Raw genomic sequence first — 56,511 nt, 5'->3', positions numbered from 1 at the left:
ATATGAGCGTGGCTATCTTGGTTATGGTCCAGTTGAATGGCACCATGGGTTTTGGTGGTGGCCCGAGCCACTTCTGCCACGCGGAACTCAAACCCATTCGGCAGGTCGATCCGGGCGCGATGTTCCGCTCCGGTTACTGGATTGACCAACGGTTCAGCCTTGGTTTCAAACACGTCTGGCACATGGATGTGCCCTTTGCGGGCGTCCAGGTCGATGGCGATGTCAATGGGTTTAAACAGCGTCTCCAGCTTGTTCGGAGACATTGCGGAAAAGACCCACCACATGGTCGCCATGTCTTCGGTATCTTCACCGGTGAAAATACGTTGCAGGGCCTCGCGCTGGGCGGTGCTCGCGCTTTGGTCAATCACGATCTGCATGGTGCCGTTGCCTTGATGGATCGCGCCGGGCCATTTCAGAACCATCGCCGCGCGGGTTCCAGCCAGATCGGTGTCGCCATGATGGCCGCTGTCGAATTTGAAACTTGCCGTCGCTTCGCAGGTGCCATGGGTCGGCAGTGCCATGAACTGACAGGGACACCCTGTGTCACAGTTGCAATTTGCCAGTTCGTATCCGTGAAGTTCCCAATGTGTCATGACGAAGTCCCCCCTCACGTCTGTTCCTCAGTTTGAATGACACACAAAGTAGAACGGCGACCCGCTTCGGCAAATGAGTGGCGCGGCACAAGTGCAAAAGACCCGCGCTGAGGCGCGGGTCTCGGTTTTTAAATCTCGCTTGCGATTAGGCGAGGCTTGGCAGCCACAGCACGATACCCGGGAAGGCAACCAATGCGGCGATGGTCAAAGCATCGGCGACAAAGAATGGCGTGACCCCTTTGAACACGTCCTGCACGCTCAGATCATCGCGCACACCCGCCACCACAAAGCAGTTGAGGCCGATGGGCGGTGTGATCAGGCAGAACTCGGCCATTTTCACAACCAGGATCCCGAACCAGATCGCGCACATTGGGCCAGACATGCCAAAGGTGCTGTCCGCTGCAGAGACAAACTCCCCACCGTTAAGAGCCATCACCGCCGGGTAGACCACGGGCAGGGTCAACAGCAGCATGCCAATGGCGTCCATGAACATCCCCAGAACCGCATAGGCCAGCAGGATACAGATCAGGATCAGCATGGGAGACATGGTTAGCGATGTAATCCAATCGGAGAACGCTCCGGGCAGGTCCGCAAACCCCAAGAACCGCACATAGATCAGAACACCCCAGATGATGGTGAAGATCATGACTGACAGTTTTGCCGTCTCTAACAATGCGTCCTTCAGCTGTGACCAGCGCATACCGCGATAAAGCGCCATCAGAAAGACGACAAAGGCCCCGATTGCGCCACCTTCAGTTGGCGTGCCCCAAGCGTCGCCGCCAAAGGGGTTATAGACAAACAGGACAATTGTCGCGACCACGAACAGGATTGGCAGGGCCGGGGGTAGGGCAGTGAACCGCTCCTTCCACGTGAAGCCAGACACCGCGGGACCAAACCCTTTGATCGTCAGCGCCATGCCAATGATCAGGCCACCGTAGATCAGCGCCGAAAACGCGCCAGGGACAAAGCCCGCCAAGAGCAGCTTGCCCACGTCTTGTTCCACGATAATCGCATAGATCACCAGGATCGCCGACGGCGGGATCAGCGAAGCCAATGTGCCACCTGCAGCCACGACACCCGCGGCAAAGCGTTTGTCATAGCCGATTTTCAACATCTCGGGGATGGCGATCCGGGCAAAGACAGCCGAGGTTGCAACTGATGCCCCTGACACTGCCGCAAAGCCTGCGGTGGCAAAAACGGTTGATACGGCCAGACCGCCGGGCACCCAGGCAAACCAGCGTTTTGCGGCCTCAAACAGCGCCTTGGTCAGGCCCGCGTAATAGGCCAGATAACCAATCAGGATAAAGGTCGGGATCAATGACAAAGCCTGGCTTGAGACTTTGGAATGGGGGACCTGGCCAGCGGTTTTGACGGCAACGGTCAGCGCCTTGCCAAAGCGGTCGGGGTCATATCCAAACTTGGCCCAGAAGATCCAGATCAGGCCAATCATACCGGCCAGACCGGCCGCAAATGCCACGCGCATGCCCAAGACCACAAGGACCAGCAAACCGCCCGAGACAACGAGCCCAATTTCAATAGGTTCCATCAGCGTTGTCCTTACTCTTCTTGGCTCGAGACATGCTCGGCTTCCATCGCAGCCTGAGTGGCTGCATCGGCAATCATCGGAATGGCCACCGGTGTCGAGGATGGGGTGAAAAACGCCCGCGCATAGCCCCAAAGCTGCAGAACAAGTCGCAGGCACAACACGGAAAATGCCACGGGTGCCAAAAGCTTCGCAGGCCAGATCGGCAGGGCAATGTCCATCGAGCTGTCACGGCTCCACATCGGAGCGGCAAAATCAAAGCTGCGTTGGAAATGCGCCCAGGTGCCCCACACCAGCAGCACCATCAGCAACAGGATGGCGAGGGTTGTGATGAATTCGACCAGATACAGCGCACGGCCGCGCAGGGCGCCAACCAGCATATCCATTCGGATATGGCCCCCGTCACGCTGGGCAAAAGACGCGCCCATAAAGGCGATCAGCGGCATTGCCTGTTCAATCCAGTCCACATAGCCGGGCAAAGGGGCGTTGAACCCGTTGCGCCCCGTGACAGATACCACCGCCAGCATCATCAACGAAAACACCGCCAGACCGCTGAGCAGTGCAAGGATTTTTTCAACACCATAAAGCCGTTCGTCCAAACGGCTAAGGATACTGTCATCCGACAGCACCAGAGAGGATCCGGCCATAGCGGGTCGCTCCTTACTTTTTTGGATACAAAAAGACCCCCAACAGACCGGTCAGGTGCTGTCGGGGGCAAAGGTGCAATTATCAGCTGCCAGAGGCGATCATGCCAGTGACCATGTCATAGAGCTCTTGGGCGGGCAGTCCGCGCGCAGTGTTCTCTTCGATCCAGGCCTGAGCGGCAGGGGCTGCAGCAGCGTCTTTGAACGCGGTGATCTCGTCTTCGCTGAACGTCACCTGGGTGATGCCGCGTTCGTCCAGTGCGGGGCCCCAAGCATCCATTGTTTTGTTGTTATAGTTATAGATGTAGTAATCCAGCGCCTCAGGCACGGACTCCAGCAGCACCGCGCGGTGCTCATCAGACAGATCGTTCAGCGCGTCAGTGTTGACGACAACCGGGCAGTTCAGCGTGCCGGGGTTCAGGTTCGCGGTCCACCAGGTGCCGTTTTCGATTGTGCCAAAAGACATATGCGCATGCGGGGCAAAGCTTGCCGCTTTGATCACGCCGCTGTCCATCGCTTGACGCACTTCAGTTGCCGACATCGAGGTCGGAACCGCACCAATGGTCTCCATCGCGGCACCGATACCACCGGTTGCGCGCACGGTCAGACCTTGGAAGTCATCCAAAGTGGCAGGGACGTCGCCCACACCCACAATGTTGTATTGCGGCAGCGGCGACGGCATCAGCAACGTTGCATTCCAGCGGCCCAGATCGGCGACAACCGCTGGGTGCTGATAAACTGCCATGGACAGGGCAACTTCTTGCTCCAGCGAGGTCACGCCCAGGAACGGCAGCTCCAGCACGGTGATCGACGGGTTCTTGTCGCGGTGATAGCCCGCGCAGAACTGCGCCATTTCAAAAGCACCGATTTCGATGCCATCCAGGTTTTCGCGGTTTTTGGACAGGCCGCCATAGCTGATGTTCAGTGTGAACTCACCGTTGGTCTTTTGGTCGACCAGCTCAGCCAGTTTTTCAACATGTTCGGTAAAGGCGCGACGTTTGCCCCACAGGGACACGTTCCATTCGGCGGCCATAGCTTCACCAGCAAAGGCAACAGTCAGCGCAACAACGGCGGTTTGAGACAGAAATTTTTGCATTGGTTCTCCTCCCAGATGCAGTTTGGGTTCTCGAGCGACAGTTTCAAAAAACCAAATGGGTTTGGCTATGAAGGAAATCGCGCGTCATACAGAAGAACCCCTGCGGCTTTCCGCAGGGCGCAAAATCGTCAAAAACTGTCTACAAAAGCGCATCCTTGTCGAGGGCGAGTTTGACGATTTTTTCATTCAAGGTCCGTCGCCCGATGCCTAGGGCCGCGGCGGTTTCATCCATGCGGCCCGCGTGGTCACGGATGGCTTTGGCGATCAATTCGCGTTCAAATGTCGCGACCGCTTCGCGCAGGGTCACGGGCACATTTTCCAACGACAGATCCGCGCGGATAGCTTCGGTCATGGTGCCGTTGCCGCGCCGCGCGGCCAGACAGCGGCGTTCGCAGACATGGCGTAGCTCCCGCACATTGCCGGGCCAGTCATGGGCCAAAAGTGCGGCCAGATCTAGTTGGCTGAGGTCCGGGGCGGAGATATCATAAACACGGGCCGCTTGGTCCAGGAAATGTCGGGCCAGCAGGGCCAGATCGTCCTGACGCTGGCGCAAAGGAGGCAGGTTCAGCACCACCGTGTTCAGGCGATAAAACAAGTCGGACCGCAGACGCCCGTCCCGTACCGCTTGATCGGCGTCCTCATTGGTAGAGGAGAGGATGCGGAACGTCACACCAATTGGGGCAGGTGCGCCGATAGGTAGGATCTCTTTGTTTTCGATCACCCGCAAAAGCTTTGCTTGCACGGGCAGGGGGCAGGCGCAGATCTCATCCAGGAACAACGTTCCACCTGCGGCGGCCAGCAAGCGCCCGTCGCGCGCACCCCAGGTGCCAAACATATCGGTTTCAAACGTCTCTGCGGACAAGCCCGCGCAGTTCAGCGCCAGAAACGGCGCATCGGGTGCCGGGCCCAGATCATGCAGCGCGCGGGCCGCTAGATCCTTGCCGGTACCGGTTTCACCGTTCAACAGAACAGCGGCGTCAATATCGGCGAACGCCAGAATATCCTGACGCAGCGCCTGAACCTCGGCTGATTGCCCCAGCACAATGCGGTCCAGCCCCGACAGTTGATACAGCCGTTCGGTCAGGCGGGCATTGCTTTGGCGCATCCGGGCCCGTTCGGCGGCGTTTTGCAGGACGGTCAGCAGTCGCCGCGGCTCATAGGGTTTTTCCAAAAAGCTATAGGCACCATCCTGCACCGCTTGGACGGCCATCGGAATATCGCCATGGGCCGAAATCAGAACCAGCGGCGGCGCGCTGTCCATGCCCACCAGCTGCGCCAGCAGGTCAAGGCCGGACATCCCCGGCATCCGCACATCCGACAGGATCACGTCGGGTGTGGTATCCGACAGGTAATCCTGAACAAAAGCGGCGCGCCCCAGCGTATCCACCCGCCAGCCTGCGGCCTCAAGCAGGGTCACCAAGGACTGGCGCATCAGCTTGTCGTCATCCACCACCAGAACGTGGAAGGGGGTCTGTTCGCTCATGTAACCTCGCTTTGGTCCGGAGTGGGAAAGCTGAGACAGAACACTGCGCCGCGTCGGCGTTCTCCGTTGCGTGCCTCAAGCGTGCCCCCATGTTCTTTGACAATTTGCGCTGAAATCGCAAGACCCAACCCCATGCCACGCCCGCTCTCGCGGGTGGTCACAAAGGGTTCCTGCAGATCCGCCAAGGTCGCAGCGCCCAGACCATGCCCGTTGTCGCGGATTTCCAAGGCAATGGTTTCCGCTGTTCGGGTCAGCGTCAGTTCGACCTTGGGTGCGTCTTCTCCTTCGACGGCGTCCAGCGCGTTGCGCAAGAGGTTGGTCAGCACTTGCTCCACCCGCAACCGGCTGCCACGGATCATGGCGGGGTCTGGCGGAACATTTGCCACGATCTCGGCTGCGATCTCTGCGCGATTGGGCTCCACCAGGTCAAGGACCGCGTTCAAGGCGGCTCCAAGGTCAACGGGTTCGAACTCTGCTTCGCCGGAGCGGGCAAAGAATTTGAGTTGCCGGGTAATGCCTTCCATCCGGGCCACAAGCGAAGAGATATTGCCTACCAGCGGTTCAGAGTTTGTGTTCAGCATTTGAGCGGCGGCCAGGTGGTTGCGCATAGCGGCAATGGGTTGGCCCAATTCATGGGTGACAGAGGCCGCAACCTGTCCCAGTGCTGCCAGGCGACTGGTGCGCTCCAGCTCGCTTTGCGTGCGGCGCAGCTGTTGTTCCGCCTCGCGGCGCACGGTGATCTCTTGGGCCAGGCGGGCGTTAGCGGTGCGCAGCTTGTTCTCTTCACTTTCTGATCGAAACAGCGCCGCCCGGATCCGCCGGTTGCGCCGCAACAACAAAACGCCAACGCCCGCACCCAGAAAAACCAAAGCAACCGAGGTCACCAGACCTGCACGTGCAAGCGCCCGATCATCGGTTGCAAAATAATGGAGCTGCCAGCCATGAACGTTCGTTTCGCCAGTCAAGTGCAAGTACTTTGCGCCTGCAATAGTAACACGTTGTGTCTGACCCGGCTGCCAGTCCAGTGGCGTTAGCGGTTGACCGGGGAACTGGCGCACAGCCTCAATCTGGCGACGTATGTCTGCGGGCAGGGGGGACAACGTCTGATATTGCCAGGCCGGGTTGGAGGCCAGCAAAACGACGCCTGCCTGGTCGGCCAACAGAACGTTCTCACCCGAGGCCCGCCAGTTCTGCGCCAGGGTGCTCAGGTCAATTTTGATCGCAATCACCCCTTGGACGGACCCGTCCTCGCGCCGTACTGGATCGGCGATAAAATACCCAGGTGCGCCGGTCGTAGCCCCGATCGCATAAAACCGTCCTTGCTGCCCGTTTAAGGCATCTTGGAAATAGGGGCGAAACCCATAGTTCTGCTCTACAAAACTGTGCGCCGTGGCATAGTTTGAGGCGGCGATGGTGCGCCCATCGGGTTGCATCAGATAGATCGCATCCAATCCGGCGCGCCGGGCAAAATCCGCCAAACGAATGTTCAGCGTCGCTGTGGCGGATTGAGACAAGGCGGCGGTCACAAAACTGTCCTGTGCCAGAACATGTGTCAGATGCGAAAACCGTTCCAGCTCGGCCTCAACCGTTGAGCGATACAGCGACAGGCGCCCTTCGGCGCGGGCCAGCTCTTCGGTCCGGAAATACTCATGCGCAAGCCGAAACAGCGCCAGCGCAAAGACAAGCGCATAGCCCAGATAAACCAGAAGGCGCAGACGTTTGTAGAGGGTTGAGCGGGGCAAGACGGCAGAATATCCGTGCAGTTCGTTGTGTTGGGTTCAGATCAAGGTGACGCATATCCCCCGAGAGAGGCAACCAAAAACCAAAATAAAACCCCGCAGCCGGTGTCGGCAACGGGGTGTCAATCTTTACAAAGGGTCCGGCTTACCGTTTCCGGTCGCGGCGCGTGCTCATCGGCTGGAACGCAACGCCGACATGAGCCTCGCAATAGGGTTTGCCCTGCTGGACCGGCAGACCGCAGAACCAGAAATCATCGGTCGCAGGATCGCCAACCGGCCATTTGCAGGTGCGTTCGGTCAGTTCCATCAGCGTCAGCTTCTTGGCCTTCTTCTCGATCTCATTGACCTTGGCCAGCGCTTCGGGGCTGATCTCATTTGCAGAAGGCTGCGGCGGCAAAGGCTGGCCTGCCGGAATGATCTGCTTGCGCGCAGGCACCGGCGGTTTGGCTTCTGCGGTGGTGGCAGGTTCCGGTGTCACGGGGCGGGCTGGTTCGGTCTTTGGCTGCGGCTTGGGCTTGGGCGCGGCCTTGGCTGCTGGTTTTTCCTTGGCCTCGCCACCGCTCTTGGCGCCAGTGGTGCGGTTGGACAGTCCCAGACGGTGGACCTTGCCAATCACAGCATTGCGGGTCACGCCCCCCAGTTCTTTGGCGATCTGGCTGGCCGACTGACCCTCGCCCCACATTTTTTTGAGCAGTTCGACGCGCTCGTCTGTCCAGGACATATTTTGCCTTTCAAAGCTAATAGCGGCCCCAGAAAGCTGTGGCCGCCATCGAATTCCTTATCAGTGGTCTATTCTAATCACTGTCGTCAGAGTTACAAGCTGTCTTGCACTGGCACGCACATCAGCTATGCAACGGGAACACAGCTTCTTTTAGGGGATATAAAGTGGCACAATCAGAATACACCGTCGGATTGGGAGAGCGCCGTTTCGGCCGCGTGAACTGGCTGGGTCTGCAGACGCTGGCCATGCGAGAAATCAAGCGGTTCTTGGTGGTCTGGACCCAGACCCTGATGGCCCCTTTGGTGACGGCAGGCCTGTTTCTGATGATTTTCAACCTCGCCATCGGACCCAACCGGGGTGACGTTATGGGGGTTCCGTTTCTGCAGTTTCTGGCCCCCGGCATTCTGACCATGACTGTGATTCAAAACGCTTTTGCCAATACGTCTTCGTCCATTGTGATCTCAAAAGTGCAGGGCAATATCGTTGACACGTTGATGCCGCCCTTGTCGGGATTTGAGGTGCTGGTCGGCTATCTTTCGGGGGCTGTTGCCCGTGGGCTGTTTGTTGCGCTTGGCATTTCGCTGGGGCTGTTTCTAGTTCTGGGCGTGGTGCCCGCCCATCCGTTGGTCGCTTTGGTCTTTGTCATCCTTGGCGCGCTTTTCCTGGGCGGGCTTGGCATCGTGGCGGGCGTCTTTGCCGAAAAGTTCGACCAGATGGCAGCGATCACCAATTTCATTGTGACACCGCTCGCCTTTTTATCCGGCACATTTTACTCAGTCGACGCACTGCCGCCGGTCCTGCGCGCGCTCAGCCACATCAACCCCGTGTTCTATCTCATTGACGGGGTGCGATTCGGTGTGATCGGCGCCTCTGACAGCGCGCCGCTCTTGGGGTTTGTGGTCTGCAGCCTGTCTGCCCTTGGTGTCTGTATGCTCGGATGGGTGATGCTGCGGTCCGGCTATCGGTTGAAACCCTGATCAGGCGGTTTTAACCTTGGCCTTGGCCCGGTTGCGTTGCACTGCTTCGCGCCAGGCCAAGACCGCCGCGCCGCTCAGGATCACACAGGCACCGATCACGCTGATCCAATCCGGGATCTGACCATAAAAGAGAAAGTCATAAAGCGTGGCAAACACCAGCGTCGCATAGGCAAAGGGCGCTACAAATGACGCATCCGCCCGCGCCATCCCATTGATAAAGAAGCTTTGCGCACAGGCCATCATGGTGCCAAGCGCGATCAAAGCCCCCCATTGGGCCAGTGTCGGCATCTGCCATACCGGGATCACCGCCAGTGAGGCAATGACCAATCCCAGCGCGTTATTGATCCACAAGATCTGCAGCGGCCCTTCGCGTTTGGAGAGCTTCTTCATAAAAATCAGCTCCATTCCCATCACTGTCGCTGCGCCAACGGCCAGCAATGCAGCGGGTTGAAAGCTCGCGGGCGTCGGGCGCAACAGGATCATTGCCCCAACCAGAGCGATTCCCGCCGCAGCCCACCGCCACGGCCCCACACTTTCCCGCAACAATGGAATGGCCAGCAACATGGCAAATACCGGGTTCAGGAATGTGATGGCGGTGGCATCCGACAGCGGAATAAAGGCGACGGATGCAAACATCAGCGTCACGCCGCCCCACCCAAACAGGGTCCGCCCAATGTGCAGGGGCATATGCGGCTTCACAAACCGGGGGCGCAGTACGCCGATTGCACTTGTGATCACCACAAAGGCAAAGACAAAGCGCCCGTGGCTAATCTGAAAAGCATGCAAGGGCGGGCCCAGAGTCTCGGTGCCCAGCAGTTTGGCCATCAATGTGGTGCCTGCAATAAACACAGTTGCAGACAGGATGCAGACCGCGGCCAAAGGTGGGTTCTGATTTGGGACATGTGACATGACAGTGCGATGCGCTCTTTGACAGGGTTTGGCAAGGCAATGCTGTGTGCCGTCACAATTTCAGTCGCGTCACGCCATAGACCCAGACAAGGGCCATGCCAGCGCCGCTGACCAGATAGGGCAGGCGCAAGGCCATCTCACGCCCGAGATGCGGCTCGACCCAGGATGCCAAGGCGCCGGCCAGAACCGCGCCAACGGGCAGCATGCCCCAGCCGAAAAAGCGATAGAGCGCATTCACCCGTCCCAGCAGGTGATCGGGAATGTGACGCTGGCGATAGGGGACTGTGACCACATTCCACAACAGCCCAGCAAACAGTCCGATAAACAGCGCCGGTGCCACCACCCAGATCACAGGCAACAGACCGATCAAGGCAAATCCAAAAGCCATCAGCGGCAAGGCCAGCAACAAGGCCCGCCGCCCACCGACCTTGGCGACAATCCAAGGGCAGACCAGCCCACCGACCACACCGCCTGCGGCCTCAAACGCCACCAACAGTCCGTATTGCACCGCATTCAGCCCCAACAGCTCTTGTCCCAACAATGGCAGCATCGTCAGCGCCATGATGCTCATGGCATTCATCACCCCGAGCATGATGGCCAGCTGCAGGATCTCCCGGTGTGCCATCATCCAGCGGATCCCAGCGCGGGCCTCAGTGAGCCAGGGCGCGCGGGCCGGGGCTTCGCGCGCGGGCAACCGTACGCAAAATATCAGCGCCGCTGCCAAACCAAATGTCACCGCATCCAGCGCAAACGGGGCAGGCACCGCCAGTGCGATCAACACACCAGCCAAGGGCGGGCCGACAAAGCTGCCCATGACCTGCTCAATGCTCCACATCTGCCCATTGGCCTGTTCCAGCCGGTCCTGGGGCACAATCGACGGCAATACGGTCTGGGCTGCGTTATCCCGCAAAACTTCGGCACTGCCCAGGACAAAGGCAAAGCCTGCAAGCCCCAGAATAAACGGCAGCGGATTGGCCAGCGGAAAAGCCGGCGCGGCGGCGATCATCGCGATCACCCCCAGGGTCAACAGCAGCCGCAGCAGATCTGCCCGCACCATCAATTGGCGCCGGTCCACCCGATCGGTCCAGACGCCGGCGGGAATGGAGAACAACAACCACGGCAGCCGGGTCGCCGCCGCAACCAGAGAGATCAGCAACGGGTCGCGCGTCACCAAGGTCGCAAGCCAGGGAAAGGCCAGTGCCGAAACCCCGTCGCCCAGGTTGGAAATCGCTGAGGCTGAAAACAAAAACCGAAAATTCACAAGTCGCCAAAGATCTGTCATGCTCGCATGACACGGCCAGATGACGCAGAATGTCAACTCTGGCGGGCAGAGATCGGCAAGATGAGCGCCCTGTGAGACTGCACATTTCGACGGTGCATGCCGACTATAGGGGTTCACAAACCAAGTTTCGTCCGTTATGGACCCATCTCATGATCAAACCTGCACATAACGCGTCTCTCCGACGCCGACGCTAAGTCGCTGTAACTGGGCCTATGCCCCGTTTGATCCCTTGTGCCCAATTCCTCCTAATATTTGTGCACATCCCGCTTTCAAACCAATTGACCCAATGGCCCAGCTGTTGCACAGATTTGGCCTCTTCTTTCTGACAAAGGATGATCCGATGATCCCGTCCGTTCTGCCGACCTATTCCCGCGCTCCCTTGAACTTCGTCAAAGGCGAAGGCTCCTGGCTGGTGGAAGCAGATGGTCGACGTTTTCTGGATCTGGGTGCGGGCATTGCGGTCAATGCGCTGGGCCATGCCCATCCCAAACTGGTGGACGCCATCACCACCCAGGCGCAGAACCTTTGGCATGTCTCCAACCTTTATGAGATCCCACAGCAACAGGCGCTGGCGGATATTCTGGTGGACAATACATTTGCGGATACCGTGTTCTTCACCAATTCCGGCACGGAATCCTGCGAGCTGGCCGTGAAAATGGCGCGCAAATACTTCTTTGATCAGGGAGAGCCCGAACGGGTGGAGATCATCACGTTTGATGGGTCTTTCCATGGCCGCTCCTCTGCCGGGATCGCAGCCGCCGGATCCGAAAAAATGACCAAGGGCTTCGGCCCTCTGTTGCCGGGATTTGTACATCTCACCTTCGGAGATCTGGATGGTGTCACCAATGCGATCACCGACAAAACCGCTGCCATTCTGATCGAACCGGTCCAGGGCGAAGGGGGGATCCGCGTGGTCCCGGATGCCGACCTGAAAGCGCTGCGCGACATCTGTGACAGCGCAGGCATCCTTTTGATCCTGGACGAGGTGCAATGCGGTGTGGGGCGGACCGGTAAGCTGTTTGCCCATGAATGGGCCGGGATCACACCGGATATTATGATGGTCGCCAAGGGCATCGGGGGCGGCTTTCCCCTTGGCGCTGTTTTGGCCACGGAACGCGCGGCCTCTGGCATGACGGCGGGCACCCATGGCTCCACCTATGGCGGCAACCCGCTGGGCTGCGCGGTGGGCTGCGCGGTTCTGAACGAGGTGGCCCAGCCCAGGTTTCTGGCGGAGGTCAGCCGCAAATCAAGCCTCATGCGGCAAAAGCTCGAAGGTCTTGTGGCCGCGCATCCCGACGTCTTTGAAGAGGTACGCGGCGCGGGCCTGATGCTGGGCCTGAAATGTGTGGCCCCTAATGTCGACGTGGTGAACGCAGGCTATGCGGCTCAGGTCATCACAGTGCCCGCCGCCGACAATGTGATCCGTCTGTTGCCCGCGTTGAACCTCACCGATGACGACATCAACGAGGCCTTCACCCGCTTGGATACGGCAGCAACCCAGGTCGAGACCGCCTGATTTCATCTTTTCCCAAATACTTCGGGGGTGTGGGGGCTGGCCCCCACATCTGCCCATCCCAGAAAACGAGACCGATATGAACCATTTCCTTGATATCCATAAAACCGAGGCCGACGCATTGCGGGGCATCATCGATCAGGCCAGTGCCATGAAACAGGCACGTCTCGGTCGCCCCAAGGGCATGCCGGATGATGAACAACCTCTGGCTGGCCATATGGTTGCGCTGATCTTTGAAAAACCTTCTACCCGGACCCGCGTGTCCTTTGACGTGGGCGTGCGTCAGATGGGTGGGCAGACGATGGTGCTGTCTGGCAATGACATGCAGCTGGGCCACGGCGAAACCATCGCCGACACAGCCCGTGTGCTCAGCCGTTATGTGGATCTGATCATGATCCGAACCTTTGATGAAAGCGTGCTGCTGGAAATGGCGGATTATGCGGATGTGCCGGTCATCAACGGTCTGACCGATCGCACCCACCCCTGTCAGATCATGGCCGATATTCTTACCTACGAGGAGCACAGGGGCCCGATCAAAGGCAAAAAGGTCGTCTGGACCGGTGACGGCAACAATGTTTGCGCCTCCTTCCTGCATGCGGCCGGTCAGTTCGGATTTGATGTGACCTTCACCGGCCCCGAACAGCTTGATCCCGAGGATGAGTTTGTGGGCCTTGCGCGCAAAGCGGGCGCAACTGTCACCATCGAACGGGATCCGGTCAAAGCGGTTGCGGGCGCGGATCTTGTTGTTGCGGACACTTGGGTGTCGATGCATGACAGCCAGTCGTCAAAAGAACGTCGCCACAATATGCTGCGTCCCTATCAGGTCAATGACGCGCTGATGGCGCATGCAAAACCGGACGCTTTGTTCATGCATTGCCTGCCTGCACACCGCGAGGAAGAGGTAACCTCTGCCGTGATGGATGGGCCGCAATCAGTGATCTTTGATGAGGCGGAAAACCGTCTGCACGCGCAAAAAGCGGTTATGCGGTATTGTCTGGGTGTGTGATCCCAACCGATCTGAACGAGGGCCGCTCTGACAGGAGCGGTCTTTTTTGTGATTTCAGACAAACAGTAGTTGCATCAGGCCAAAAACCAAAGCTGAAACCAGCGCCGCTGCGGGCAGGGTAAAGACCCAGGCCGCAACAATGGTCATAAAATGACTGCGCCGCACCAGCTTACGTCTGCGGCCTTCTTCGATAGCCAGGGACTTGGACACCGCTCCGCTCTGTTTCATCCGCCTGCGGGCCATGTACCACTCGCGAAAGAAACCCACGCCAAAGACACCGCCCACCGCCACATGGGTGGAGGACACTGGCAGGCCAAAGCTTGAAGCCAGGATCACGGTTATGGCAGCCGAAAGCGACACCGCAAAGGCGCGCATCGGGTTCAGTTTGGTGATCTGATCGCCAACCATCAGGATCAATTTGGGCCCAAAGAAAAACAGACCAAAGGAAATCCCAAGCGCACCGATCACCATGACCCAGCGTGGCACCTCCACGGCGGCCTCTGCGCTGCCGGTTTGGGTGGCCTGAACAATCGCAGCCAAGGGGCCGACTGCATTGGCCACGTCATTGGCCCCGTGGGCAAAGGACAGCAGCGTTGCCGAGACAATCAATGGCAGGGAAAACAGCGCCTTCAGATCCCGGTTTCTGTTCTCCATCTTGCGCGCTTGGCGGCGGATCAGCGGGGCGACAACCACATAAGTCAACGCACCGATACAGAGCCCAGCCAAAGCAGCGTTCACATCTGTGGATGTAAACAGCCGGTCCACCCCTTTGATATTCAGGTAGCTGGTAAAGCTACCAGCCATAACAGCCACCAATACCGGAACCCAGCGGCGGGCGGCTTTGATCTTATCCTTACGGTAGGTGATCTGGGTTTTGATAAACGCCAGGATCAGCGCAGCCGTTACAGCCCCCATCAACGGAGAGATCACCCAGTTGGCGACAATGATTGCAACCAGCGGCCAGTTTACTGCGCCAAAGCCAACTGCGGCCACCCCAGCGCCCAGAACACCGCCGACAACGGAATGGGTGGTGGACACCGGAGCGCCAATCCAAGTGGCAAAGTTCACCCAGATCGCCGCAGCCATCAGCGCAGCCAGCATCGCCTGGATCAAACTGGTCACATCCGTGATCGCACCGACGTCCAGAATCTCAAACGAGATGGTATGGACGACTTCGCGCCCCGCCAGCAAAGCACCGCTGCTTTCGGCGATGGCCGCAATCAGGATCGCAGCGCCCATCGGCAAAGCGCGCGCGCCAACAGCAGGGCCCATATTGTTGGACACATCATTGGCCCCGATATTTAGCGCCATATAGGCGCCCAAGACCGTTGCCACAATCACAAGGGTCAGATTGTCAAAGGCTCCGATTGCACCCGCTGCAATAAGCCCTGCAATCACCAGAAAGCCACCGGCTGCGACCTTGGCCAAAAGTCCCCGCGCCAAAAAACCGGTCGCAAGTTCAACTTGCGAGATCCGGCTCAGATCTTTGTCGAGGGTGCTCCACCCTTTGGCGCGGCGTGAGTCTGGCATAACGCCCTTTTGTAATGAGGGCTTAAAGGCTGCGCAATAACGCTTGCAGCTCAGGTTCTTGCACAAGCTCGGCTGCGGCCTTGGGGGACATCCACTGACGCGTTCGTTGGTGCGCTTCGGGGTAGGCTTTCGCAAGCTTGTCCACAGTTGCGGCATAAATCAATGTGGTCACGGGTTCTTCGGTCCCGTTATCGCGCCGTTTTGAATAGCTGTAGCTGCCAATCGGTGTGTCTTTGATCCGTGCTTCCTGGACACCGGCCTCTTCCCAGGCCTCTTGCAACGCGGCCTCTGCGCAGGTCTTTCCGTTCATCGGCCACCCTTTGGGAATGATCCAACGTCCCGTGTCCCGGCTGGTGATCATCAGGACCTCGCGTGCCGTATCTGCACCGCGTAAACACAGTGCAGCGACCTGCAGCCGCGACGGCCGCCGGAACAGCGGTTGGATGTACTCTTCCCAAATCTTGGAGAGCCGTGCGTTCGTTACGGGGCGCGGGGGCATAAGTAAACGTATTGTTAGCGTCCTTGCGAAATTTGCGAGAACATAACGATTGTTCGACGAGTTTCAAGATGTGCTATTGTGAATCATTCGCACCTCAAGTCCAAGAGCCTGCTTTTTGCGCGGAATGTTGACTTTGGGATACGTCTTTTGCGGTCAGTGTTGTAATGTGCGCATCTTTGTTTTCTGAAGGTATCAAGTCATTTTCGCCGGTTTGCACGCAGGGTTGGATCCGCTTGGGTTGGGTCTTCGGGCCAGGGGTGTTTGGGGTATTGGGCCCGCATGTCCTTGCGGACATCCTCATAAGACCCGGCCCAGAACCCTGGTAAATCTCGGGTGATCTGAATGGGGCGCTGTGCGGGCGACAGCAACGTGACCTTCAACGGCTCTCCAGCAACTGTTGGGTGGCGGGTCACACCAAACATCTCTTGCAGGCGCACATTGATGGCCGGGATGTCGCCGCTGTAGTCAATCGGGATCCTGCGTCCCAGCGGGGTGTGAAAACTGCCCGGTGCCTCACGGTCCAGCACCTGTGTCTGCTCCCAGCTGAGCGCGGCCTGAAGAGCGGGTAGAAGGTCGAACCGTTTCCAGTCTTCGCTGCTGCGCTCATTCCCCAGCATTGGCAACAGCCAGTCGTCCAAATGCGCCATCAGGCCGGAGGTAGAGAAATCTGGCAGATCATGCCCTTCTGACCGTACCAGTTCCACGCGGGCCACAAGCCGGGCCGCAGCAGATGAGAATTTCAGGCCCAGATCTCGAACCCCATCCAACATGGCCCGCGCAATTGCGTCCTGAGGGGCGTTCTTCCAGATCTGATCCTCCAACACGATGGCGCCAAATCGTTCCTGTTTTCGGGCCACAACCCGCCGATCCCGTTTTGACCATTCGCATGAGTCGACCCAAGCGATCTGTTCCTTGAACAATGCGCGGATCTCACTGGCGGTGATCTGTGCAGCCATACGAATGCGGGCCTCGCGTGGGTTGCCGTCGGTATCAATGGCCACAACAAAGGGCGCATTGGCCAGACCATCAGACGCGTCCAAAACCGCGCCCTTGCCGCCGGACAGGACAAAGCGTGGGATATCCCCTTTGCGCCGTTGTCCAACTCGGTCGGGATAGGCCAAGGCAGCCATGGCGGCAGGTGACAGATCCGCCGACACATTAGATGCCTGTTTGCGCAGCCGCTTGGCTTCGGCAATGATACGATCCACGGCCTGACGGTTGATCTGATAGGGGCGTTTGGCGGCAAAGCCTTTGGGATCTTTCAGCAGCTGCAGGCGCAAGGAGAGATCCGGAGGCGCGCCGCGCAACGGGTCCGTTTCGGCGCAAAGCGCACATAACGGCGCGGCGGCAGACCCTGCGTTTAGGAGCAGATGTCCAAGACGGGGGTGCAGCGGGAGTTTCGCCAAAGCCTTGCCATGATCCGTGATCCGCCCGTTGCCATCCAGCGCGCCCAGCATGTGCAGCAGGGACTGTGCTTCGGCCAGGGTGCCGGAAGGGGGGGCGGTCAGAAAAGCCAGATCTGAGGGCTGCGCCCCCCACAGGGCCAGCTCCAATGCCAAAGGTGCAAGATCAGCCGCTTCAATCTCGGCCGGGGGAAACCCCATCAGCGCGCCTTCTTCGCCCTTGGTCCACAGGCGATAGCACAGACCTTCGGCAACACGCCCGGCGCGGCCTTGGCGCTGGGTGGCTTCGGCGCGGGTCACCCGTTCGGTCACAAGCCGCGACATGCCAGAGCCCGGATCAAACCGGGCCCGCCGCGCCTGGCCCATATCCACCACAACCCGAACGTCCTGAATGGTAAGCGAGGTTTCAGCAATCGCGGTTGCCAAAACCACTTTGCGCCCTTGCGAGGCGGGTTGGATCGCCGCCTGCTGCTCGGCAAAGGGGAGCGCGCCAAAGAGCGGGCGGATCACGCAGGTCTGAGGCAGACGTTCTGACAGCGCCCGCGCCGCGCGGCGGATTTCGCCTTCGCCGGGAAGAAAGGCCAGAATCGCGCCACCGGTGGAACGGGTTTCTTTTTCGGCCCGCACCAGTAAATCGACCAATGCATCCACCCGGCGCGCCTTGGCGGGCAGCGGCTTGTCGAGCCAGCGCGTTTCAACCGCAAAACTGCGCCCTTCGGATGTAACCATCGGCGCGTCCATCAGCTGGGCCACAGGCTCCGCATCAAGGGTCGCCGACATTGCCAGTAGGATCAGATCCTCCCGCAGGGCGCCGGCCACCTCAAGACAAAGCGCCAAGCCAAAATCCGTATTGAGGGAGCGTTCATGGAATTCGTCAAAAATTACCGCACCAATGCCGGGCAGATCAGGATCTGTTTGCAGCATTCGGGTCAGAATACCCTCGGTCACCACTTCGATCCGGGTAGATTTTGAGGTTTTGGCTGCCCCTCGCATCCGATAGCCAACGGTTTCGCCCACAGGCTCCCCCAAAGTGTCCGCCATCCGTTCCGCCGCAGCCCTGGCCGCCAGCCGCCGCGGTTCCAACATCAAAATGCGCCCATCACACAGGCCCGCATCCAACATGGCCAAGGGCACACGCGTGGTTTTACCGGCACCCGGCGGCGCTTGCAGGACAGCGCGTCCTTTGGATTTCAATGCCGCGATCAATTCGGGCAGGGCGTCTTCGATGGGGAGGCGGTGAAATGCTGTCATTTTGCCTTATTGCCACAGACGGTCAAAAGGTCCAGTGACATCCCACGCCGTTGCGTGGAAACCAAGCGACCAAATGTCCGGCCTGCGCCTTTTGACCAAGCGAGGCTGGACATTGGGCCTCGGCTCCGGTTGAACTCAGCCGGGCAAGCAGGGTGGAGAGTGGAAAACATGGCTGAGGATATCGCGACGCTGGGTGACGGGATCTTAAACGGGGAACGGCGCGCCTTGGCACGTGCAATAACCCTCGTTGAAAGCGGACGCTCAGACCACCGCGCGGCTGCGGAAAAATTGTTGCAACATGTGCAGCCCGCCAAACGTCAGGCTTTGCGAATTGGTCTGTCGGGCACGCCGGGTGTTGGCAAGTCCACATTTATCGAGACCTTTGGCATGATGCTGATTGCGAAGGGGCTGCGGGTGGCCGTTTTGGCCGTGGACCCAAGCTCGACCCGATCGGGTGGCTCGATCCTGGGGGACAAGACCCGCATGGAACGGCTCAGCCGCGAACGCGCGGCCTTTATCCGCCCATCCCCCAGCCAGAACCATTTGGGCGGCGTGGCGCGCCGGACCCGCGAAGCCGTGTCTTTATGTGAGGCGGCCGGGTTCGACGTCGTCCTGATTGAAACCGTTGGGGTCGGACAGTCGGAAACGGTTGTGTCTGAACTCTGTGATCTCTTTTTACTGCTACTGGCTCCGGCGGGCGGCGATGAATTGCAGGGGGTCAAACGCGGCATCATGGAGATGGCGGATATGATCCTGGTCAACAAGGCCGACGGCGACCTGAAATCCGCAGCCACCCGCACCTGCGCAGACTATGCAGGCGCGCTCCGGCTTCTGCGTAAACGTCCGCAAGACCCCGAGGGCTACCCCTGTGCTCGGACCGTTTCCGCGCTGGAATGCGAAGGACTCCAAGCCGCCTGGGAAGACATGCAACAACTCATCAGCTGGCGTAAGGACAATGGACATTGGGATGAACGCCGCGCGCGCCAAGCGGCATATTGGTTTGACCAAGAAGTCCGAAACGCGCTTCTGGCGCGTCTTGCGGCCCCACAAGCGCGGGCGCGCATGGCTCAGATCGCGGAAACCGTGGCACAAGGGCAAAGCTCGCCGACAGCGGCTGCGCGCGCCTTCCTGGCTGAACTGCCAGGTTGACGGGCGCTCTGGGGTGCAGAGGTGGCGGGTTTCATCTTTTCCCAAATACTCCCGCCGGAGGCAGCCCCCGTCCGGGGGCTTTTCCTCTCAAAACCCCTCATCGACCGACCAAAATGCGGTTTCCAAAGCTGTGACAGGACGCATCCAAACCGTTTCCAAGCCTTGGTCTTAGAATTCTGATAATCTCTGGCATAAAACCGTGCCTAATGGCTTGACGCTGTCAGCGATTCCCCCTAAACGCATCCAACCAGTTTTCGGGCGCAGCCAATGGCCGCGCCCCTTGTGATTTGGCACTTGATTCGATGCAATGGCGATTTGGCCCGCTTCGGTTTTTGTGCCCCAGAAACGAAGGATGAACCCATGTCGCGCCGTTGCGAACTGACCGGAAAAGGCCCGATGACTGGCAACAATGTCAGCCACGCCAACAACAAAACCAAACGTCGTTTTCTGCCCAACTTGAACGACGTGACTCTGCAGTCCGAAGTTCTGGGCCGCGGCGTCAAACTGCGTATCTCTGCAGCTGCTCTGCGCTCTGTTGACCACCGTGGTGGTCTGGACGCGTTCCTGGCAAAAGCCAAAGACGACGAGCTGTCTGACAACGCACTGAAAGTTAAAAAAGAAATTGCAAAAGCACAGGCTGCCCAAGCCTAAGCCGCTTTTGCGACTTCAAACAGTTTTAGACGCCGCGCAGAGCAAATCTGTCGCGGCGTTTTTCATGTCTTGCGGCTTGTGCCGCGCCTATTGAAGCGGCATAGAAGGTCCATGCGGCGTCTGTTTCATATTGGTTCGACCTTCATTCTGGTCTGTGCGCTCCTGTGCCAAGGGCAAAGCGCTGCTGCCCGCGTTACAATGACGGATGCGGCCGGGCAGATTGTGATCTGCACCGGCGTTGGTCCAATGACCATCTACATCGATGCAAATGGCAACCAAACCGAGGGGCCGGAAACCTGTCCCGATTGCCTCGGGTTTTCCTTTGCTGCCCTGCCAGAGCGGGCGTTTGAGACACCAGCGCCCCACCGATTTCGTGAATACACCACGGTTTTGCACAAAGCCCTGGTCCCAGATGTCCTAGCTGACACGCCGCGCGCCCGCGCGCCTCCGGTCTAAAACCTCGTTTCCCTTGAAAAAGAACTAGACCTAAAGAATTGAGGACTAAGATGTCTGTAAAATCACTTGCCTTGACCGCCGGGCTATTGGCGGCACTGATCACACCGGCCTGGGCTGAAACCACAAAATCCATTACGATCGAAGATGCCTATGCGCGTGTCTCATCTCCAAACGCAAAAGTGGGGGCCATTTTCTTTGAAATCGAAAATACCCGCGATGTGGCAGACCGATTGATCGATGCAAAGTCAGAGGTGGCCGCACGCGTTGAGCTGCACACCCACAAAGAGGCCGAGGGCGGGGTCATGCAGATGCTGCATGTTCCCGAAGGTTTTGTCATTCCTGCCGAGGGCCATCACCACCTCAAGCGCGGCGGCGACCATGTGATGTTGATGGGGCTTCACCAGGGGCTAAAGGACGGTGATCTTGTTCCGTTGACGCTTGTTTTTGAGAACGCAGGCGAAATCACATTGGATGTCGCCGTGGACCTGAACCGAGCTCCGGAAGCCGGGGCGCATGGAAGCCATAGCCACAGCGCGGATGACCACAAAGGCCACAAACACGATTAACGCCTTTGGCGTGGTGGGGGCGCGCGGCATCAGGCGCAACGCGCCCTCTTTCGCGCCCGGCCACCCCATAGGGTGGCCCCGCATACTGCGCTGTGACCTTGTGAGGCATTGGCATTTTGCGAAATGCACTTGCGGATTTCATCTTTTCAAAAATACTTTGGGGGTGAATTCCCCCAAAGGGGGAAGAGGGGGCAAAGCCCCCTTTTTTACGTCGAAGCCAACACATGAGTTTCCAGTCAAGGAGAGGGCGGTGCCGTGATAGCAAACAGGATTTTATTCGTCTGCTTGGGAAACATCTGTCGCTCCCCGGCGGCAGAAGCTGTGCTGCGGAAGCAAAACCCGCATCTTGAGATCGACAGTGCCGGGACGTCACGCTGGCATACGGGTGAGCCACCCTATGCCCCCATGCAGACAGCCGCGCGCCAACGTGGGGTTGATCTTTCTTCCTTACGGGCTCGGCAGTTTGGAGTGAATGACTTCACGGCCTTCGACCTGATCCTTGTGATGGATGCGCAAAATCGCAAGGATGTTGAAGCGCTGCGTCCTGCGGGCAACACCACTCCTGTGCGCCTCTTTACAGAATTCGCAACAGCATCGCCGCATGACCATGTTCCGGACCCCTATTACACCCGCGATTTTGACGGCTGTTTGGACTTGATCGAAGATGCTGCGGCAGACTTGTCGGCCGCTGTCGCAGAGATTTAATCGTTGATCACCCGAAACTCACCTGTCAGCCAGGGCAACCGGTTGAGCGCGGGGTCAATCATCTGGCTTTGGACCAAGCGCCTGACGGTGGTGGCGACATCCCGGGGAACCTGATCTGCCCAATCCGAAGCGGCAAACAAAGAGATTTGACGCGCGGCCTCACCAAAGGGCAACGGAAACGCCTCCAGTTGGTCATGAAACCGCACCGCGCGCATAAAGCCAAGCGGTGTGGTCACCGCCCAACCGATGCGTCGCGCCACCATCGCCATCAAAGCAAGATGTGACCCAATTTCGAAACGTTCTTCGAAATCCAGTTTATGAGATTGCATGTGGGCTTCAATCTGCTGCGAGATCAATTGCTCCCGCGCGTAACGCAGAAAAGGCAGTTTTCCCAGTCGATCCAGATCTGTCTCAGTGGACTCCAGGAACCCTCGCGGCGCAACCAGAATAAAAGGGTCATGCACCAGCGGGTACTCCTCGATACCAGACTGAGCTTCTCCCGTTGAAGCGCCAATTGCGATGTGAAGCTGACGCGTTTCCATTGCCTTGCTGATCTCAAGACTTGAGGCCGTCACCATTTTGAACCGGCACTTCGTCATACTGTCGGCCAGAATTGTGGCCAGTCGTGGTGTCAGATCATTGTCAAAATCATCGATAAGACCGATGGACAAGGTTTGAAGATGGGTGAGATCCATCACCGACATCTCACTCTGTGCCAGTCGCAGTTCAGCCAAAACCAATTCGGTGCGGCTCAGGAAATTTCGCCCCGATGCGGTCAGAACCATTGGGCGTCGACCGTGATCCACCAGATCTCCACCCAGTGCTTTTTCAAGGTTACGGAGCTGCTGGCTGACGGCTGGTTGGCTCAGCCCTGTGAGCTCAGCAGTCTGTGCCACTGATCCGGTTTTGGCAAGCGCCTCAAAGACCTCCAGCCCGCGTAACGTAACGCCTTTTAACAACATACCTGTGCTCCAAATCAAATTGGTGACGTATTAATCTGTAACTAACCTAAAGAAAAAGGTGCGGGTTTCCTGTCTTTTCCCCATAAAAACTGATGAGAAAGCGTAAAACTACTTGGGGTTAGGGTAAATCCACATGATCATTGGACAATGGGACCTCTCCGACTAGCTTTCAAAAAAACAAAAGCTGATCGTGCAGAATAGTTTATGCTGCAACTGCACAATGAACCTGTTTTTGTAAAACGTAAACCTAAAGGTCATCGGAGGAGAAAGTAGGAGGGTAACTTCGTTCCCAAAATGCAACTGTAGCAGCGCGGCAATTTGATTTTTGCCGTCGTGTGCCGCTTTTTTAGGTAAAGAAAGAACCGTGACGGATTAGCTGCATACCTGCGCAGCGGTTTCACCAAAGGCTTTGTAACGTTTCCACAAACGGTTGTCAGAGACCCGGTCGGATTGGCGGGTTTCCTGGGCCTGGTCAGGGTCACTGAACCATTTGGCAACGGTGCGTTGCTCGGTGCGGCTCAGCTTGGCGTCCGCGACGCGGCCAATGCAGTTACACAAGGATCGGCTGGCCACCCGGTCTGATTGTCGGCAGGCGCGTTCGATATCTGCACTTGCCGGGCTTAATGGGGTAAAAAATGCCGCTCCAATCGCCATCGCGCCAACAATCAGCAAGATACGTGTCATGTGTCCAACCTTTTCTTCGCACTTTTTGCACCGTTTCATTTGCAGAAATTTTCAGCAAATCAGGTGATGCCGTGCGTTTTGTCCCATCGTTTCCAGCCACTATGTTTGTGGCGCAGGATAGGTACAATAAAAGGATGACAAATTGCGCCCGTGCGCAGGTTTTTGCCGATGTGGTTCACACGCGCAGCCCATGGTTGCCAAGTACGGTCCGCGGACGGCGCGTGATGTCTCCGTCAGGCTGCGATTTTTGCGTTGTTCCAGACTTGGGTGAACCCCTCGTAGCGCTCGACCAAGGCTTCATCCGGCCCTGCAAGGATCAGGAGGCCACCAACGAGATTGCCCAACACATCGGCTTTGGCCAAAAACGGCGCCACAACAGCGCGGTCCTGTGGGGTGCATGTTTTGGCGCTGACTTTGCTGACGGTACTTTCAAGAACGTCGAAAGCGATGTTGAATTTGGCGACCTCGGATTTCAGCGTGTTCTTTTCGCCATCCTGTACCGACGCGGCTGGTAACGCGCGCAATTGACCTGCGATCTGTGTCAGGCTTTGGGGCAGGTCCCGCATTGCAACCTGAATGCCGACGTGGCCGTTTGGCGCGGCTCCACCCGCGGACCCCAGTGCCGCGGCGGCCCCTTCCAGAACAGCCGTTGCCAAAACGCGATTGTTTAACAGGTGGTCGACAGACTTGGGCATCGCGGCCTGCATTTTGGCTGCAGCCTCGGCGCGGGCTTTGGCTGCGGCGGCCTCAGCTTCGGCCTTGGCTGCGTTGGCTTCTGCTTCAGCTGCGGCGCGGGCAGCTTGGGCAGCTGCAATTTCTGCACGCAGACGCTCAATTTCAACTGCAACGGCCTGCGCCCCTTGGCGCCAGATCGAATCATCAATCAATGCAACCGCGTTTTGGAATTCCCAATCCACAGGCCGACCCGCCATGAAGCCCTGATACCACTCCACCCAATACGCCCAAATGGCGTCATTGCGGGCGGCTTTGACAAAGCCTTCCCAGAATTCAAGCATGGGCAGGGGGGCTTTGCCGGTTGACCACAGCCGCGCGGACAACAAATCATCCTCCAGCGCGATTTCCGCATCTTTGAGCATAGTGGCCTCAGAGTTGAACGGGTTCAGGCCGGCCGACAATGTGGATGAACGCGCGGTGTCTGATGCCAATTGCAGAGCTTGTGATGCCGCATCGGCAACAGAGGCGCGTGATTTGCTAAGTACTGTTTCGGCTGCAGACATGCCCGCAAGGGTCGCAGTGCGGTCTGTCACAGAAGGGTACATGCGGGGCGCAGAGCGGATCGCGGCATTTGCCGCCTCTTTTAGAACGTCATCCGGCGTGTCCCCGGACCGCGCAGCAACGCAAGTCATCAATGTGGCACGCAGACAGGCCACCAGCGAGGCGCCTGCGTTGACATTGCCTGCTGTGCGCTCCACCTGGTTCATAACGGCAGGCAGGCTGCGCAGGGCTGCGCGCGCGGCAATCGCGCGGCTCAACCCAGCTGGCTGTGATGCAAGCCAGGCATAAAGCTCCCGCTCGTTGGTAACATCGTCCATCGTGACCTGCGTCGCCGCCTCTACCGCCATTGTTCCCGCTACTCCTGCGTCTTCCGATTCAAAATTCCTGTCACATGTTCACACACGCGCTTGACCAAATCGTAAATCCAAACCATATCCCCAAGCCATGACAGAGCTCTCGAAAATCCGAAACTTCTCCATCGTCGCCCATATTGACCATGGCAAATCCACCCTCGCCGACCGCCTCATCCAAGAGACGGGCACGGTGGAGGACCGCGATATGAAGGACCAACTGCTCGACAGTATGGACATCGAACGTGAACGCGGGATTACCATCAAAGCAAATACAGTTCGAATTGAGTATAAAGCGGATGATGGTGAGGTTTACGTCCTGAACCTGATCGACACCCCCGGCCACGTCGACTTTGCCTATGAGGTCTCCCGCTCCATGCGTGCGGTCGAAGGCTCGCTTTTGGTGGTTGACAGCACCCAAGGGGTCGAGGCGCAGACGCTGGCCAATGTCTATCAGGCGATCGAGGCGGATCATGAGATCGTGCCGGTACTGAACAAGATCGACCTGCCCGCGTCAGACTGTGACCGCGTGGCGGAACAGATCGAAGATGTGATCGGCATTGACGCGACCGAGGCCATTCAGGTCTCGGCCAAAACCGGGCAGGGGATCCGCGACACGCTCGAGAGTATCGTGCAGAAACTGCCCGCGCCCGAGGGCAATCTGGACGCGCCGCTGAAAGCCATGCTGGTCGACAGCTGGTATGATGCATACCTTGGCGTCATCGTTCTGGTCCGCATCATGGATGGCACGTTGAAAAAAGGCATGCGCGTGAAGTTCATGTCCAACAACACCCTGCACCATGTGGACCGCGTGGGCGTGTTCCGCCCGGAAATGCAGATGGTGGACAGCCTTGGCCCCGGCGAAATCGGCTTCCTCACCGCCTCGATCAAACAGGTGCGCGACACCCGCGTTGGCGACACCATCACCAATGACCGCCACGGCACCGAAGTGGCGCTGGACGGCTTTAAACCCGCGCAGCCCGTGGTCTTCTGTGGCCTCTTCCCGGTGGATTCGGCCGAATTTGAAGACCTGCGCGACGCCATTGACAAGCTGGCCCTGAACGACGCCTCTTTCTCGTTCGAGATGGAGACTTCTGCCGCGCTGGGCTTTGGTTTCCGCTGTGGTTTCCTCGGCCTCTTGCACCTCGAGGTGATCCGCGACCGGATCGAACGTGAATATAATATCGAACTGATCACCACCGCGCCCAGCGTGATCTATCACGTCTATATGAAGGGCAAGGACGGCGAGCCCGGCGAGATGATCGAGCTGCACAATCCCGCCGATATGCCCGACATGTCCAAGGTCGACCATATGGAAGAGCCGCGGATCAAGGCGACCATCATGGTGCCGGACGAATATCTGGGCGACGTGCTGAAGCTCTGCCAGGACCGCCGCGGCATTCAGGAAGATCTGACCTATGCGGGCACCCGCGCCATGGCCGTCTATGACTTGCCCCTGAACGAAGTGGTGTTTGACTTCTATGATCGTCTGAAATCGGTGACCAAGGGCTATGCCTCCTTTGACTACCAGATGACCGGCTATCGTGAGGATAACCTGGTGAAAATGTCAGTGCTGGTGAACGACGAGCCGGTGGATGCGCTGTCAACCATGGTCCACCGCGACCGGGCCGAGATGCGCGGCCGCGCCATGTGTGAAAAGCTCAAGGATCTGATCCCGCGCCACATGTTCAAAATCCCGATCCAGGCGGCCATCGGCGGCAAGGTCATCGCCCGCGAAACCCTGAGCGCCCTGCGCAAAGACGTGACCGCCAAATGCTACGGCGGCGACGCCACCCGGAAACGGAAGCTTCTGGACAAGCAGAAAGCGGGTAAGAAGAAGATGCGCCAGTTCGGCAAGGTGGATATTCCGCAGGAGGCGTTTATCAGCGCTTTGAAAATGGATGATTAAAAAAACCGCCTTCGGGCGGCTTTTTTTATGATTGTTCTGATTTTGGGGCTTATTGTTTGATGGACTGCTCTAGCGCTTCTAAAAGTTTTTCTGCGGCGATAATCCCATTTTTTGCTGTTAGAAGCGTTTCATTCCGGGGTTCTCCATGCGCTAGGTCGTGGCGACATTTCAGAAGATTGTAATAAAATGTTTCGTGCTGAGCATCGATAGTGTTGTTGAATTGAGCTTTGCACTGATCACCGAACTGTTTTGCCAGATTGGCGATATCTGACTTGGAGATTCGACCTTGTTTCTTGCCCCAAGTTTCGGCAATGAAGTTGGATACCTTTTCATCGTTTATTTCTTGGAACCGATTGGTCAGAATGGTTTCAACGGTTCTTTCGACCTCGGCATAAGCAACGGCAGCAAGATAACCGCTAACAACTGCTTCCAACAATGCCCGGTCTCCAGGGGCCTGAGAGGCCGATCTGTCGATCAGTTCTTCAACAAGTGCTGCGGTACTACGTGTTTTTGTGAGCATCTTTCTGGCCTAAAATCTCAATCGCTTTCTCAATTCTGCTACGAACAACCAAGCGGTCGCTAGTGTTGGCGCTCGTCGCAGCAATGAAATCCGCATTGGCAAAAAGTCCCTGAAGGTTTTCTGCTGTCGGCGTCGCAGGCGTTGAGATCAAAGCCGTGAGAACAGAATCCAGTGCTCCGTAGTTTAGTTTTCCTCTTAGGTGAAATGGTCTTTCCCCTAAGGTTTCAACGATTCTGTCGCACGCACGTTTGAATTCAAAAATGGTGTTTTCTAAGTTATGGGCAGACCTATTCTCTGCTACGAAATCATTTAGAAAACCTTTCATAGGTTTTTCATAAGAATTCCATTTTATAGAGAATGCAAGAACTCGTAAAAGAAGCTCAACATCACGAAACCGTTTGTCAGGGTCGGGTTTACCTAGGCAAGCCCGCCAGCTTGGGTGCGTATTAATTTCATCAAGTACTTCGATCAGGTCTCCATGATGAACACAGCGCCGAACTTCCATAGGATTCAAATTCATACCGCCTGTGTTTAGGCGTTCAAAAATCATATAAATACTTCGATCATCTTGCGGGTCCAACTGTTGAATGATTGTCGCCCGCATAACCGATTGTTGCAGCTTAAACTGTTCGTCCTCTGTCAACTCGTCGAAAGCTTTGTTGTTCCATTTAGGTGATACGCCCTTCAAGCGAAATTTCTTATCTCCGATTAGACCGTTCAAGAAGGCAACTACGGATGTTATTCTCTGGTGCCCATCGATGACTTGGTATGTGGCACCCGACCTCGGCTTAAAGAGAAATACACCTGGAACAGGTAAGCCGATCAAAAAGGACTCTATGAGCTTCGAAGCCTTGACTTGATCCCAGACGAACTTTCTTTGAAAGGAAGGTACTAGCAATAGGCCATCTTTGTGCTGCTGGGCGTATCCCTGAAGTGTGGTGTCTGCAGGGTAGTTAAGAATCTCGAATTCCAGAGCTGGGCTCTCTTCGCTGTCGTAGGGTTCTTCCGTGGCCTCTACGTCCCATTCTGTCGATAAATCTTGTGACAATGCGTCCTCCAATTTACATCCCTTTTAACTTGTTTGCTTGTTGCATCGCTAGCTAAATGGTTGCGGAGGGTGGGCTTTTGTCAATTTCGTGCTGAAAGTTACGTTTCTAGAACTTGATCAGCCTACTGCCCCGCACTCTCTTCTTTCTTCTTCTTGTCCTGATCATAGTGCCACTTGATGGCGAAATACATGCCGACGCCCAGCACAATCAGCTTGAACGGCAGGAAGACGATCGGGAAGAAATTCACCCAGTTTATGTCCATCTTCTCTCTCCTTGATGCGGTCAACAGCGTATGGTCCGCGCGGAGGGGTACGCCAAGGGCGGGGTAGGCTGTAGCCGCCAGATTGACGCAGGGCAGATGTGCCTTTTGCTGGGCGAGAGACAGGAACCAGGATCAGAGCGCCTGCTGCACGTCCGTGGCCGCTTTGCCGATGGCCTGGCCGGCCTTCTCGATATCGCGGCCGGCGCCTTTGGCGGTCTCGCAGGCGGCCAGGGCAAAAAGGGCAAGGATCAAAAGCGTGGCGCGGGTCATCTGGGTCTCCATCTCGCGGCGCGCCTTTTGAAAAGGCGGCGCAGGTCGTTTTCTGTCGGGCCGACATTCCCTGAAACCGCCCCCCTTGGCAAGGTCGCTTGACCCGCTGGGGCGGCACACCGAACCGTGATCCAGATCAAGGCCACGCGGCGCAGGATTTGGCAGGATGGCGGAAACCTTGGTGTTATGGCTTCAAAAGGGGGCGACATGTTACGGCTGGCTCTGATCCTTCACGTGTTTATTGGTGCAACGCTTTGCGGGGTAGGGGTGATAGCGGCCCTTGTGATGGGCTATACCTCTGCTGCGGCCATTTTGGTGGGCGCGGGCCTGGGCTTTGTCGCCGCGCTGCCGGTCAGCTGGGCGGTGGCCAAAAGCCTTTATAACTGAACGGTTTGCTGGGGGACGTTCTGCGCAGGTTTTGCTGAAATCCTGCGCATTCGCTGCGGTAAATCCTTTTGCCGGGTTTTCACGGGAACAGCGCTGATCTACACGGGCTGCAGGATTGACTTCATCGGAGCCCGTTTCAATTGTGACTTGCCAACTTTGTTCTGCGGATGCGCCGCTTGCTGCTTTTGATGTGACGGGTGGACCGGCTGAGGCCAGTATTCAGATTTGTGCCACCTGCCGCGATCAGATCGCAGGCGAGCTGGATCCGAACCACTGGCGCTGTTTGGCCACGGCCATGTGGAGTGAGACACCGGCCGTTCAGGTGCAGTCGGCGCGCCTGTTGAAACGGCTGGAAGGGGAGGACTGGGCCCGCGATCTGGCAGAACAGCTGTGGCTGGACGAAGAAACGCAGGCCTGGGTCGATGCCGCACCTGCCGCATCGGCGCATAAGGACAGCAATGGCGCGCCTTTGGCGGCGGGGGATACGGTTGTTCTGATCAAGGATCTGCCGGTCAAAGGGGCCGGTTTTACAGCCAAACGCGGCACGGCTGTGCGCAATATCTCTCTGGTTGCGGACAATCCCGAACACATCGAAGGTCGGGTCGAAGGGCAGCGTATTGTTATCTTAACCAAATTTGTAAAACGAAAATGAGTTGCTGCGGCCACAGATGCCCGGCAAATAGATGCTGACTTGTTGCCCAACCGAGTCTGCTGTGGCACAAGTGAGGAAACGCTAAGGATAAACGAGCTGTTCTCATGACCGATTTCGCTGAACGCCGTCGCATGATGGTTGATACTCAGGTTCGCCCGTCGGATGTCACCAAATATCCGATCATCGAGGCGATGCTGGCGGTCCCGCGTGAGGCGTTTGTGCCGGATGCGCAGGCCGAAGGGGCCTATGCGGATCAGAACGTGCCGTTGGGCAATGGTCGTGTTTTGGTCGAGGCGCGCACTCTGGGCAAAACGCTGGATGCGCTGGATATCAGCAATGATGAGCTGGTGCTCGATCTGGGTTGTGGGCTTGGTTATTCCACCGCGGTGATTGCGCGTATGGCGCAAATGGTCATTGGTGTTGAAGAAGATGAAACCATGGGCAGCGAAGCTGCATCGCTGTTGTCAGATGTTGGGGCGGATAATGCCATCGTACACCAGGGCCCCTTGGCCCAGGGTGCGGCAGAGCATGGCCCCTATGACGTGATCATGGTGCAAGAAGCAGTGGAAACATTGCCAGAAGAAATTATGTCACAGTTAAAAGAGGGTGGGCGCATTGCTGCACTCATGATGACTGGGGCCTTGGGGGAAGTGAAAATCGGCTACAAAGCAAATGGCGCAATTTCCTGGCGCTTTGCTTTTAATGCCACCGCGCCGGTTCTGCCCGGTTTCGAAGCTGCCAAAGAATTCGCGCTCTAAAACGAATGTGTTTGTGAGGGCGGTCGTTTCGGGCTTTTGTGGCTCTGGACGATTATTGTGATTGATGGATCGGTCTGGCCAGAAGGTGAGGCCGAAAGGTCATGTTGGAATTCACGTCAAATCCCTGAAAAAAGGGACAGGGCGGCAGATAGGTGACAGAGAAATGCTGACGACCATTTTTGCAAAACGAACCCGAACAAGCGGCTCTAAACGGTCCGTGCGCGCTTTGGCCTTGGCTGGCAGTATGTTGGCTGTGCTTGTCGCACCGAATGATTTGCGGGCAGATAACTTGTCTGACGCTCTGATCGGGGCCTACAAGACCAGTGGTCTGCTGGAACAGAACCGTGCATTGCTGCGTGTGGCGGATGAGGACGTGGCGTCAGCTGTTGCGTCCATGCGCCCGATCGTCAACTGGGCCCTGACCGCGTCCCATCGGTATACACGTTCGCCTACCGCACTTGGTGGGTTGCAGGATGGTGACAATAACACATTCGCGGCGACCATTAACTTGTCCTGGGTTCTTTGGGACGGCGGCCAGCGCGCGTTCACCAAACGCGCCGCACAAGAAGCCGTTTTGGCCACGCGTCAAAGCCTTCTGGACGTGGAACAGCAGGTGTTGTTCAGCGCGGTAACCGCGTACGTCAGCGTCTTGTTCCAAGAGGAAAACGTGCGTCTGCGCAGCAACAACTTGCGTTTGCTGCGCGAAGAACTGCGCGCTGCGCAGGATCGATTTGAAGTGGGAGAGGTGACCCGGACGGATGTGGCGCTTGCGGAAAGCCGTGTTGCCGGTGCGCAAGCAGAACTGACCCAGGCACGCGGTGATCTGGCGTCTGCACAGGCTGTTTATAAACAAGTGGTTGGCCGTGAGCCGGGCGCCACCCAAGGCCAACCGCCCTTGCCAAGCGCAACCCGCTCGGAAGCCGATGCGCAAAATCTGGCCCGCCGCAACCACCCCTCGTTGTTGTCACAACAGCATGCGGTGAAATCCGCAGAGCTTCGGGTGGAAAGCACGCGCTCCGCGCTTGGCCCGTCGATCACCTTGCGCGGCGACTTGGGCCACACGCAGACCTTTAACCAACGCACCGATACAGACACCCGCGGGGTGTCTCTGGAACTAGGCCAGACAATTTACGCAGGCGGCGGTCGTCAATCGGCGCTGCGGGCGGACCGTGCGCGTCTGGATGCAGAAAAAGGTGTTCTGATCACGGTTCAACGCCAAATCGAACAGGGCGTGTCCTCTGCCTTTGCAAGCCTGAATGCCACCCGCGCCAGCTTGACGTCCTCTGAGCAGCAGGTGCGTTCTGCGCGCGTCGCCTTTGATGGGGTCCGCGAAGAAGCCACGCTGGGTGCGCGTACCACATTGGATGTTCTGGAAGCGGAGCAAGAACTGTTGGATGCACAGGTTGACCGAGTGCAGGCACGCGCGAACCTGTCCCTGGCTGCTTATGATTTGCTGCAAACCCAAGGCCTGTTGACGGCCGAGCATCTGGGCCTTGCGGTCGAGATCTATGACCCCACGCTCTATTACAATCTGGTCAAAGGCGCGCCAATCCCAGCCACCAAACGGGGCAAGGATCTGGACCGTGTTCTGAAGGCACTGGGCAAGCAATAAATTCCGATCAAATGTCGGGGCATTCCAGAGTTGTCGGATGCCCCGACGCAGGCTACAGTCTCGAAAAGAGGCCAGAGTAGTGTAGTAAGGAAAACATGTCAGGTCCCCTAGAGCACGCAGGCGTCGAAGACGTACTTTCTTCTATTCGTCGCTTAGTTAGCGAAGAAAACAGATCCGCGCGCCCGGACAGACCCACGCGACCTGAAACGTCGCGTCCACGGCTGGTGCTGACGCCGGCTCTGCGTGTTCCCGCATCCCCTAATGCCAATGCTCCGAAAGCTGATGACGGGCATTTTCCGAACGATGATTTGGTCAAGGCTCCAGATATCGGCGGGGTGGCTGAAGCAGGGCAAATTGGTGATCCTGCGGGGCAAGACAAAGCTGTGGCCTTTCTTGATCATGAGCACACAGTTGCGCGTGCCGCAACCTCGGATGTGTTCCATATGCGTCATCCCAATGGTGTCAAGGACCCTGAGGTAAAGGAGACTGAGGTCGATAGTGCCCAAGCTGAGAATGCTGCGGGACAGGAGGCTGAGGCTTCTGAAACCGCGCAAGACGTGGACCCTGTGGCTGCGGACGACCCGGCGTGGAAAAATCCCGATGGGACTTTGTTTCGCGCGGCAGAGGATCATGACGCAGCTGCTGGTGCAGGCGAAGACCAGGTGGATGCGGCAGACGCACAGCCTGTGTCATCAGCAGATGTGACGCAACTCCACAACGCATCTGCACGCCACCGGGCCGCTGCGGTTGTACGTAAGATTGCCGAGATGGAAGCCGCAACTGGCCAAGATCCCGCGCAGACCCTCTGGGAACCGGATGCCAGCCAAGCCGGTCCTTTTGGCGCCAGCTCACAGTCGAAAGAGCAAAAGGCCTGGGCAGAGGGGCAACCAGTCTCTGGAGCCAAAGATCAGAGCGAAGGCAGCGCGCATTCGGCGATTGAACGCTCTGAGGGAGCTGCATCGACAGAGGATTTGGCGGAGCCCTTGACCGAAACAGTGGTCGAAACGGTTGCGCAGGACATTGAAGACAGTGTCTCTGAGGCTGCTTTCTTTGAAATGACGGATGATGAAACCACGCTTCTGGATGAAGACGCGCTGCGGGACATGGTTTTGGACATTGTCCGCCAAGAGCTGCAAGGCGCGCTGGGGGAAAAAATCACCCGCAATGTCCGTAAGCTGGTCCGTCGCGAGATCCACCGGGCCTTGGCCTCGCACAATCTCTTGTGATGTAAACGCCGGTCGCACTGTCACTTACAGACTTTGACGAAGGCGTTTCACCTCCGATGGCGGTGAATGCAGTTGTGGTATCGCTTTTTTTCAAAACACCAAATCCGCGCATCCGTTCAGCAGGATCTCCCGCCCAGCTCCGTTCTCCTTTTCAGGAGAACCACGCCCAAGGCCGCAGGCGGCATCGGCAAAAGCCGATGGTGGCTAAGGACGCGGGAGCTTTTGGTCCATGTGGCATTCGACGCTAACTCTGCTTTGGGTTCGACTTTACCGTCTGTGACAGGGCATAGATCTGATCCAAGTCCATATAACGCTCCAGATGATCCGCCAGATCGTCGAGCGCCGTTTCAACCTCCGCATCATACTGCACGGTGCCGCATCCACCCAGTTCTTCTAGAAAATGCGCCCGAAACCGGTCCGAGGCAAACAGCCCATGCAGGTAGGTCCCGCGCACCCGCCCATTTGAGGATTGTGCGCCTTCTGGGCGGTCGGCAATCCTAAGCCAGGCGCGATCACAATCGGCCCCCGTGGTGCGGCCCATATGGATTTCATACCCTGAAACCGGCAGGTTCCCATCCAATGTCGAAGCCTTTGTCAGTGTGACCCTCTTGTCGCCGGCCATCACGGTCTCCACGTCCAAGAGCCCAAGCCCCGCGGCCTGCCCTGGCCGCCCGTCCACGCCATCGGGGTCTTCAATGCTGTGCCCGAGCATCTGGTAGCCCCCGCACAGGCCCAGCACGTGGCCACCGCGCCGATGATGGGCCAAGATGTCGATATCCCATCCCTGCGCCCGCAGAAACGCGAGATCGCCTAAGGTGGACTTGCTCCCCGGCAGCAGCACCAGATCCGCGTCCCCCGGAAGCGCTTTGCCCGTTGGCACCATCTCCACACTGACGTCCGGTTCCGCCACCAGCGGGTCCAGATCGTCGAAATTGGCCATCCGCTCAAGCTGGGGCACCACAATCTTAAACTTGCCGCCTGAGCGGGAGGCTATGTCCATACTGTCTTCGGCGGGAAACTTCCACGCGTCCCAGAACCACGGGATCACACCAAGGGACGGCCAGCCGGTGCGGGCGGCGATGTCATCGCGGCCAGCGTCAAACAGGCTGAGGTCACCGCGAAATCGGTTGACGGCAAAGCCGACGATCTTCTCTTGGTCTTCGGTGTCCAAAACCGCCTGCGTGCCCACAATCTGTGCGATCACGCCCCCCCGGTGAATGTCCCCCATCAAGACCACCGGCACGTCCGCGGCCTGCGCGAACCCCATATTGGCAATGTCGCCTTTGCGCAGATTGGTCTCTGCGGGCGAGCCTGCGCCCTCTATCAGCACCAGATCTGAGTCGGCTGCCAAGCGGTGAAAACTCTCCAGTGCCGCCTCCAGCAGGCCTGTTTTGTCCCGCATGAAAGATCCGGCTGCCCGAGTGCCGCGCCGCTGGCCGTGTACAATTACCTGCGCGCCTGTGTCCGTTTCGGGCTTCAGAAGGATCGGGTTCATATCCGTGTGAGGATCGCGCCCCGCAGCCCGCGCCTGCAAAGCCTGCGCCCGACCAATTTCGCCCCCCTCGGGCGTCACAGCGGCGTTGTTGGACATGTTCTGGGGTTTGAACGGAGCCACCTTCAGCCCCCGCCGTGTAAAGGCGCGTGCCAGCCCGGCCACGATCAAAGATTTGCCAACATTGCTGCCGGTGCCTTGAATCATTATCGCGCGTGCCACGTAGTGTTCCCAATCTTGTTTGCCTGCGGGTGATTCCGTCTGGCGACCTTAAAACTGATTGAGAATGATATGAATACTCCTGCACATCTGTTGACGGGTGCCGCACTCTTTGGGCGCAAGGGCGACAATGTCATCCTGGGGGCGGCGGTGCTTGGCAGCCTACTGCCCGATCTGTCGCTCTATCTGATGACGGCCTGGGCCATCTATGTCCAAGGGCTGTCGGTCAATGTTGTCTTTGATGAGCTTTATTTTTCCCCATCCTGGCAACAGGTTTTTGCAATCGACAATTCCATCCCTTTGTGGGGGCTCGCGCTTGGGGTGGCAATCTGGGCCAAACGCGGCTGGGCGATCGCCTTATGTGCCGCAGCCCTTTTACATATCGGGCTGGATTTCACGATGCATGCAGGTGACGGGCGGCCAAACTTCTGGCCCTTTTCGGATTGGGTGTTCCATTCGCCCATCAGCTATTGGGACCGGCGCCACCATGCGCATCTGGTCGAACCTGTGGCCCTGGCGGCCAGCCTGGTCTGTTTTGCGGTCCTGTGGCGGGGCAGGGGCTGGGTTGCACGGGCGGGGTTCACATTGCTCGCGCTGATGGAGCTTGGGACCTCCAGTGTCATGTATCTGATCTTTGCTGGCTGACCGCAGCTGCAGCCACAAAAAGAAAAACGCGCCCCCACCGGACGCGTTTTTCTTTTTCGGCAGCTTTTCAATTGAAAGCTTAGGCAGCCTCGGCCTGTGCGTTACGACGCTCGCTTTCTTCACGTGACAAAGCCACAGAGGTGCGAACCCCATTTCCCACAAATTCCATCAGGCCTTCGACAACGCGCTCGTTCGGGTCGATACCCGCACAGCTCAGCACTTCACGGCCATCGCGCGACCGTGCCCAACGGGCAATCTGCTCGGGGCCGTTGCCATATTTTTTGTCGTCCGCAATTGCGTCGTCCAATGCTGCCAACACAACGGCAGCAAACAGTTTGCGGGCTCGGTTGCCTTGCTCATTATTATAAGCAGTGCCGTCCACGAAATCTCGCATCTCGCTTCCTTTTTTGTTCTTGCTATTGCAATTTCTGTTTTTTCGGCGTGACGCCTCTTATGGCGATTTTGTGACGATTCGGGTAGTCAAATTTTGCATATCTCGCATGCATTCTTCGCATAGCTATTCCGAGGGTCACTTTACCAGCTGCTGGGGCGTTATCGTTTTCTTGCCAGCCGTTCTGATGGTCGATATAGGGGCTTTTAAATGTTCAACAACCACCCGAAAGGCATTTCCCATGCCCAAGATCAATGGCAATGAAATTCGCCCCGGCAATGTGCTGGAACATAACGACGGTCTTTGGGCCGCAGTCAAAGTCGACCATGTGAAACCAGGTAAGGGCGGAGCCTTCGCCCAGGTGGAACTTCGTAACTTGCGAAATGGGTCAAAACTCAATGAACGTTTCCGCTCCGCTGACAAGGTTGAGCGCGTACGTTTGGAGCAAAAAGATCAACAATTCCTGTACGAAAGCGATGGGATGTTGGTTTTCATGGATGCCGAAACTTACGAGCAGATTGAACTGCCTGCAGACCTTCTGGGCGAGCGTCGCCCATTCCTGCAGGACGGTATGACCATTGTCGTTGAGTTCTACGATGACGAAGCGCTGAATGCGACTTTGCCGCAGAAAGTCACTTGCAAAATTGTTGAAACAGAGCCTGTCGTCAAAGGTCAGACAGCTGCAAATTCCTTCAAACCTGCAATTCTGGACAATGGCGTCAAAGTCATGGTGCCGCCTTTTATTGGTCAGGATGAGATGATCATCGTTAACACTGAGACGATGGACTACTCCGAACGCGCGTAATGCCACAAAAATATTTCCTTGCGACCAGGTTCTTAGACGGGCCCTGCAAACCCAGTTTGCAGGGCTTTTTTGCGCCTTTTCAGCCGCCTTCATGGAGTTGCGCAAAATTTACGCAATCCGTCCGCTCTGTGCTTTTTTATGGAACATCTTTATTTTCTGGCCGGTTTTCCTGTAGATTAGAACGCATCCCTTCACGGGTGCGGAGGAGACGGAATGGGATTGCCGCCACAAGTCGGACATGTGGAACGCGTGCTGGAAGCCGCTGAATCGCCGGTGGGTGCGGCAAAATCCCGTGTCGTGGCCTCATGGCGACGATCTATTGTCAAACATGGCTTGGACCCAGCTCAGCTGACGCGCGGAGAACGGATGGATACCTCGGCGTTACGTGAACGGCGCGAGGCCTCGGATCGGTTCTTGGATATTGCCACCCCGCAGCTGGATCAGCTCTTTCGACTTGTGGGGCTATCTGGATGCAGCGTTTTTCTCACGGATGCCAAAGGCTTGGTTCTGGACCAACGCTGCGGCGATGGTGATGAAAGCGCGTTTCGTGAATGGGGCCTATGGGAAGGGGCCGATTGGAGCGAAGGCGCCGAAGGGACAAATGGCATCGGCACCTGCCTCGCTGAAGAACGCCATCTGATCATTCACCGTGACGAACATTTCTTTGCCCGCAATGCCGGCATGAGCTGCATCGACGCGCCGATCTTTGGCGCGGACGGTCAGGTGATCGGGGCGTTGGATGTTTCATCGGCCCGCGCGGATCAGACCGAAGGATTTAACAAATTGATTGCGGCCTCTGTTTTGCAAACTGCCCGCCAGATCGAGGCCGACGCGTTTCGGGCGGCTTTCCCAAGGGCGAGGTTTATTCTGGCAGATGCAGAAGACGGGCCTTTGGTCAAACTGCTGGCCGTGGACAGCGATGACATCGTGGTCGGCGCGACACGTGGCGCGCGACGTGCCTTTGGGCTTGCTCCTTCCGGGCCCATCGAACGCCGTCCGGCAACCGACTTGCTGGGGCGGGACGAGAGTGAGCCAACCGGATTTGAACGTGGGGAACGCGCCGCCGTTATTCGCGCCTTGTCCCGCGCCGATGGAAATGTGTCCCGCGCTGCGCAGGCTTTGGGAATCGGGCGTGCGACGATCTACCGCCGCATGAAACGTCTCGGCATTGGTGAACGGGACGCTTAAATCCCACAGTTCACATACGAAGTATCCGCCGAAGTGTCTCAGTCCTGGGACAAACCAACAAAATACTGCTTTGGTCTAACAAGACTTATCGAATTCATGATGGCAACGTCTCTGTCACAGATGCGGCGGAGGGGCCGCACACATGGAGGACAACATCATGAACGAGATGACACAAGTCGCCGGCGAATTCGATTCGCCGTTTAAAGAGCGTTATGACAATTACATCGGTGGTAAGTTCGTCGCCCCGGTTTCAGGTCGTTATTTTGACAACATCACCCCGATCACTGGTGGCGTGGTTGGCCAGATCGCCCGTTCGGATGAGAAAGACGTCGCACTGGCGCTGGACGCAGCGCACGCTGCCAAAAAAGCCTGGGGCACCACAGCACCAGCCGTTCGCTCCGACACGCTGCTGAAAATCGCAGACCGTATGGAAGAGAACCTGGACATTCTCGCCAAGGCCGAGACGTGGGACAACGGCAAGCCGATCCGCGAAACAACCTTGGCCGACATCCCTCTGGCAATTGACCATTTCCGTTACTTCGCAGGCGTTCTGCGCGGCCAAGAAGGCACGATGTCGGAAATCGACAACGATACGGTCGCCTATCACTTCCACGAGCCTCTAGGCGTTGTGGGTCAAATCATCCCTTGGAACTTCTCCATCCTAATGGCGGCCTGGAAACTGGCGCCGGCGCTGGCCGCGGGCAACTGTATTGTCTTGAAACCGGCAGAACAGACACCGGCCGCCATCATGGTGATGATGGAGCTGATCGGAGATTTGCTGCCTGACGGTGTTCTGAACATCGTCAACGGCTATGGTGCCGAAGTGGGTGCGGCACTGGCTACGTCCGACCGGATTGCTAAAATCGCCTTTACCGGTTCGACCCAGACCGGCAAGATCATCATGAAAGCTGCAACGGAAAACCTCATTCCGGTGACTTTGGAGCTGGGCGGTAAATCTCCGAACGTCTTCTTCAAGGACATCATGGACCAGGATGATGAATTCCTCGACAAGGCGATCGAAGGCTTTGTTCTCTTTGCCTTCAACCAGGGTGAAGTCTGCACCTGCCCAAGCCGTGCGCTGATCCACGAAGACATCTATGAAGAGTTCATCACCCGTGCCATTGCACGCGTGAAAGCGATCAAGCAGGGTGACCCGCGTCTGATGGAAACCATGGTCGGCGCACAGGCCAGCCAGGAACAGCAGGACAAGATCCTGTCCTATCTGCAGATCGGCGTCGAAGAAGGGGCCGAGGTTCTGGCCGGTGGCGCCGCCGCACGTTTTGACGGTGACATCGAAAACGGCTTCTACATCCAGCCGACTATCCTGAAGGGCCACAACAAGATGCGCGTCTTCCAGGAAGAGATCTTTGGCCCGGTCGTGTCGGTCTGTACCTTCAAAACCGATGAGGAAGCGCTGGAGATCGCCAACGACACGCTCTATGGCCTTGGCGCTGGAGTTTGGTCGCGTGACGCAAACCGCTGCTACCGCTTTGGCCGTGGCATCGAAGCAGGCCGCGTCTGGGTTAACAACTACCACGCATACCCGGCCCACGCAGCCTTTGGTGGCTACAAGCAGTCCGGCATCGGTCGCGAGAACCACAAAATGATGCTGGACCACTACCAGCAGACCAAAAACATGCTGGTCAGCTACAACCCGAACAAACTGGGCTTCTTCTAAGTCCCACAGGTTTGTTGATTTCAGAAAGCCGGGGCAGGGATGCCTCGGCTTTTTTGCCGTCCGCTGCCGCCATCGGCAATGTGCCCAGTCAGCCAAATCGTGGGCACGGGGTGGCCATATTGTCGCCTGATTAACTGTTTATCCACGTCCTCATGGACATGTTTTCGATCATCTTTTCTGAGTTTCTGTCAAAAGCCGCCGGGCCTAGCAGCCGGTTATGGCCTGTCTATCTGCTGATCACATTGGGGATCTGTTTTGCCCTTTATCGGCGTCAGAACATATCCACATCGTTCCTGCAGTGGCTGTTCCCAAAGGCGATCTATTTTCACGCATCGCATCTGGTCGATGTGAAAATCTTTGTGCTGGGCAAGATCTTCTCGACGCTTGGTCTGTTCAGCCTTGTGTTCTTCAGCGCGGTTGTGTCCAAAGCAATCGTTTCGGTTTTTGGCGGCAGTGCGTCGGCAGCCCCCTTGCATCCGGTTTGGATCGCCGCGCTTTTGTTGCTGGTCAGTGATTTCTCCACCTATTGGGTGCACCGGATCCACCACGAAAACCGGATTATCTGGCCCTTTCATTCGCTACATCACTCGGCCGAGGTGATGACGCCGGTCACCGTATATCGAAAACACCCGATTTATGATCTGATTTCCTCCTTTGTGCGCGGCATTCTTGTGGGCGTCTTGCAGGGGATTATGTTGTGCGTCTTCCTGCAAGAGCCGAGCTTTGCTGCGATCGCCGGGGTGAACGCTTGTTATGTGCTATTCAATATCGCAGGGTCCAACCTGCGCCACAGCCATGTGTGGCTCAGCTTTGGGCGCGTGATTGAGCATTTCATCATCTCCCCAGCGCAGCACCAGATCCACCATTCGATTGACCCGCGCCACTACAACAAGAACTACGGCGAAGTTCTGGCGATCTGGGACTGGATGTTTGGCACCCTTTACGTGCCACAAGCCCAAGAGCGGATTGAATTTGGACTGGGCGACAAAGCAGGCAACCGCCTGCGCCAGCGCCATGATAGTCTGACAGCCGCTTTGTACGTGCCAATCCGTGACAGTGCAGTGCAGATCAAAAAGGCGCTGACACGTCACAGCGGAGCGTCTGCGGCCACTCCAAAGGCCATGAACAGAACTCCCAGCCCCGCAAAGCCACCTGCAGAATAACGCAATGAGCAGGGGCTTTTCTCTCTATCTTGATGGGTTGCGGTTCCTGGCGGCTGTCTTGGTCCTGTTGTCTCATTTCGCCTATCCCCGTTTCAGCGATGGACGCTGGCTGTGGGTGCGCGAGCTGAATTTGGGCAGCGACGCGGTGGTCCTCTTTTTTGTGCTGTCCGGGCTGGTGATCAGCCATGTGGTGGCGGCAAAACCAGGTGGGGCGTGTCAATATGCGTTTGACCGTCTGACCCGCCTGATCTCGGTCGCTTTCCCAGCGCTGCTGCTGGGCTTTGGTCTGGATTGCATCGGCGCTGCAATTGCGCCGCAGATCTATGACGGGTGGATGTATAACCCGCTGCCGCTGTGGGAACTTCTGCTGCGTGGTTTGACGTTCTCTAACGAATGGGGCGGGATTGCCACACGGCTGGGCACCAATGGACCTTATTGGTCGCTCAGCTATGAGGCCGCGTATTACGCGCTGTTTGGCATCGCTGTTTACACCCAAGGTCCGCGCCGCATCGCGCTTATTGCGCTGGGGGCGTGGTGTGTGGGGCTGAATATCCTGTTGTTGATGCCTGCGTGGTTGGTTGGCGTCGGGCTCCACCGGATGGTCGTATTTGGCGTCAAACCTTCGAAACGCGCAGCGCTTTATCTGGCGATTGTGCCGGTGCTTTTTTATGTGGGCGCGCTGGCCTATGATCTGCCGCAGCTTCTGCGCGCGCCAATTGCTGCGTATCAGCCCTCCTTGCGGTTTTCAGACGAATTCATTTGGAACTTGGCTCTGGCTGTCTTGGTGGGAGCGCATCTGTGGGGCATGGCGAATTTACTGTCCGGGCAGGGGAGAGGGCGTGCCGCCAGATCGCTGCGCTGGTTGGCGGCTGGAAGCTTCTCGCTCTATCTGCTGCATTACCCGGTGCTTCAGGTGCTGGCGGGCATCGGTCTGGCCAGTCACACGCTGGCAGAGGATGTGGTCCTGCTGGGGGCCACGGGGATCGCCTGTTTCCTCTTTGCAGAAGTGTTTGAGCGGCGGTTGCCGGTGTTCCGCCGTTGGCTGCAGCCTCTTTTGCGGATGAGGCTTGGCCAGACCCAGCCCACGCAGACCAACACCATAAAGCATTGATATGCGCCCTTCGGGGTTAACCTGGCGTTACTGTGAAGGCGAGGATCAGAGTCATTGTCGCGGCCAGCCACGAGGCTGCAACGCGCCACACAACACGCATCCAGAACGCCGTACTGAGGGAAAGCGCGACACCGGCAATCACCGCCGCACCTGCTGTCGTCAGGTTAATTGCCACAACCACACCCAGCAGGAAGGCGGGCGGCAGTTCCCATATCCCATGCCCGTCAAGCGCTACCGCCACTGCCAACCCTCCAAGGGCAAAGGTGGCAAGCAACGCGACAGCAGTATGATGACGTGGCAACAGCGCTGCCAAAACCGCGACAGTCAAGCCTGTTGCCAGCAAAACGGTGACAGAAGCATCGCCCAGAAGTACAGCGGCCGGAATGCCTGCCGCTTGCCCCGCCAAAAACATCGGCCAGCCTTGGGTCATACCGCAGGGTTGCCACAGGCTGAGCAAGACACCTAGGGCCAACAGCGGCAAAAGCGTCTCGGGCGCGGTGAACACAACCATTCCACCTGTTTCGATCTGCGCCAACAGACCTTCGTCATAACTGTGTGCATGGGCCTGCGGAGCACTGAGAAGGCCACCAAGCGTCAAGAAAAACAGGCGTTTCAACATGGGTCTGTTCCTCGCCAAGCTTTAGGCGAAACCAAACAGAAAGGCAGCCCCGATCAGCGCAATTGCGCCGCCCATACCACGCACAAAGGCCAGGCCCGGTTTGGACCTCGTCAAAAAGCCCAGACCAATCCCGGCCATATGCAACAGACCGGTCCCAATCACAAACCCCACGGCGTAGCCATAGGCGTTAAAGACATCCGGCAACTCGGTGCCATGGGCGTGGCCGTGGAAAATGGCAAAGAACCCAACAATCACTGAAGCGACCCACAAAGGTGCGCGCGCGGCCGTTGCAACCAATAGGCCCAAGATAACGCCCGACAGTGCGATGCCGGTTTCGACCGCGGGCAAGGGCACCCCAAGTATTCCCAGCGCGCCGCCAAAGGCCATGACCATCGGGAAGACAACGGGCAACACCCAAATTGCAGGCTGGCCTAAAAAAGCCCCCCAAAGGCCTACTGCGACCATGGCCACAACATGGTCCCAACCCAGGATCGGGTGCCAGAAACCAGAGGCAAAGCCGGAGTTGATCCCATCACCAGTATGAGCGGCGGCTGCAGATGCGAAGCAACAGACAGCAAATGCGGTGAGGGCTTTTAAGGCGATGTGGGATTTGAAAAACATTATTAGGCCCGAGTAACTAATTTGGTTAGTTAAACCTTACCAGCCATATCCACGCAGACAATGTGAGAATTATCGCGACGCCTCAAAACGGCGTCATCCAATGAAACAGTTGGGGCCTGTAAACAGGACATGCAGAGAGGGGCTCGCTTGCGTGATTGAAAAACGGTTATTTCAGCCCAACTCAATCCAGCGCCGGTTCCGTGACCACAATCGAATGACCACAACTGTCCATCATCTTGCCATAGGCGGCCGTGAACCCTTTCAGGGAGGCCAGATAGATCCGTGTGCTGGCCTGAACAGGCGACAGCAGGCGCACGTCCATCTGGCTGCCCGACTTCATCCCGATCAGGACATATGGCGCGTCCTGCCAGCGTACTGTGGCGTCAGCTCTTAAAAAACCGTCTTCATCAAAATACCCGTCCACCAGCGCATAGTAATCAATGCTCTGATCCACAATCAGCGTGACCGCCTGGCCGTTTTGCATTTGGGTGTCATACCCGCGCGGCGCGCTTTCCTGCAAAGTCACCTGAGGGTAGTCCGAAGGGGGACCTGCATCACCATTTGAAATCGACAACCGAAGGCTGGGATCACCATCTCCGCCGGTCCAGGCCGTGCATGTCACGCGCCAGTCTTCACCGGTGTCGACGCCTTCCACATGGACGTTCCAATCTCCATAGCTCCAGTAGCGGTCTTCCGCGCTGGCTGCAGTGGTCCACAGACCGGGACACAGGGCAGAGCCCAAAAGCCCCGCAACAAGGAATTGAGGGAACTTCGAAATCATAGGCTCATCCAATCGACACAGGGTACAACAGAACCAAGCCTTACCGGTCGCGAATGAACAAGGGGTTAGGACGCAGTTTGCCAGCGCAGGGTGGCATCAGCCGCCTGCATGTCGCCAGCCGCTCGGTCAAAACGCAGATAGGCAATCGCTTTGCCACCTGACTGGGTGAACAGGGTGCCAACCGGCTTGCCGTCTGCAGTGATCTCAGTCCCGACGGGAGCACTTCCGTCGATGTCGACCACCTGCAGACCTTTTTTAAGGGTTGTTTTATGCTTCATCCGCGCGGTGACCTCTTGGCCCACGTAACAGCCCTTGCGGAAATCCACACCGGACAAGGTTTCAAAGCCCGCTTCCAGAATGTAACTGTCAGGGGTCAGCTCGATGCCCGTTTCCGGAATGCAATGGGTCACACGGATAGCGTCCCAATCGCTGCCGTCATCGCCGCTTTCCGCGCCATACAACCGCCAGCCCATCGCCGGATGACGCGGGTCTTGCAACGCCCCTTGTGGCGCGTCCCCGGTGCCGCGACGCACGAGCATGTCGGTTTCAGAAATCTCAACATCCGCCCGCAGCCGATACATGGTCAACCGCTGGGCCAGGCCTGCGGCCAGGGTGCTGTCCACATCCAGCAAAACATCCGCCCCATCCGCCAACAGGAAGAAATCCGCCAGATATTTGCCCTGCGGTGTCAACAGCGCCGTGTACACCAAACCTTGGTCAATTCCGTCTACATTATTGGTCACCAGGTTCTGCAAAAAGGACCTGGTGTCCGAGCCTGAGAGGCGAAGAAGGGTGCGAACGCTCATTTTGGTCTCTTTTACTAAGGGTTAGGCCACCATAGGAGGACGTGCTTTTCTTGTTGAGTGTGATATAGGAAAGGCGCAAGAAAAAAACAGGATTAAACCGATGACAGCCCCAATCAGTGTTGTGATCCCCACGCTGAATGCCGCGCCGCATATGCAGGCAAGCCTTGAGATGCTGATGGAGGGGCTCTCTGCCGGTTTGATCCGGGAACTGGTGATCTCGGATGGTGGCTCGACCGATCTGACGTTGAAGATCGCGGACGAAGCTGGGGCTGAGATTGTGAAAGGGCCTGCGTCCCGTGGTGGCCAGCTGCGCAGGGGCTGCGCCACGGTCAAAGGGGATTGGATCCTGATCCTTCATGCAGACACGGTGCTGGAACAGGGCTGGAGCAAGGTGGTTGCGGAGCACTTAAAACAGCACGCAGGGCGGCCTGCGCATTTCAAACTGGCCTTTGCCTCGCGCGGGGTCTGGCCAGGGTTGGTTGCCTGCTGGGCCAATCTCCGATCTGCGGTCCTGGGCCTGCCGTATGGCGACCAGGGGCTGCTGGTGCCCACCGCGCTTTATCGGGCCAAAGGCGGCTTTCCCGATCAGCCCCTGATGGAAGATGTGGAAATGGCCCGCCGCCTGCCGGACATGCGGACCCTTCCGGCCTATGCGATCACCAGTGCTGAGCGGTACGAGCGGGACGGTTGGATCCGTCGTGGCAGCCGCAATTTGTGGACCTTGATGCGCTATGCGATGGGCACCGATCCAGAAAAGCTGGCCGCTGCCTATCGTCGTTAATCTGACCGCCAGAACCGGCGCGCGAGGCGGCGCAGCCAGCTGCGATCAACGGCTTCTGGCTCTGCTTCTTGCGGCAGCTGGGCTGCGACACCTTCAGGGTCGACCAGTGCTTTGCCGTCTTTGAACTGCAGACGATAAAGATCCGCATAGATGCCGCCGCGTTCCAGCAGCTCTTCATGGGTGCCCTGATCCGCGATTTCCCCACGTTCCATCACCACAATTTTGTCCGCGTTCTGAATGGTCGACAAACGGTGCGCGATCACAATTGTGGTCCGCCCGCCTGCCAGTTTGTCCAAGGCAGATTGCACAACCTTTTCTGATTGCGCATCCAGGGCCGAGGTCGCCTCGTCCAGCAACAAAACCGGCGTATCCCTCAGCAGGGCGCGCGCAATCACCACGCGCTGACGTTGACCACCTGACAGGGCAGAGCCACGTGGACCCACCAACGTGTCTAGACCATTGTTTAGCTTGGGCAAAAAGTCCGACACATGTGCTGCATCCAAAACCTCTTGCAACCGTTCGTCACTAACATCCGTGCGGCCCAACAGAATATTCTCCCGCAGGGTTTCGTCGAACAGCAATGCTTCTTGGGTCACAACCGAGTACAACCCGCGCAGATCGTCGAGGCTCATCTGATCCACGTTGACGCCGCCGACGTTGGCCGAGCCTTCCTGCGGATCGATCAGGCGGGTCACAACATTAAAGATCGTTGATTTCCCGGCTCCTGATGCCCCAACCAGCGCGGTCGTCTTTCCCGCTTCCGCCACCAACGAGAGGCCACGCAACACGGGCGCCGAACCATAGTTCAATGTTACATTTTCCAAACGCACTTCGGGCAAACCTTGGGGGGCAGGCACCGGATTTGGGGGGGATGTCACGGCGATCGGTTCATCCATCAGTTCTTTGAGCCGCTCCATTGCCGCTGCGGCGGATTGCCAGATCCCGCTGACAGAGGCCAGACGTCGCATCGGGTCAAAGGTCAGGCCAATCGCGGTAAAGAAACTCATGAACTCACCAACGGATTTTTCGCCGCCAATGATCTGCTGCCCACCATAAAGCACAACCCCCATCACGCCCAAACCGGCCATCATGTCAATCATGCAGGTCATCGAAGATGTGCCGAAATTGGCTTTGACTTCTTGGTGCACGTAATCGTCCATGTGGTGCGCATAGCGCGCCTCTTGGTAGTCTTCCAGATTGTTAAGCTTGATCGGGACGATGCCGTGAAAGATCTCGTCCAGCCGGGTTGACAGGGATGCTCCCAAATCACGAGCCCGCGCCGCTTTTTTGCGGACATAACGTTGCAGCCAGGACAGGGGCACCAGCAGCATGGGCAGTCCGATAAGCATGATAACGGTCCAGCGCCAATCGACCATCAAGGCCACATACATAGTGGCCATCAATTGGGTGACGTCGCGACCTGCGCCGGTGATGACCGCCTGCCAAACTTGGTTGATCGCTCCCACATCCCCTTGGACGCGCTGGATCAGAAAACCGGGGGGGTTCTCTTGGTGGAAGGCCGGGTCTTGGCGAATGATCCGCGCCAACATGTCTTTGCGCAGATGTGCGCCTGAGACCAGTGACACCCGGGACAATACCACTTTTTGGCAGACGCTTGTGATACCTCGGATTGTGAAGATGGCAAAAAACGCAAGGCTCACCCAGATCAGCGCATCGGCGTTGCCGGCGACAAAAACATGGTCGAACATGGGCTGCATCATATAGGCGAGGCCACCAACCGTGGAGCCTTCGATCAGCATGAAGACAAAGGCAACACCGAGCCAGCCCATGTAGTGACGCAGGTAACCGCGCCACAGCCAGCCCATCAATTCCCGCGAAGATTTTGGGGCGCTTGTCATATAGGGCACTGCCTTTTGCCAATGGGTCGTCAGTAAAAGGGGCCGTCCCCTCAGAATTGCGCCATTTAAGCAGCTCACCCGCCATGTGCAACCTTTTGCCGGGATTTGCCACCAGAGCGCGCGCTTTGAAAACAATCACAAGGATCGGTATTGTAAATCGATTGTATCGATCAGGCGTTTGGCAATTGACGAGACGAAACAGCGGGCTAGTGTTCGCCCATTAAGCTTGGCTCTTGGCACCGGAGACACCAAGGGCCCCTTGACCTAGGCAGATGATCCATGACTGATTTCACTTCTTTGGCCGCCGGACGGCCCTACCTTGCCATTCCCGGTCCCTCGGTGGTGCCCGATGCGGTTCTGCGCGCGATGCATCATCCGTCCTCAAACATCTATGAGGGTGAGCTGGTCGATATGGTTCCAGGACTTGTGGATGATCTGAAACGGGTGGCGCGCACGGCGCATCACGCGGCGATCTATATCTGCAATGGTCATGGTCTGTGGGAAGCGTCCCTCTCGAATGTGACACAAGCTGGCGACCGGGTGCTGGTGGCGTCAAACGGGCGGTTTGGCGCGGGCTGGGCGGATACCGCGCGCGCCTTGGGGCTTGGGGTCAGCGTCGTCGACAGCGGCATGGCGCAGCCCTGGGATCTGGCGCGCCTGCGTGCGGAGCTTTTGGCGGATACAGCCCATGAGATCAAAGCGGTTCTGGCGGTGCATGTGGATACCTCGGGATCTATCCGCAATGACGTGCCTGTGCTGCGGGCCTTGTTGGATGAGGTTGGGCATCCCGCTTTGTTGATGGTGGACTGCATCGCCTCGATGGGATGCGAAACCTTTGAAATGGACGCCTGGGGTGTCGATGTTTCGATCACAGCCAGCCAGAAGGGGCTGATGATGCCGCCGGGACTGGGATTTGTGTTCTTCAACGACAAAGCGGCGGCGCGACGTTCGGAACTGGAACGTGTCAGCCCCTATTGGGATTGGCGCGCGCGCAGCAAACCGGATGTGTTCTATCAGTATTTCTGCGGCACAGCACCCGTGCAACAGCTCTATGGTCTGCGGGCGGCGCTGGATATGATCCACGCGGAAGGTATTGAAAACGTCTGGAACCGCCATGCGCTGTTGGCGCGTGCCATCTGGGCCGCGGTTGAGGCCTGGGGGCAGGGCGGCGCGATGACTTTGGAGGTCAAGGACCCGGCGCAACGCTCCCATGCGGTGACGGCGCTGTCTTTGGAAGCGCCTGACGGCACACGGCTGCGCAAATGGTGCGAAGAACATCTGGGGCTGACCCTTGGGATCGGGTTGCGTGCCACGCCGTGGGGCCACCCCGAATGGGATGCGCATTTCCGTTTCGGCCATATGGGCCATGTCAGCGGTCAGATGATCCTGGGGCTGTTGGGTGGTGTTCAGGCGGCGCTGACCGCCTGTGACATTGCGCATGGATCAGGGGCGGTGGAGGCCGCCGCACAGGTCTTGGCGCAGAAGGTCTGACACACGCACTTAGCTGATACTTTTATGAAAGGGCGCTCCTGCCGCGCGGGGCAAGGGCGTTCACAACAGTCTTCCAAACACCACATACCGCGTTCCGGTGGTACGCAGGATGTGGTCGTGGATAGGTTCCGCAGCTCAAAACCGGTCTTCGGTTACCGAGTAGTCTTCCAGAACAACGCCAAGACGGGTGATCAGGTGGTTCAGCACCACGGCCAGAACCAGAACGGGGCCCATGCCAAACAGGCCCCAGACGATAAGGAACAGCCAGATAAGGCTGACGCCCAGAAAGATAAACAGAGCGGATTGGTAGTCGGGTTGGTCTTCGCGTCGCTGCATTGAACAAGCCTCCATACGGTCCGGATACTATGGGGCAAACGTTCTAAAAATCCGTGAAAGCCCCTTGAAATAGGAGCTAGTGCAAAACAGCCTGTGATCCAGTCTAGCCGTCCGCGCTGGCACGGACTTGCGCAAGTGCTTGGGGCAGACAGGTAGCAAAGACCTCAACCTCAGCTTCGGGGCCACATGACACCCGGATACAGCGGTCCTGCGGCGCGACAAAGGGCATGCGCACAAAACAACCACGCTCCACCAGTTCCGCCAGAACCGCGCGTGCAAACGTGCCGTCCTGCCCGCAGTCAATGGTCACAAAATTTGTGGCCGAGTCCAAAGGGCGCAACCCATTGTTGCGGGCCACTTGCGCAATCTGGTTGCGAGCGGTTTGAATTTGGCTCAGACGCAGCGCCAGCCCCTCTGCGTCGCCCACCGCCGCCACCGCCGCGACTTGAGCAAGGCGGTTTACGCCAAAATGATTGCGGATCTTGTCAAAAGACTGGATCAGCGCGGCCTGCCCTAGCGCATAACCAATCCTGAGGCCCGCCATCCCATAGGCTTTGGAAAACGTGCGCATCCGGATAACGCGGTGGTCATCACAGGAGATCGGCGCGGCGGTGCCGGCAGGCGCGCATTCCACATAAGCCTCGTCCAGGATCAACAGGCAGCCATCAGGCAGCTGGTTCAAAGCCGCCGCAATATCCGCACCCGAATGCCAGGTGCCCATTGGGTTGTCTGGGTTTGCCAGATACACAAGCTTGGCCCCCACATCGGCGGCCCTGGAAAACAGCCGCGCCGGATCTTCGTAGTCATCCGAATAGGGCACCGTCACAATTTCCCCGCCAAAGGCTGAGACATGATAATTAAATGTCGGGTAGGCTCCGGCTGAGGTCACAACCCTGTCCCCTGGTGCAATCACCAGACGGACCAGCAGCCCCAATAAACCGTCGATCCCTTCGCCGACAATGATATTGTCAATGGAACATCCGTGGACAGCAGCAAGTGCCGTGCGCAGGTCGAAACTGGTGGAATCCCCATATTTCCAAACATCGTCCACACCGGTTTTCATCGCCGCAAGCGCGGCAGGCACCGGCCCGAAGCCGTTCTCATTGGCGCCCAAACGCGCTGCAAATGGCGCGCCTCTGTCGCGCTCGCTTTGTTCTGGACCCACAAAAGGAACGGTGGCAGGCAAGGATTGTATTAGCGGGGTATATAGCGGCGTTTTCATAAACCAGACCTAGCCTTTAGCCCACAACGAGGCAAGCATCCTGCACCTTTGAGCTGCAAGGTCACCTGTGTCAAAGGGTTGCTCTGATGACCTGTTCTGGTGCACAAGGCTTGCGTCCATGGCATGAATGCGCCACCGCAGCATTTCTTTTCCTCCGTTAGCGCAAGCGCGTGTTGTGAGCCGGGGAATTCACGCTATAGACGGGGTAAAAGACACCATTCTTCGGAGAGTGACACGTTATGGTTAAAGACGCTTCCATTCAGCAAGCACAGTTTGATCGCATTGCAACCGGCCAGGGCTTTATCGCTGCTTTGGATCAATCCGGCGGCTCCACACCCAAGGCTCTGAAACTTTATGGTGTCAACGAAGACGCCTATTCCAACGATGACGAAATGTTCGGTGAGATCCACAAGATGCGCACCCGCATCATCACCGCACCGTCGTTTGATCAGGCAAAAATTCTGGGCGCGATCCTGTTTGAAAAAACCATGGATGGAGCCATCGATGGCACGCCAACCGCGCAATACCTGTGGGAGACCTGTGGTGTCGTGCCCTTCCTCAAGGTCGACAAAGGTCTGGCGGAAGAAGAAAACGGCGTGCAGGTGATGAAGCCGATGCCAGAGCTGGACACCCTGCTGAGCCGTGCGGTTGACGCGGGCATTTTCGGCACCAAGATGCGCTCTGTTGTCAAAGAAGCCAATGTGGACGGCATCAAAGCGGTTGTTGCTCAGCAGTTCGAAGTGGGCAAGCAGATCGCAGCCGCTGGCCTGGTGCCAATCATCGAGCCGGAAGTGGACATCAACTCTGCGACCAAAGGGGAAGCAGAAGTGCTGCTCAAAGGCGAGATCCTGGCCCAGCTGAACGCGCTGGAAGAAGGCACCAAGGTTGCTCTGAAATTGACCATCCCGAATGAGGCGGGCATCTATGATGAGCTGGCCGACCATCCGGCAGTTGTGCGTGTTGTTGCGCTCTCTGGTGGTTATTCCACCGATGATGCTTGTGAACGCCTGTCCAAAAACGCCAAGATGATCGCCTCCTTCAGCCGCGCGCTGACCGAAGGTCTGAATGTTGCAATGTCGGACGAAGATTACAACGCAGCGCTTGGCGCCAATATCTCCAAGATTTACGACGCGTCGCTGTAATCCCCTGCGTTTTTAAATTTTGAAACCTCTCCTGCTTCTGGGCTGGGGAGGTTTTTTGTGTCGGCAGTTCCGATGTGAGGTGCGGAGCAACAGGGATATGCGTCATGTCATGGGGTAATTGTCCCTCTACTTGGGTTATTGGCAACGTTTTGTTGGTAGTATTTCAATGCACCCCTCCTTTTTCAATTGCGTTCCATCCATTAGGTCAAGTCTCAGGGGGATGAGGTTTGCACCACAGCTCCCGGCAATTTTATTTGGGCCAGTTCCAAGAGATTGCCTGGTTTTGTCACAGGAGATACGGATTTGGGCGTTTCATTAGATTTGCAGAGACTTCATGATCAAATGCGGGCCAGCGCCCGGATGCCGGTTGTCTTTCTCGGTCATGGAAGCCCGATGAATGCGATTGAAGATACTGAGGTCAATCGTGCTTGGGCAGCCCTTGGCAAAAGCCTGCCGCAGCCCAATGCGATCCTTGTGGTTTCAGCCCATTGGGCGACCCGTGGTACGACATTGGTGGATGTCTCAGCCCATCCGCGCGTCATCCATGACTTTTATGGTTTTCCGGATGCTTTGTACGCCGAACAATACCCGGCCAAAGGACACCCCGAACTGGCCCGCGAAGTTTCAACGCTCTTGGCCAGCCATGGCGGGGACGTCGACGATACCTGGGGGCTGGATCATGGCGCATGGTCGATCCTCAAGTTTCTGTTCCCAAAAGCCGATGTGCCAGTGTTTCAGATCTCGATTGATATGTCGCGTGGACTGGAGCACCAGCTTGAGGTCGGGCGAACCCTCTCATCCTTACGGGACCGTGGTGTTTTGATCCTTGGCTCTGGCAATGTGGTTCATAATCTCTCTGCCTTGGACTTTGGCGGACGTCCGCAGGACTTCGCAGTGGAGTTCGACAGTTTCTTTGCTAACAAACTCAGCGATCGGGACATGACCGCGCTGGCCGACCGCAAGGGGATGGGCCGTCTGCTGCGCATGGCGCATCCGTCGGTGGATCACTACTTGCCAGCGCTCACCGTTGCCGGCGCTTCGGACAGCCGGGATGAGCTGACCTATATGACCGAAGACATCGACCTTGGCTCTATTGCCATGCGGTCCTTTGTCTTCCACGCGACTTAAGGAGCGACACCCATGCTTGTTGATGGAAAATGGACAGACAACTGGCAGCCCGTGCAGAAGGCGGACGACAAGGGGCGGTTTGTGCGTCAGACGTCGAGCTTTCGCAACTGGATCACGCCAGATGGCAGCGCAGGCCCCACGGGCGATGCCGGGTTCAAGGCGGAGGCCGGGCGCTATCGCCTTTATGTGGCGCTGATCTGTCCTTGGGCCTGCCGAGCCTTGATGGCGCGCAAGCTCAAAGGGCTGGAAGAGCTGATCCCGGTGACCGTGGTCAATCCGACGTTGGGCGACCAGGGCTGGCAGTTTGGCGGCTATGACGGGGCGGACCAGGATCCGCTGTTTGGGGCAGAGTACATGCACCAGATCTACACCCGAGCGGACCCCCATTTCACCGGACGCGCCACGGTTCCGGTGCTGTGGGACATGAAACAGAACGTCATGGTCAACAACGAAAGCGCGGATATTCTGCGGATGCTGGACAGCGCATTCGAAGAGCTGGTCCCGTCGGATCTGCGCCTTTACCCCACCGAACACGCGGCAGAGATCGACGCGCTGAACCCGCGGCTTTATGATCTGTTCAACAACGGGGTTTATAAATCCGGGTTTGCCTCCTCGCAGGAAGCCTATGACGAGGCGGTCGACGGCGTCTTTGCCATGCTGGACGAGATGGAGGAGCGCATTGCGGGCGACTTCTTCTTTGGCGACAAACTGACCGAGGTCGACATTCGCCTGTTTGTCACCCTGATCCGGTTTGATGCGGCCTATCACGGGCTGTTCAAGACCAACCGAAAACGGATTGCGGATTACCCGAAACTCTCCGCCCTGATGGAGCATGTTCTGACGCTGCCCGGTGTGGTGGAGACGGTGAATATGGACCACATCACCCGCGGCTATTACTCGGTCAAAGCGCTCAACCCGCTGGGCATCCGCCCCACCGGTCCCGCCCATGTGGAAGCGCTGCTGACTAAGGCCCGCGCCGCCTGAGGGGCCTCGAAATTCAGGATGTATTAACGCCCCTTGCACCTGCTGCGAGGGGCGTTTTTGTCGGACGATGAGGGGGGGCTTAAGATCCGTTAGGATAGCCCAGGCAAATCCCCCCAAATGTTTCGCACGCGAAACAATGGGTCAGGAGGGTTGATACGCTTTATAGGGGTGCTCTACACTCTATGGTGTCAAGAGGGGGCGTGCGGTGGGGTAAGAAACTCGCAAGTCTGTCTGGGTTTAAAATGGTTCATATAATCAATGGAAACACTTGGTCCAACGACCGGTATGCGCAGGTTCATTTTTGGGCTGCGCGATCTTGTTTTTTGGATACTTGTACGCACAAATCAACTCGAAAACAATCACTTTTGCTTAAAGTTTCGTCTACGCTTACCGCCGTAAGCAACTTCCGCCGCAGACAAAACGTATTCTTCAAACTGCTGGTGCAATACGGGATGACGGCAGATTTCGAACTTCCTGCTTCCTTTTTGCATGAGGCGGAATCTTGCTATGTTTGTCAAATTTAGACTCGGCTCGATCTGCCCATAACTTTCTAGCTTAATTATTGACCTAGGTCGTCGAACAACTAGCCCCACTAGATCCCCAATGTGAACTAAGAACAAAAATCCAAAGCTGTTCTCACCCAACATTTTTTGTTTTTGAGTGTGTAAGTAATTTAAACTTATTGGGAGCAAGTTTGTAGCTCCTAAGCTACCAGAACTTACTAACGCCTTCAACGCATAGACTTCTACATCTGCCGGTGGTCGCTTTCTCTTTTTGAATTCAAGGGTGTCCTTTTTGAGTATTTGTTCGAAATACATAGTATTTTTTGCCGGACTCTGGATTTCGACGCCAAGTGTATCTATCTTCTTTCTCATTTCTGCACTAGGAGACATAGTTGGCGTTGAAACGTCAGCTATAAGTAAGTACTTTAAAAAAAGCCAATTGGCCAGTTTCGTTTGTTCTTTGTAGGTTAAACGTAGGTCCTGACCTTCCCGTATCCGCATGAATATTGGGCGAACATTATCTTGAATCTCCGCCATCCAACCAGAGTTACAGTCACGGCATACTGACCTAACCGTCCTATTGATAGGGTGACCGCCGCCATAAAGTGGACCTTTGTCAGTTGTGTGCACCAGGCCATCATCGCCAAGGACATCGTGTTCATGTGGCTTGCGTTCAGGATTAGGAGCAACATCATAAACTTTCTGGAGCCATTTTCCGAAAACATGCTCTTTGGAATCAGCTTTTTTTTTACAGAATAAGCAGGTTTTCATCATCAGCCTCTGCAAACACACGTCTAGAAATGACTTGCGCATTTTTCTGAACACATTCGATCAATAGCGTGCTCCTTATCGTCCTAAACCTGCGCTTTTTTGGTTTATAACCTGAAATTATCTGTATTGCGATGCAATTTGTAAAGTCAATTCAGAGTATTATAGTGTCTCTACTTTGCGTGGTGGCTGGGTATCTTTGGGAAGTGCCCAGATGATCACCGAGCTTGGATTCTCGAAGCTCATTGTCGGCACAACGTTAGTTACGTGCGCTTTCTTTTTTGGGGGGTACGGTGCCTGAACCTTTGGGAGATTTTGAAAGCTACACAGCATTGTTCAGATGGCAGGCTGCGCGTCAGGAATTTTCCGATTATCACAACGACATTGCGGGGAATGATGTTGGCCGGCTTCAAAAACATACCCGCAAGCCCGACGTACGCGATCCCACCACATGCGAGAAGAAAGCGGACGCGAGGCTGAGGGATTGAGCCATGACCAACAGTCTGAGGCGTTGGGGGTAGTTGTGCGACCTTGCAGCGCAGAATTCGGGCGAAGTGGGCGCCAGGAACCATGATGGAACTTAAAGATCAGAATATAGTTTCTTCGCCTTAAGCGAAGACGCGAAGGTCTGTTCACCACCTGACCGGTGTAAGTGGTATCTGCGCTCGGTCGGAGGCTAGAAGGTCCGCTTTGGGCTGGGAGCCGCCTTTGGCGCGGATCACGTCGCTGAACAAAAAAAACGCCCGGATTTCTCCGAGGCGTTTCTTTGTTTCTGCACTGTCCTAACCCGCTTGGGGATCACACCAACCGCGACGCCTCTTTCGCGGCGCGGACGAAGTCCTTGAACAGCGGGTGGGGATCAAAGGGTTTGGACTTCAGTTCCGGGTGGAACTGGACGCCGATGAACCAGGGGTGGTCGGCCCATTCCACGATCTCGGGCAGGCTGCCGTCGGGGGACATGCCGGAGAAGTTCAGCCCGCAGGCCTCCAGTTTCTCGCGGTATTTGGTGTCGACCTCATACCGGTGGCGGTGGCGTTCCTCGATTGCGGTTGCGCCATAGACGGCGGCGACGTTTGAGCCTTCGGTCAGGGTGGCGTCATAGGCGCCCAGGCGCATGGTGCCGCCCTTGTCGTCGCCGACCTTGCGTTCAACCTTGTGGTTGCCCTGCACCCATTCCTTGAGGTG

55 protein-coding genes (2 of these 55 running past the window's edge) are annotated in these 56,511 nt (G+C 57.3%); 25 read left to right on the top strand and 30 right to left on the bottom strand.

Going from position 1 to position 56,511, the window contains the following annotated elements; all coding sequences use genetic code 11:
• From GFB49_RS05700 to GFB49_RS05670, 7 genes are all read right to left on the bottom strand, one after another.
• Nucleotides 1–593, bottom strand: partial view of a DUF1326 domain-containing protein gene (locus GFB49_RS05700; protein WP_153214873.1) — the 5' portion only. It extends 46 nt beyond the left edge of the window; the window shows 593 of its 639 coding nt (coding positions 1–593); it begins with the start codon at nt 591–593; its stop codon lies beyond the left edge, outside the window.
• Nucleotides 594–738: 145 nt separating this feature from the next.
• Complete coding sequence (locus tag GFB49_RS05695) at nt 739–2,139, bottom strand: TRAP transporter large permease (RefSeq protein WP_153214872.1); 1,401 nt, start codon at nt 2,137–2,139, stop codon at nt 739–741.
• A gap of 11 nt (nt 2,140–2,150) precedes the next feature.
• Nucleotides 2,151–2,783: a TRAP transporter small permease subunit gene (locus GFB49_RS05690; RefSeq protein WP_153214871.1), complete on the bottom strand. Its 633-nt coding sequence runs from the start codon at nt 2,781–2,783 to the stop codon at nt 2,151–2,153.
• 82 nt (nt 2,784–2,865) lie between these two features.
• On the bottom strand, nt 2,866–3,876 hold the full coding sequence (locus GFB49_RS05685) for a C4-dicarboxylate TRAP transporter substrate-binding protein (RefSeq protein ID WP_153214870.1): 1,011 nt from the start codon (nt 3,874–3,876) through the stop codon (nt 2,866–2,868).
• 139 nt (nt 3,877–4,015) lie between these two features.
• Complete coding sequence (locus GFB49_RS05680) at nt 4,016–5,359, bottom strand: sigma-54-dependent transcriptional regulator (protein WP_153214869.1); 1,344 nt, start codon at nt 5,357–5,359, stop codon at nt 4,016–4,018.
• A complete protein-coding gene (locus GFB49_RS05675; protein ID WP_246149625.1) occupies nt 5,356–7,101 on the bottom strand; it encodes a sensor histidine kinase in 1,746 nt (581 codons plus the stop codon). The genes GFB49_RS05680 and GFB49_RS05675 overlap by 4 nt, the downstream gene beginning before the upstream one ends.
• A gap of 142 nt (nt 7,102–7,243) precedes the next feature.
• Nucleotides 7,244–7,819, bottom strand: a complete 576-nt coding sequence (locus GFB49_RS05670; protein WP_153214868.1) for a GcrA family cell cycle regulator — start codon at nt 7,817–7,819, stop codon at nt 7,244–7,246.
• A 164-nt stretch (nt 7,820–7,983) separates the two neighbouring features.
• Between GFB49_RS05670 and GFB49_RS05665 the strand changes: the two genes are divergently transcribed.
• Nucleotides 7,984–8,796 carry an ABC transporter permease gene (locus GFB49_RS05665; protein ID WP_343032481.1) on the top strand — a complete coding sequence of 271 codons (813 nt, stop codon included), beginning with the start codon at nt 7,984–7,986 and terminating at the stop codon, nt 8,794–8,796.
• On the opposite strand, the gene GFB49_RS05660 is transcribed toward GFB49_RS05665, so the two are convergent.
• Both GFB49_RS05660 and GFB49_RS05655 read right to left on the bottom strand, forming a co-directional pair.
• The gene (locus tag GFB49_RS05660) at nt 8,797–9,705 is read right to left on the bottom strand and encodes a DMT family transporter (RefSeq protein WP_153214867.1); all 909 of its coding nucleotides are present in this window, start codon (nt 9,703–9,705) and stop codon (nt 8,797–8,799) included.
• 52 nt (nt 9,706–9,757) lie between these two features.
• Nucleotides 9,758–10,987: an MFS transporter gene (locus GFB49_RS05655; protein WP_153214866.1), complete on the bottom strand. Its 1,230-nt coding sequence runs from the start codon at nt 10,985–10,987 to the stop codon at nt 9,758–9,760.
• Between the two features lie 340 nt (nt 10,988–11,327).
• Here GFB49_RS05655 and GFB49_RS05650 point away from each other — a divergent pair, with 340 nt between their 5' ends.
• Together GFB49_RS05650 and argF are read left to right on the top strand one after the other, a co-directional pair.
• Complete coding sequence (locus tag GFB49_RS05650; RefSeq protein ID WP_153214865.1) at nt 11,328–12,503, top strand: aspartate aminotransferase family protein; 1,176 nt, start codon at nt 11,328–11,330, stop codon at nt 12,501–12,503.
• A 76-nt stretch (nt 12,504–12,579) separates the two neighbouring features.
• Complete coding sequence (gene argF, locus GFB49_RS05645; protein ID WP_153214864.1) at nt 12,580–13,506, top strand: ornithine carbamoyltransferase; 927 nt, start codon at nt 12,580–12,582, stop codon at nt 13,504–13,506.
• Nucleotides 13,507–13,560: 54 nt separating this feature from the next.
• On the opposite strand, the gene GFB49_RS05640 is transcribed toward argF, so the two are convergent.
• The 3 genes from GFB49_RS05640 to hrpB all read right to left on the bottom strand — a co-directional run bounded on the left by GFB49_RS05640 (nt 13,561) and on the right by hrpB (nt 18,189).
• The gene (locus tag GFB49_RS05640) at nt 13,561–15,036 is read right to left on the bottom strand and encodes an inorganic phosphate transporter (RefSeq protein ID WP_153214863.1); all 1,476 of its coding nucleotides are present in this window, start codon (nt 15,034–15,036) and stop codon (nt 13,561–13,563) included.
• Between the two features lie 22 nt (nt 15,037–15,058).
• Nucleotides 15,059–15,535 carry an NUDIX hydrolase gene (locus tag GFB49_RS05635; protein ID WP_153214862.1) on the bottom strand — a complete coding sequence of 159 codons (477 nt, stop codon included), beginning with the start codon at nt 15,533–15,535 and terminating at the stop codon, nt 15,059–15,061.
• Nucleotides 15,536–15,732: 197 nt separating this feature from the next.
• Nucleotides 15,733–18,189, bottom strand: a complete 2,457-nt coding sequence (gene hrpB, locus GFB49_RS05630) for an ATP-dependent helicase HrpB (protein WP_153214861.1) — start codon at nt 18,187–18,189, stop codon at nt 15,733–15,735.
• Nucleotides 18,190–18,357: 168 nt separating this feature from the next.
• On the opposite strand from hrpB, the gene meaB reads away from it, so the two are divergent.
• The 5 genes from meaB to GFB49_RS05605 all read left to right on the top strand — a co-directional run bounded on the left by meaB (nt 18,358) and on the right by GFB49_RS05605 (nt 21,716).
• A complete protein-coding gene (gene meaB, locus GFB49_RS05625; RefSeq protein ID WP_153214860.1) occupies nt 18,358–19,338 on the top strand; it encodes a methylmalonyl Co-A mutase-associated GTPase MeaB in 981 nt (326 codons plus the stop codon).
• A 360-nt stretch (nt 19,339–19,698) separates the two neighbouring features.
• A complete protein-coding gene (rpmB, locus tag GFB49_RS05620) occupies nt 19,699–19,989 on the top strand; it encodes a 50S ribosomal protein L28 (RefSeq protein WP_153214859.1) in 291 nt (96 codons plus the stop codon).
• 111 nt (nt 19,990–20,100) lie between these two features.
• Nucleotides 20,101–20,445 carry a hypothetical protein gene (locus GFB49_RS05615; protein WP_153214858.1) on the top strand — a complete coding sequence of 115 codons (345 nt, stop codon included), beginning with the start codon at nt 20,101–20,103 and terminating at the stop codon, nt 20,443–20,445.
• Between the two features lie 50 nt (nt 20,446–20,495).
• Nucleotides 20,496–21,011 carry a copper chaperone PCu(A)C gene (locus GFB49_RS05610; RefSeq protein ID WP_153214857.1) on the top strand — a complete coding sequence of 172 codons (516 nt, stop codon included), beginning with the start codon at nt 20,496–20,498 and terminating at the stop codon, nt 21,009–21,011.
• A gap of 258 nt (nt 21,012–21,269) precedes the next feature.
• Nucleotides 21,270–21,716: a low molecular weight protein-tyrosine-phosphatase gene (locus GFB49_RS05605; RefSeq protein WP_343032494.1), complete on the top strand. Its 447-nt coding sequence runs from the start codon at nt 21,270–21,272 to the stop codon at nt 21,714–21,716.
• Here the strand turns inward: GFB49_RS05605 and GFB49_RS05600 are convergent.
• From GFB49_RS05600 to GFB49_RS05590, 3 genes are all read right to left on the bottom strand, one after another.
• Complete coding sequence (locus GFB49_RS05600) at nt 21,713–22,678, bottom strand: LysR family transcriptional regulator (protein WP_153214853.1); 966 nt, start codon at nt 22,676–22,678, stop codon at nt 21,713–21,715. The two genes, GFB49_RS05605 and GFB49_RS05600, sit on opposite strands and share 4 nt — an antisense overlap.
• 372 nt (nt 22,679–23,050) lie before the next feature.
• The gene (locus GFB49_RS05595) at nt 23,051–23,362 is read right to left on the bottom strand and encodes a hypothetical protein (RefSeq protein WP_194269273.1); all 312 of its coding nucleotides are present in this window, start codon (nt 23,360–23,362) and stop codon (nt 23,051–23,053) included.
• Nucleotides 23,363–23,595: 233 nt separating this feature from the next.
• Nucleotides 23,596–24,945: a hypothetical protein gene (locus tag GFB49_RS05590; RefSeq protein ID WP_153214851.1), complete on the bottom strand. Its 1,350-nt coding sequence runs from the start codon at nt 24,943–24,945 to the stop codon at nt 23,596–23,598.
• Between the two features lie 97 nt (nt 24,946–25,042).
• On the opposite strand from GFB49_RS05590, the gene lepA reads away from it, so the two are divergent.
• Entirely contained in the window at nt 25,043–26,857 is a 1,815-nt protein-coding gene (gene lepA, locus GFB49_RS05585) for a translation elongation factor 4 (protein WP_153214849.1), read from the top strand.
• 49 nt (nt 26,858–26,906) lie between these two features.
• Here the strand turns inward: lepA and GFB49_RS05580 are convergent, their stop codons facing one another.
• The 4 genes from GFB49_RS05580 to GFB49_RS05565 all read right to left on the bottom strand — a co-directional run bounded on the left by GFB49_RS05580 (nt 26,907) and on the right by GFB49_RS05565 (nt 28,958).
• A complete protein-coding gene (locus tag GFB49_RS05580; protein ID WP_153214848.1) occupies nt 26,907–27,377 on the bottom strand; it encodes a HEPN domain-containing protein in 471 nt (156 codons plus the stop codon).
• Entirely contained in the window at nt 27,358–28,425 is a 1,068-nt protein-coding gene (locus GFB49_RS05575) for a DUF262 domain-containing protein (RefSeq protein ID WP_194269272.1), read from the bottom strand. Before GFB49_RS05575 ends, GFB49_RS05580 begins: the two co-directional genes overlap by 20 nt.
• A gap of 122 nt (nt 28,426–28,547) precedes the next feature.
• Entirely contained in the window at nt 28,548–28,688 is a 141-nt protein-coding gene (locus GFB49_RS05570; protein ID WP_153214844.1) for a hypothetical protein, read from the bottom strand.
• A gap of 132 nt (nt 28,689–28,820) precedes the next feature.
• Entirely contained in the window at nt 28,821–28,958 is a 138-nt protein-coding gene (locus GFB49_RS05565; RefSeq protein ID WP_153214842.1) for an entericidin A/B family lipoprotein, read from the bottom strand.
• Nucleotides 28,959–29,165: 207 nt separating this feature from the next.
• On the opposite strand from GFB49_RS05565, the gene GFB49_RS05560 reads away from it, so the two are divergent.
• The 5 genes from GFB49_RS05560 to GFB49_RS05540 all read left to right on the top strand — a co-directional run bounded on the left by GFB49_RS05560 (nt 29,166) and on the right by GFB49_RS05540 (nt 33,593).
• The gene (locus GFB49_RS05560; RefSeq protein ID WP_153214841.1) at nt 29,166–29,345 is read left to right on the top strand and encodes a CTP synthetase; all 180 of its coding nucleotides are present in this window, start codon (nt 29,166–29,168) and stop codon (nt 29,343–29,345) included.
• Between the two features lie 142 nt (nt 29,346–29,487).
• On the top strand, nt 29,488–29,997 hold the full coding sequence (locus GFB49_RS05555; protein WP_343032480.1) for a PhnA domain-containing protein: 510 nt from the start codon (nt 29,488–29,490) through the stop codon (nt 29,995–29,997).
• A gap of 104 nt (nt 29,998–30,101) precedes the next feature.
• A complete protein-coding gene (locus GFB49_RS05550; RefSeq protein WP_153214837.1) occupies nt 30,102–30,755 on the top strand; it encodes a protein-L-isoaspartate O-methyltransferase family protein in 654 nt (217 codons plus the stop codon).
• Between the two features lie 163 nt (nt 30,756–30,918).
• The gene (locus tag GFB49_RS05545; protein ID WP_153214835.1) at nt 30,919–32,367 is read left to right on the top strand and encodes a TolC family outer membrane protein; all 1,449 of its coding nucleotides are present in this window, start codon (nt 30,919–30,921) and stop codon (nt 32,365–32,367) included.
• 383 nt (nt 32,368–32,750) lie between these two features.
• Entirely contained in the window at nt 32,751–33,593 is an 843-nt protein-coding gene (locus GFB49_RS05540; protein ID WP_194269279.1) for a prolipoprotein diacylglyceryl transferase, read from the top strand.
• 244 nt (nt 33,594–33,837) lie between these two features.
• Here GFB49_RS05540 and GFB49_RS05535 read toward each other — a convergent pair whose 3' ends face one another.
• Entirely contained in the window at nt 33,838–35,292 is a 1,455-nt protein-coding gene (locus GFB49_RS05535) for a cobyric acid synthase (RefSeq protein ID WP_153214831.1), read from the bottom strand.
• A gap of 84 nt (nt 35,293–35,376) precedes the next feature.
• Between GFB49_RS05535 and GFB49_RS05530 the strand changes: the two genes are divergently transcribed.
• Nucleotides 35,377–35,949, top strand: a complete 573-nt coding sequence (locus GFB49_RS05530) for a cobalamin biosynthesis protein CobQ (RefSeq protein ID WP_153214829.1) — start codon at nt 35,377–35,379, stop codon at nt 35,947–35,949.
• A 79-nt stretch (nt 35,950–36,028) separates the two neighbouring features.
• Here the strand turns inward: GFB49_RS05530 and GFB49_RS05525 are convergent, their stop codons facing one another.
• Nucleotides 36,029–36,343 (bottom strand): DUF6280 family protein, encoded by a 315-nt coding sequence (locus GFB49_RS05525; RefSeq protein WP_153214827.1) that lies wholly within the window; start codon nt 36,341–36,343, stop codon nt 36,029–36,031.
• Nucleotides 36,344–36,581: 238 nt separating this feature from the next.
• Between GFB49_RS05525 and efp the strand changes: the two genes are divergently transcribed.
• The 5 genes from efp (at nt 36,582) to GFB49_RS05500 (ending at nt 42,285) form a co-directional block, all read left to right on the top strand.
• Nucleotides 36,582–37,145: an elongation factor P gene (efp, locus tag GFB49_RS05520; RefSeq protein ID WP_153214826.1), complete on the top strand. Its 564-nt coding sequence runs from the start codon at nt 36,582–36,584 to the stop codon at nt 37,143–37,145.
• A gap of 213 nt (nt 37,146–37,358) precedes the next feature.
• Nucleotides 37,359–38,333: a helix-turn-helix domain-containing protein gene (locus GFB49_RS05515; RefSeq protein WP_153214825.1), complete on the top strand. Its 975-nt coding sequence runs from the start codon at nt 37,359–37,361 to the stop codon at nt 38,331–38,333.
• A gap of 157 nt (nt 38,334–38,490) precedes the next feature.
• Nucleotides 38,491–40,011 carry an aldehyde dehydrogenase gene (adh, locus tag GFB49_RS05510; protein ID WP_153214991.1) on the top strand — a complete coding sequence of 507 codons (1,521 nt, stop codon included), beginning with the start codon at nt 38,491–38,493 and terminating at the stop codon, nt 40,009–40,011.
• A 152-nt stretch (nt 40,012–40,163) separates the two neighbouring features.
• Nucleotides 40,164–41,174, top strand: a complete 1,011-nt coding sequence (locus GFB49_RS05505; RefSeq protein ID WP_153214824.1) for a sterol desaturase family protein — start codon at nt 40,164–40,166, stop codon at nt 41,172–41,174.
• Nucleotides 41,175–41,178: 4 nt separating this feature from the next.
• Nucleotides 41,179–42,285: an acyltransferase family protein gene (locus tag GFB49_RS05500; protein WP_153214823.1), complete on the top strand. Its 1,107-nt coding sequence runs from the start codon at nt 41,179–41,181 to the stop codon at nt 42,283–42,285.
• A 16-nt stretch (nt 42,286–42,301) separates the two neighbouring features.
• Here GFB49_RS05500 and GFB49_RS05495 read toward each other — a convergent pair whose 3' ends face one another.
• The 4 genes from GFB49_RS05495 to ygfZ all read right to left on the bottom strand — a co-directional run bounded on the left by GFB49_RS05495 (nt 42,302) and on the right by ygfZ (nt 45,112).
• Nucleotides 42,302–42,904 (bottom strand): hypothetical protein, encoded by a 603-nt coding sequence (locus tag GFB49_RS05495; RefSeq protein WP_153214822.1) that lies wholly within the window; start codon nt 42,902–42,904, stop codon nt 42,302–42,304.
• 21 nt (nt 42,905–42,925) lie between these two features.
• Nucleotides 42,926–43,525: a HupE/UreJ family protein gene (locus GFB49_RS05490; RefSeq protein WP_153214821.1), complete on the bottom strand. Its 600-nt coding sequence runs from the start codon at nt 43,523–43,525 to the stop codon at nt 42,926–42,928.
• A gap of 181 nt (nt 43,526–43,706) precedes the next feature.
• The gene (locus GFB49_RS05485) at nt 43,707–44,306 is read right to left on the bottom strand and encodes a hypothetical protein (protein ID WP_246149624.1); all 600 of its coding nucleotides are present in this window, start codon (nt 44,304–44,306) and stop codon (nt 43,707–43,709) included.
• A gap of 65 nt (nt 44,307–44,371) precedes the next feature.
• Nucleotides 44,372–45,112: a CAF17-like 4Fe-4S cluster assembly/insertion protein YgfZ gene (gene ygfZ, locus GFB49_RS05480; RefSeq protein ID WP_153214819.1), complete on the bottom strand. Its 741-nt coding sequence runs from the start codon at nt 45,110–45,112 to the stop codon at nt 44,372–44,374.
• A gap of 100 nt (nt 45,113–45,212) precedes the next feature.
• On the opposite strand from ygfZ, the gene GFB49_RS05475 reads away from it, so the two are divergent.
• A complete protein-coding gene (locus GFB49_RS05475; protein ID WP_153214817.1) occupies nt 45,213–45,893 on the top strand; it encodes a TIGR04283 family arsenosugar biosynthesis glycosyltransferase in 681 nt (226 codons plus the stop codon).
• Here the strand turns inward: GFB49_RS05475 and GFB49_RS05470 are convergent.
• Complete coding sequence (locus tag GFB49_RS05470) at nt 45,890–47,752, bottom strand: ABC transporter ATP-binding protein (RefSeq protein ID WP_153214816.1); 1,863 nt, start codon at nt 47,750–47,752, stop codon at nt 45,890–45,892. The genes GFB49_RS05475 and GFB49_RS05470 overlap by 4 nt on opposite strands.
• 279 nt (nt 47,753–48,031) lie before the next feature.
• On the opposite strand from GFB49_RS05470, the gene GFB49_RS05465 reads away from it, so the two are divergent.
• Nucleotides 48,032–49,243: a pyridoxal-phosphate-dependent aminotransferase family protein gene (locus tag GFB49_RS05465; RefSeq protein WP_153214814.1), complete on the top strand. Its 1,212-nt coding sequence runs from the start codon at nt 48,032–48,034 to the stop codon at nt 49,241–49,243.
• A gap of 135 nt (nt 49,244–49,378) precedes the next feature.
• On the opposite strand, the gene GFB49_RS05460 is transcribed toward GFB49_RS05465, so the two are convergent.
• Together GFB49_RS05460 and GFB49_RS05455 are read right to left on the bottom strand one after the other, a co-directional pair.
• On the bottom strand, nt 49,379–49,579 hold the full coding sequence (locus GFB49_RS05460; RefSeq protein WP_153214812.1) for a histidinol phosphate aminotransferase: 201 nt from the start codon (nt 49,577–49,579) through the stop codon (nt 49,379–49,381).
• Nucleotides 49,580–49,682: 103 nt separating this feature from the next.
• Nucleotides 49,683–50,801 (bottom strand): pyridoxal phosphate-dependent aminotransferase, encoded by a 1,119-nt coding sequence (locus tag GFB49_RS05455; protein WP_153214810.1) that lies wholly within the window; start codon nt 50,799–50,801, stop codon nt 49,683–49,685.
• Nucleotides 50,802–51,040: 239 nt separating this feature from the next.
• Here GFB49_RS05455 and GFB49_RS05450 point away from each other — a divergent pair, with 239 nt between their 5' ends.
• The 3 genes from GFB49_RS05450 to GFB49_RS05440 all read left to right on the top strand — a co-directional run bounded on the left by GFB49_RS05450 (nt 51,041) and on the right by GFB49_RS05440 (nt 54,055).
• On the top strand, nt 51,041–51,943 hold the full coding sequence (locus GFB49_RS05450; protein WP_153214809.1) for a fructose bisphosphate aldolase: 903 nt from the start codon (nt 51,041–51,043) through the stop codon (nt 51,941–51,943).
• A gap of 342 nt (nt 51,944–52,285) precedes the next feature.
• On the top strand, nt 52,286–53,071 hold the full coding sequence (gene ygiD / locus GFB49_RS05445) for a 4,5-DOPA-extradiol-dioxygenase (protein WP_153214807.1): 786 nt from the start codon (nt 52,286–52,288) through the stop codon (nt 53,069–53,071).
• 12 nt (nt 53,072–53,083) lie between these two features.
• Complete coding sequence (locus GFB49_RS05440) at nt 53,084–54,055, top strand: glutathione S-transferase family protein (protein WP_153214805.1); 972 nt, start codon at nt 53,084–53,086, stop codon at nt 54,053–54,055.
• A 359-nt stretch (nt 54,056–54,414) separates the two neighbouring features.
• On the opposite strand, the gene GFB49_RS05435 is transcribed toward GFB49_RS05440, so the two are convergent.
• Together GFB49_RS05435 and pyrG are read right to left on the bottom strand one after the other, a co-directional pair.
• On the bottom strand, nt 54,415–55,332 hold the full coding sequence (locus GFB49_RS05435) for a hypothetical protein (protein WP_194269270.1): 918 nt from the start codon (nt 55,330–55,332) through the stop codon (nt 54,415–54,417).
• 792 nt (nt 55,333–56,124) lie between these two features.
• Nucleotides 56,125–56,511 carry the final stretch of a CTP synthase gene (pyrG, locus tag GFB49_RS05430; protein WP_153214801.1) on the bottom strand. Its footprint extends 1,257 nt past the window's final position, so only the last 387 of its 1,644 coding nucleotides appear in the window; its start codon lies beyond the right edge, outside the window; its stop codon occupies nt 56,125–56,127.

The sequence above is a fragment of the Tritonibacter litoralis genome (assembly GCF_009496005.1).
Lineage (GTDB): Bacteria > Pseudomonadota > Alphaproteobacteria > Rhodobacterales > Rhodobacteraceae > Epibacterium > Epibacterium litoralis.
This window is presented reverse-complemented; position numbering and strand designations above follow the sequence as displayed.

Bases quoted from the DNA above. Each gene is read 5' to 3' on its own strand.
- GFB49_RS05690 (WP_153214871.1), bottom strand. From the start codon at position 2,783: ATGGCCGGATCCTCTCTGGTGCTGTCGGATGACAGTATCCTTAGCCGT.
- GFB49_RS05495 (WP_153214822.1), bottom strand. From the start codon at position 42,904: ATGTTGAAACGCCTGTTTTTCTTGACGCTTGGTGGCCTTCTCAGTGCT.
- meaB (WP_153214860.1), top strand. From the start codon at position 18,358: ATGGCTGAGGATATCGCGACGCTGGGTGACGGGATCTTAAACGGGGAA.
- GFB49_RS05660 (WP_153214867.1), bottom strand. From the start codon at position 9,705: ATGTCACATGTCCCAAATCAGAACCCACCTTTGGCCGCGGTCTGCATC.
- GFB49_RS05600 (WP_153214853.1), bottom strand. From the start codon at position 22,678: ATGTTGTTAAAAGGCGTTACGTTACGCGGGCTGGAGGTCTTTGAGGCG.
- GFB49_RS05685 (WP_153214870.1), bottom strand. From the start codon at position 3,876: ATGCAAAAATTTCTGTCTCAAACCGCCGTTGTTGCGCTGACTGTTGCC.
- GFB49_RS05450 (WP_153214809.1), top strand. From the start codon at position 51,041: ATGGTTAAAGACGCTTCCATTCAGCAAGCACAGTTTGATCGCATTGCA.
- GFB49_RS05435 (WP_194269270.1), bottom strand. From the start codon at position 55,332: ATGATGAAAACCTGCTTATTCTGTAAAAAAAAAGCTGATTCCAAAGAG.
- efp (WP_153214826.1), top strand. From the start codon at position 36,582: ATGCCCAAGATCAATGGCAATGAAATTCGCCCCGGCAATGTGCTGGAA.
- GFB49_RS05490 (WP_153214821.1), bottom strand. From the start codon at position 43,525: ATGTTTTTCAAATCCCACATCGCCTTAAAAGCCCTCACCGCATTTGCT.
- GFB49_RS05455 (WP_153214810.1), bottom strand. From the start codon at position 50,801: ATGAAAACGCCGCTATATACCCCGCTAATACAATCCTTGCCTGCCACC.
- GFB49_RS05615 (WP_153214858.1), top strand. From the start codon at position 20,101: ATGCGGCGTCTGTTTCATATTGGTTCGACCTTCATTCTGGTCTGTGCG.
- ygfZ (WP_153214819.1), bottom strand. From the start codon at position 45,112: ATGAGCGTTCGCACCCTTCTTCGCCTCTCAGGCTCGGACACCAGGTCC.
- GFB49_RS05535 (WP_153214831.1), bottom strand. From the start codon at position 35,292: ATGATTCAAGGCACCGGCAGCAATGTTGGCAAATCTTTGATCGTGGCC.
- GFB49_RS05475 (WP_153214817.1), top strand. From the start codon at position 45,213: ATGACAGCCCCAATCAGTGTTGTGATCCCCACGCTGAATGCCGCGCCG.
- GFB49_RS05570 (WP_153214844.1), bottom strand. From the start codon at position 28,688: ATGGACATAAACTGGGTGAATTTCTTCCCGATCGTCTTCCTGCCGTTC.
- GFB49_RS05515 (WP_153214825.1), top strand. From the start codon at position 37,359: ATGGGATTGCCGCCACAAGTCGGACATGTGGAACGCGTGCTGGAAGCC.
- rpmB (WP_153214859.1), top strand. From the start codon at position 19,699: ATGTCGCGCCGTTGCGAACTGACCGGAAAAGGCCCGATGACTGGCAAC.
- GFB49_RS05635 (WP_153214862.1), bottom strand. From the start codon at position 15,535: ATGCCCCCGCGCCCCGTAACGAACGCACGGCTCTCCAAGATTTGGGAA.
- adh (WP_153214991.1), top strand. From the start codon at position 38,491: ATGAACGAGATGACACAAGTCGCCGGCGAATTCGATTCGCCGTTTAAA.
- GFB49_RS05565 (WP_153214842.1), bottom strand. From the start codon at position 28,958: ATGACCCGCGCCACGCTTTTGATCCTTGCCCTTTTTGCCCTGGCCGCC.
- ygiD (WP_153214807.1), top strand. From the start codon at position 52,286: ATGCGGGCCAGCGCCCGGATGCCGGTTGTCTTTCTCGGTCATGGAAGC.
- GFB49_RS05460 (WP_153214812.1), bottom strand. From the start codon at position 49,579: ATGCAGCGACGCGAAGACCAACCCGACTACCAATCCGCTCTGTTTATC.
- GFB49_RS05560 (WP_153214841.1), top strand. From the start codon at position 29,166: ATGTTACGGCTGGCTCTGATCCTTCACGTGTTTATTGGTGCAACGCTT.
- lepA (WP_153214849.1), top strand. From the start codon at position 25,043: ATGACAGAGCTCTCGAAAATCCGAAACTTCTCCATCGTCGCCCATATT.
- GFB49_RS05595 (WP_194269273.1), bottom strand. From the start codon at position 23,362: ATGACACGTATCTTGCTGATTGTTGGCGCGATGGCGATTGGAGCGGCA.
- GFB49_RS05695 (WP_153214872.1), bottom strand. From the start codon at position 2,139: ATGGAACCTATTGAAATTGGGCTCGTTGTCTCGGGCGGTTTGCTGGTC.
- GFB49_RS05505 (WP_153214824.1), top strand. From the start codon at position 40,164: ATGGACATGTTTTCGATCATCTTTTCTGAGTTTCTGTCAAAAGCCGCC.
- GFB49_RS05680 (WP_153214869.1), bottom strand. From the start codon at position 5,359: ATGAGCGAACAGACCCCCTTCCACGTTCTGGTGGTGGATGACGACAAG.
- GFB49_RS05530 (WP_153214829.1), top strand. From the start codon at position 35,377: ATGAATACTCCTGCACATCTGTTGACGGGTGCCGCACTCTTTGGGCGC.
- GFB49_RS05610 (WP_153214857.1), top strand. From the start codon at position 20,496: ATGTCTGTAAAATCACTTGCCTTGACCGCCGGGCTATTGGCGGCACTG.
- GFB49_RS05545 (WP_153214835.1), top strand. From the start codon at position 30,919: ATGCTGACGACCATTTTTGCAAAACGAACCCGAACAAGCGGCTCTAAA.
- GFB49_RS05500 (WP_153214823.1), top strand. From the start codon at position 41,179: ATGAGCAGGGGCTTTTCTCTCTATCTTGATGGGTTGCGGTTCCTGGCG.
- GFB49_RS05590 (WP_153214851.1), bottom strand. From the start codon at position 24,945: ATGGCGGTAGAGGCGGCGACGCAGGTCACGATGGACGATGTTACCAAC.
- GFB49_RS05550 (WP_153214837.1), top strand. From the start codon at position 30,102: ATGACCGATTTCGCTGAACGCCGTCGCATGATGGTTGATACTCAGGTT.
- GFB49_RS05465 (WP_153214814.1), top strand. From the start codon at position 48,032: ATGACTGATTTCACTTCTTTGGCCGCCGGACGGCCCTACCTTGCCATT.
- argF (WP_153214864.1), top strand. From the start codon at position 12,580: ATGAACCATTTCCTTGATATCCATAAAACCGAGGCCGACGCATTGCGG.
- GFB49_RS05525 (WP_153214827.1), bottom strand. From the start codon at position 36,343: ATGCGAGATTTCGTGGACGGCACTGCTTATAATAATGAGCAAGGCAAC.
- GFB49_RS05670 (WP_153214868.1), bottom strand. From the start codon at position 7,819: ATGTCCTGGACAGACGAGCGCGTCGAACTGCTCAAAAAAATGTGGGGC.
- GFB49_RS05485 (WP_246149624.1), bottom strand. From the start codon at position 44,306: ATGATTTCGAAGTTCCCTCAATTCCTTGTTGCGGGGCTTTTGGGCTCT.
- hrpB (WP_153214861.1), bottom strand. From the start codon at position 18,189: ATGACAGCATTTCACCGCCTCCCCATCGAAGACGCCCTGCCCGAATTG.
- GFB49_RS05640 (WP_153214863.1), bottom strand. From the start codon at position 15,036: ATGCCAGACTCACGCCGCGCCAAAGGGTGGAGCACCCTCGACAAAGAT.
- GFB49_RS05650 (WP_153214865.1), top strand. From the start codon at position 11,328: ATGATCCCGTCCGTTCTGCCGACCTATTCCCGCGCTCCCTTGAACTTC.
- GFB49_RS05440 (WP_153214805.1), top strand. From the start codon at position 53,084: ATGCTTGTTGATGGAAAATGGACAGACAACTGGCAGCCCGTGCAGAAG.
- GFB49_RS05580 (WP_153214848.1), bottom strand. From the start codon at position 27,377: ATGCTCACAAAAACACGTAGTACCGCAGCACTTGTTGAAGAACTGATC.
- GFB49_RS05655 (WP_153214866.1), bottom strand. From the start codon at position 10,987: ATGACAGATCTTTGGCGACTTGTGAATTTTCGGTTTTTGTTTTCAGCC.
- GFB49_RS05470 (WP_153214816.1), bottom strand. From the start codon at position 47,752: ATGACAAGCGCCCCAAAATCTTCGCGGGAATTGATGGGCTGGCTGTGG.